The following is a 44,712-nucleotide window of genomic DNA, read 5'->3' on the forward strand; positions in this document are numbered from 1 at the left end:
AACGATGGTAAGCAAGAAAGCAATGGTCAGGATCTTAAGCAGTTGCATATCGGCTGAAACCAGCACGTGGTCGATAACCCACTGCATCTGGAAAGGCAAAAGCAGCGCAAGCACTTCGATCGCCAACGCCAAGCCGAATATCTGCAGCAATCCCCGCCTCAGGCCAAAAATTCGCCCTGTCAGGGATCGCAAGGACACCTTCGGCGCCTCGACGGAAGGTCGAAAGTCTGTGCCGGGCTGCAGTTCCAGCAAGACGCCCGTGAAATGTTTGCCGACCTCGGACATCGGTAGCCGCAATGTCCCTCGTGCAGGGTCGTGTAGCAGCGCAACGCCTCGCGCGATGCGTTCAAGAACAACGAAGTGCGACATGTCCCAATGCAGGATGCATGGTTGTTTCAGATCTTGCAGATAGTCCGGCTCGGCTCGCATTGCCCTAACATCCAGACCCATGGCACGACCAATTTGCACCAACCTCTCAAGGCGAACGCCTCTCTGCGAGATATTGAATCGCCGCCGGACCTGAGCGAGATCGATTCTGTCACCGTGATATCCAGCGACCATGACCAGACAGGCAAGACCACATTCGGCCGCTTCCGTCTGCATCACCGGGACGATCTGCGCGCGGTTCGACAATAGCCGATGGACCGATGCGGTGTCGATCATGCGTGTTTCCCGGCCGGATCATCCAACAAACGCCCCGTCATTTCGTAAACGGGTTCAAACATCCATTCGATCAGCTTGCGCTTCTCCAGAAGTATGTCGGCATCCAACACCATGCCCGGACGCAGCAGTTCGTTTCTTCCGTTGGCGACAATATGCTGTGCTTCCAGTTCGACGATGACACGATAGCGGGCCTCCTCAATCTGTTGCCCCAGCAGCGACGACAACTCTTTCGAAGTGACCGCGCTACGCGAGACCTCAACCACACGGCCTGCGTGGCGGCCGAACTTCTGATACGGAAACGCCTGGTAGCGAAGAAGGACGCGATCGCCACGCGTCACGAATCCAACGGCCTTGGAAGGCACCCAGAGCTCGGCGCGCAAGGTAATATTCTTGGGCAATAGGGTGACCAGCGGCTGTTGCGCGCTGACAGGTTGTCCGGCGTGGACAAACAGGTTTCCAATGATTCCGTCGGCGGGAGCGCGCAAGACGATGGAACGGCGCGCCTCGCTCTCCGAAAGGGATTGAGCGACGTCGGCGATCTGCCTGGCAATTTCGTTGCGCTTTGCCTCCAACGTCGCAGGATTTTGTTCCAGCTGAGATTGCAGTTGGGAATGCTCCACGCGCAGGTCCAGCGCATGCTTTTGCAGCTCCTTGAGTTGACTTTGGTTCTGGATTGCAATGTCCTGCTGCTGCAGTAATTGAACCTTGGTCAATATTCCCTTTTCTGCGGCGCTCACCCATTGCTCGTAGAGTCGAAGCGCACTGTCTGCACGCTGGCGCTGCAACCGGATTTGTTCGGCGGTATTGTCCACCTGCGCCTGCAGCAAGGCGATCCTTCGGCGCAGATCGCGCTGCTGGGCGGCGTACAGCTGATCCTGCGCCTGCATATCTGCGTTCAGACGACTACGCTTTATCTCAAGTTGCGAGATGACCGATGCCTGGGTGTCCCCGAGCGAAGTACTGTCTTGCTCTCCCGAAATTTCCAGCACGGGATCACCAGCCCGTACCGCGGCTCCCTCGACCACGAACGCTTTGGACACCATGCCCGCGCTGAGCGGCGTCAATGTCAACAGGCCACGGTCCGGTACCAATGCGCCATTAACGGCTTCGTGCCGGGTGAAACTTCCAAAGCACAGCAATGAGAACACCGTGACCACGAGAAACAGTGCGGTGGCAAAGCAAGGCCAACCGAACCTTGGCGCCTCAAGGCGCACCGGCGCGAGCCAGGCTTCTCGGCGTGCGCGCAACACTTCTTCCCTGAAGAAACTGCCCGGCATATGCACTCCCTGCTTCGCTAAGAGACGCGCCTACTCCCTTCAGGCCCAGTTAATCCAGAGAAATGAGCGCTGTCAAGCGCACTGCATCGCATAACCATATGCCGCGCCCAGGAATCTCTCTAAAGCAAAAAGAAATGGCTGCCCTGGACTAGCCGATCACCCGCTTGAACGGTGGCAACGCGTCGATGATGCGTTTGCCGTAGCGACGTGTCAGCAGGCGCGAGTCGAGAATGATCACGCGGCCATGGTCGTTGGAGCTGCGGATCAAGCGGCCGGCGAACTGCGTGAGCGTGCGCAGCGCATGCGGAATGGCGATCAGGTTGAAGGCGTTATGACCGCGGCTTTCCAGCCATTCGCTCAAGGTGGAGGTCTGCGGATCGGTCGGCACGGCGAACGGCACCTGGGTAATGACCACCGTGGTGCAGGCCTCGCCGGGTAGATCCAGGCCTTCGCCGAAGGAATTGAGCCCGAACAACACAGAGCCTTCGCCAACGGCGATGCGGCGCAGGTGTTCGGTGATCAGTTGCGACTTGTTGCCCTCGCCCTGCACCAGCACGCGGTTGCGTTGCGCCAGCGGCATCAGGTCGGCGACCTTTTCCATCTTCCAGCGCGAGGTGAACAGCACGATGCTGCCCTTGGCGGTCCAATCCAGTTCGCGCACCAGATATTTAGCCACTTCTTTCGGATGGCCTTCGCGGTCGTCGGGCGTGACCGGGAAATTGGGCACGATCAATTCGGCCTGATTGGGCAGGTCGAACGGCGAGGCCAGCGATGCCATTTCGGCGTGATCGGGCAGCCCGTTATCGATGGCGAAGGATTGGAAATCGCCGCCGCCAGTGAGCGTGGCCGAGGTCATCACCACCGAATCCACCTCGTTCCAGATCATCGTGCGCAGCACTTGCGCGGCCGAGACCGGCGAGCAGTGGCAGATCAGGTCGCCGTCGCGCGAGAGAGTGATCCAGCGCGCCATCGGCGGCTGGCCTTCCTTGTCTTCGCGCCGCCAGCCGCTCCACAGATTGTGCTGCTGCTCGGCCATTTCCAGGGCCAGGCCCAGGTTGCGTTGCAGACGCTCGCGTGCGGCATCGTCCTGCTTGCCCTTGGCTACCGCGCCATGGGCGGCATGCACCCAGTTGAACAGCGCGCGGGTTTGTTCGCCGAGTTCTTCGATGGCCGGGCCCCACTGCGGCGGCAACTTGCCGTTGGCCGCACGCCACAACGGATCGCGTTCGCCGGGCTCGGGCTTCCAGACGCGCTCGACCTCGGCATGGAAGGCCTTGAGCAGTTTGGACACCCGCGCCGCCACTTCGATGGCTTCGTTGGGCAGCAGGTTGCCGATCTTGTCCTTGTCCACCGCGCGGTACGCAGCGGCGATGAGAATCTGCATGCGGCCAGTGCGCTTGGCCATCTCGTCCAGCGGCAGATTGGCCGCCCCCTGGTCGATCGCCACGCCGGCGATGTGATGGCCCTCGTCGAGCACCAGCAGCATGTCCGACGGCGGGGCGATCAGCGGCTGGCCGTTTTCGGCATCACCCAGCGACAGCGAGGACAGCAGCAAGGCATGGTTGGTCACCACGATCTGCGCTTCGCGCACGTCGGTGCGTGCCTTGAGCACCGGGCATTGCGCGGCATAACTGCAGCGGCGTCCCGCACAGCCGGAGGCCGGCGTGGTAATGCGCATGCGCAGCGGCACCGAAACCTGCTCTGGCGCATCGTCCAGGTCGCCGTTCCAGGTGCGCGCGGCGTAGGCCTTGGCCAGCCGCTTGGCCAGATCCGCATCGACGGGGCTGAGGGGGCGGTCGTACAGCGCCTGCTCGTCTTCGAACATGGCGTTCTGGCTGGTGTCGCCTTCCAGTTCGGCGGCATTGCGCGTGCACAGATAGCGGGTGCGGCCCTTGGCCAGGGCCACGGTCGCTTCCAGCCCGGTGGCCTTGAGGAAGGCCGGGATGTCGCGCTCCACCAGTTGCGACTGCAGCGCCACGGTACCGGTGCTGATCACCAGCTTCTTCTTGGTGGCCAGTGCGATCGGCACGCCGGCAGTGAGATAGCCCAGACTCTTGCCCACGCCGGTGGGCGCCTCGGCAATGCCGATGCCGCCGGAGGTGGCCAGCGCACGCGAGACCAGGCCGATCATCTGGCTCTGCGCGCGGCGCGTGGCGAAGCCAGGCGTATTGGCCTGCAGCTTGGCGTAGGCGTCGCGGATGCCGGCCTTGATCGGGTCGGTCAGCACACGCTGGGTGGGAACGGGCGCGGACGGCGCAGCCGGTGGGGCAAGGTCACTCATCGCGCTATTTTCGCATGGACCGGCGCAGCGCCTGCGACCGGCGTGGTGCGCGGCTGAACGCGTTTGCTTGTGCGGGGCGATCGTGCGGCCAACCTGATGCCGAGAACGCACGTTGCACGGCCTGCCGCAGGGTTCGGCTGTTCAATCACCGCCTGCAAGCACCGGCTGCCTGCTTGAATCCGGAAGGTCGCGCGATGGATGCCGACCGAGGACCTCGCTGCCTGCAATGAGCAGGCAGCGTGTCTTCGCTTCGTCAGCTGCGCAGCGCGCGCGAAGGCCACGCATAGCGCGCCCACACCATGCCAATGGCCGCCATCGCGATACCCATCAACAACATGCCGGCGCCCACACCGTTCGGCCCGAAGCGTTCGTACAGCAGGCCGCCGCGATTGACCGCGGCCAGCGCCTGCGGATGCAGCAGCGTCCATACGCCCTGCCCGGCACAGACCAGCCCAACGATGACCAGCGCGATGGCTTTGAGCGGAATCATGGGCGCGTACCAGCGGTGGGTGCCAAGCGTTGCAAGCTGGCCGCCAGCGTCCACACCAGCACGCCGATGCCGACGGCCTGGACGGCCATCAGCACGAAGTGGGCGATGCTGACCACCATGCTGATCTGACGCACATTGCCTTGCTGCAGCAACAGCATCGGAATCGCCTGGAACGCGACCTCGGCGAACAGGCAGCCCAGCAGCAACCAGAGCGCGGCCAGCCCGGCACGCCGCAGCGGGCTATGCGGCGCGCGCCACAGCAGGACCAGCCCAAGCAGCAGCGCAATCAGCATCGGCACGCGCGACAGCAGGCTGGTGACCAGGGTCAGCAGGATAGCGGTGGCATCGGCGCTGCCCACGTCAGTCGGCACTGACCAGCACGGCCTCGCGCGCGCGCAGCGCGGCGTAGACCGGATCGGTGTCCGGGCGCACGCCGTGCCATAGCGCGAAGCTTTCGGCGGCCTGCTCTACCAGCATGCCCAGGCCGTCGATGGCGTACCGGCATTGCGCCGAACGCGCCCACGCCAGAAACGCAATGGCGGTGGCGCCATAGTTCAGATCGACCGCGGCAGTGAGGCTGTTGACCAGCCCCAGCGGCAGCGCGAACGCACCGGCGTCGCGGTCGCGCCCGGCGGCGGTGGCGTTGACGATCAGCTCGAAGTCGCCAAGGTCGCGCAGGTCTTCGATATAACGCGACACCACCCGACCGGGTTCGCCGAGCGCATCGCACAACGCATCGGCGCGCTCGGGCGAGCGGTTCACCACCACCATTTCGGTAATGCCGGCTTCCAGCAGCGCCGGCGCGACGCCGCGTGCAGCGCCGCCGGCGCCCAGCAGCAGGACGCGGCGACCGCGCAGATCCAGGCCATGGCGATCGGTGAGATCACGCACCAGGCCGATACCGTCGGTGTTGTCACCCTGCCACTGGCCGTCGTGACGCACCAGTGTGTTCGCCGCTCCGGCCAGCCGCGCGCGATCGCTGAGGCTGCTGGCCAGCGCACACGCCGCTTCCTTCAGTGGCAGGGTGACGTTCGCGCCCTTGCCGCCTTCGTGGGCGAAGCGTTGCAGCGCGGCACTGAAGTCCTCCGGCGGCGCATCGATGGCGGTGTAGTCCAGCGCAATGCCGGTCTGCTTCCCGAAGTCGGCGTGGATGGCCGGCGACAGCGAATGGGCGACGGGGTGACCGAACACGGCATAACGGGATACGGGCATGAAACGCTCTCTGGTTGACTAGACTGTGCGCGACTTTAGAGTGGCTAACAACATGTAGCGAGCGGTCGTCAGGTGGGCATCGACCGCGCGCAGGAACCGGAGTGTACGAGTGGTACATGCCGATTCCGAGCACTGGCCGCGCCCGCCTGGCGGTTGCGCAGTCATTTTGTTAACCGCTCTTGCAGGAACACCACATGCACTATCGATGGACGCTGCTCACGCTGGCGGCAAGTTTACTCTGCGTCCCGTCTGCTTCGGGGCTTGCTGAATTCGGCATCGAGGGCATGGGCGTGGTCTCCACGCCAGCGAATGAGTCACGCGCCACGCTCAGCCCGGACGGGCAGCGCATCGTCTGGGCCAGCGACCGCGCCGGTGGCGCCGGCGGCTGGGATCTGTGGCAGGCGCAGCTGCGCGGCGGGCGCTGGCAGGACGCGCAACCGCTGCCGATCAATACCGGGCAGGACGAGACCACGCCACTGTTCAGTGCCGACGGCCGCTGGCTGCTGTTCGCCTCCACCCGACCCGGCGGCGCGGGCGGCAGCGACCTGTACCGGGCACCGCTGGATGCGAAAGGCGCCGTGGGCCCGGTGCAATCGCTGGGCGCGGCGATCAACAGCGCCGGCAACGAACGCGCGCCGACGCTGTCGCTGGACGGGACGCGCCTGCTGTTCGCCAGCGACGGACACGGCGGCGGCGGCGGCATGGACCTGTTCGTGGCGCACTGGGATGGGAAGGCGTTTAGTGCGCCGGTGGCCTTGGTCGACATCAACAGCGCAGCCGACGAACTGGACGCCGCCTGGCTCGGCGACGGACGCGCGCTGGTGTGGGCCCGCGGAAAGACCGACGGCCCCAGCCAGTTGCTGTTGTCCGTCTGCAAAGACGGGCATTTTGCACCGGGCCAGCCGCTGCCGCTGTCGTTCAACGGGCCGCAGGAGCGCACCTTCGGCGCGGTCGTGGATGCGGCAAAGCCCGGCGAATTGCTGGTGACCGGCAGTGCCCGAGCACCGCGCGCAGGGCAGCTGGACATCTACCGGATGAAGGCACCGGCAGCCGAGGGCGATACGAGTTGCCGTTGAGGTGGATGGGTGCGTTGGATCAGATCGAGACGGGGTGATCTGGGCAGTCGCCGCAGAGCTGCTGATCGCTTCCAATGCGGCGGCTAGCGAACCGTGCGACGCGAAGTCCTCATTCTTCAAGACACATCTGGCGGGGTGCCCTCGCCGATTGCGGAGCCGTTGGCGGCATGGATGCCGCCAACGAGCGCATGGACGGATTCACGGCGTGTCCCGCGAGCGGTGAGGACACCGCGCGCTCGACCGACCAGGCTTTTGATTGAATAAAACAAGATGCGATAACAAACTGTTTTGCAGGGCTTTTGATTGAATAAAACAAGATGCGATAACAAACTGTTTTGCAGGCGCCGTGCGAGCAGCGAGCAGGCAATGCTCAGCATCGGCACGTATCCGTCGTGCATGGCTGTCTGCGGTTGTGCAATCCCCGCGCCCGCCTCACGCGCACGCACCAGGTTCTGCGAACCGATGTCAGGCCGGAATGCCGCGCCCCTCACCGCAATCAGTACACATCGCGCCGATAACGGCCCGCCGCGGTCAATGATTCCAACCGCGTGTCACCGAGAAGTTCTCGCACCGTTGCGTCGACTTCGCGCGCCATGCTGTCCAGACTGCCGCAGACATAAATGACCGCGCCACGGTCGATCCAGTGCCGCAGCGTGTCGCCGGCTCCGCGTAGGTGATGCTGCACGTAGCGCTTGTGCGGTTGATCGCGCGAGAACACCCACTCCAGTTGCTGCAGGTGCCCACTCGCCTGCCAGGCTTGCAACTCGTCGGCGAACAGGCGGTCGTGTGCAGCATGCCGCTCACCGAACAACAACCAGTGCCCATGCACGCCGGCCAGCTCGGCTTCGCGTAACAGCGCGCGCAGGCCGGCAATGCCGGTGCCATTGCCGATCAAGACCATCGGCATTGTGTCGACCCGATGAAATCCGGGATTGGTGCGCAACCGTGCGCGCACCGGCGTGCCGACCGGCGCATGGCAGATCAGCCAACCCGAACCCAGACCGGGGCTGCCATCGGCACGCGCGGTCAGCCGCACCACGACCCTCGCGGTTCCATCGGCCGGCACGCTGGCGAGCGAATAATCGCGCGTGGGCAGCCAGGCGCAGGCATCCAGCCAGGTTTGCGGATCCGGAGCATGGGCGAGCGGCGTTGCAGGCGGCTCCGGCAGCACGCGCTCGGCGGCGGCCTGCTGCAGCGGCAGTAACTGCGCGTCCACGTGCACCAGCGCGTCCGGCGACAGACCCCATGCAGCCAGACAGACGCGCACCTGCTCTTGGGCATGCGCGGGCTGCACTTCGAGGATGTCGCCGGCTTGCCACCGTGCTTGGGCCGGTGGCTGCAGATCGATGCGCCAGATCGGCGCTCCTTCGCTGCCCGGATTCAGATGCGTGCGCGAGGACAGCGTCCATTCGGTCACCGTGGGCCGTGCCAGGGGCGCGGCGATCACCGGTGCACCGGCGATCTGGCCCAGCTGCGCATGCCATTGCGCCAGCGCCTGCGGATCGCTGTTGTCCATTTCCACTGCAGGAAACAGCGCGCGCGCGCCCTGCGCATCCAGCCATTGGTCGACACGCCGCGAGAACCCGCAGAACTGCGCATATTGGCGGTCGCCCAGCGCCAGCACCGCATAGGTCAGTTGCGGCAATTCCAGGCGTTGCCGCAGCAGTCCGCGCTCGAAACCGCGTGCCGCATCCGGTGGCTCGCCATCGCCAAACGTACTGATCACCAAGAGCGCATGCCGGGTGCGTTGCAGCTCCTGCGCATCCAGCTGCGCCAGCGAGCGCACCTGCACCGGCAAGCCGGCCGTCTGCAAGTGCCCGGCGGCCTGCCACGCCAGGCGTTCGGCAAACCCGCTCTGGCTGGCGAACGCAATCAACCATGGCGCTGCTTGCGACGCCGGCGCGGCGCCCTGCAACACCACACGCGCGGCGCGTAGTTCGCGTTTTTTGCGGCGCCGATCCAGATACAGCATCCAACCGGTGACGAAGAACACCGACATGCCAAGGCTGGCCAGCATCACCACGATGCGCCCGGGCAGCCCGAAAAAACTGCCCGAATGCAGCGGGAACATGCTCACCGCTACTTGTTGCCCGCGCGGCAGCAGCGCGTAGTCCTGGCGCTGCTGCAGTGCCCCGCTGTCCGGCGCGATATCAAGACTGTTGTAGGCGCGATCGTGAGCGGGGTTGTCAGGCAAGAACCGCACATTCAGAGGCTGCCCGGCGCGCGTGGGAATGCGCAGATCCAAGGCGGCGCTGCGGGTGGCCGCAATGCCATCGAGCGTGCGCTGCACGCGTGCGAAATCGACGGTGGCCGGGCGGTTGTCGCCTTTGTCGCCGCGTATCGCAGGCGCGGCGCCGAGCAAGGCCACCATGCCATCGCGATACCAGGTGTAGGACCAGGTCAGCCCGGTCAGGGCGACCAGCAGATACACCAGCAGGCACCAAGTGCCGAACACCGCATGCAGGCTCCACAAAAAACTGCGCCCCTGCCGTCGCCATTCCACCACCCACCAGGTCCGCGGGCTCCACCACCGCCGCGGCCAGCGCAGATACAGCCCCGATGCGCAGAAGAACAGCAGGATCAAGGCGCACGCACCGGTAACCGCCTGACCGCGCGTGCCGGCCGTCAGATTGCGGTGCAGGTCTTCGATGAAGGCAAACGCAGCGCTCAGCCGCGGCGGCGCGAGCCGCTCCCCCGTGTAGGGATCGAAATACACCCGGCCACCGCCCTTGCCGGATAGGCGGGCGGCAGATGGACGCGCGCCAGTGGGGTCGATCAACAGGCGCGTGACCGTGTGTTTCTGTGCCGCATCGGTCGCCGTCAGATCGAGCCGTTGCAGCAGCACGTCCACCGGCAAGGGGCGCTCGCCCGCAGCATGCCGCTGCGCCAGCTGCGCGATGGCCGGATTGGCCATGCGCACGATCTCGTTCTCGAAGGACATCGACGCGCCGGTCAGCCCCATCACTGACAGCACCAGCCCGGCAGTGATGCCGAGCAGCCAATGCAGCTGGAACAGAAGCGTCTTGATCAAGACCTGGACACGAAACAGGACGGCCGACCATTGTAGATGAGAATGAGTCTCGCATCCGACCGGCACGCTGATGGCGTTCTGCCGCAGCTTGGCGTGCAGCCCTCGCAAACGGCCCGCCTTGCTCCCTGCGCCCTGCAGCGCGCCGTCATCTGCCGCACATGTCGCGGTCATCGTTTGGACATCGCACGTTGCCACCTTCCTCACTCCTTTCGGCAAGCGAGCTCTGCAATGTCCTTCTTCTTGCGCGGTTGTGTGGCCCTGGCAGTGGTGTGCACGACCTCCGTGGCGGTCGCCGCCACCAGTTGTCCCACGCTTTACGCCAACGGCACTCCGCCTGCCGTGAGCAGCGCCACCACCCGCACGACCGAGGTGTGCCACACCGAATACGTATTGCTGGCCTCGGGCGCGACCAAGGACCCGGTGTACTCGGCCGAGCACCTCACCGACCAGCAGGTTGCCGGCGCCGAGGCGATCGGCCGGGTCGGTTCCTTCCACGACGAAACCGGTATCCCGGCCGCCGATCGCTCGAAAAGCTCCGACTACACCAACACCGGCTACGACCGCGGGCACATGACGCCGGCCGGCGATGCATCGACCGAAAGCTCGGAAAAAGAGACCTTTTCCATGGCCAATGTCGTCCCGCAGAACCATAAGCTCAACACCGGGCAATGGGCGCACATCGAAGAACAGGTGCGTCAGCTGGCCAAGCAGCACGGCGAGTTGTACGTGGTGACCGGCCCGACGTTCGACAGTGGCACCGCAGCGACCATCGGCACCGACAAGGTCGCCGTACCGGCGTATGTGTGGAAGGCCATCTACGAGCCGGGCGTGGGCGCGGGCGCGTATCTGTGCGTCAACGACAACAGCATCAACTGCGATGTGGTGTCGATCAATGACCTGGTCATGATGACCGACGTGGACCCGTTTCCGTCGCTCAGCGCGAGCGTGAAGTCGCAGGCGATCGCGTTGGTGCTGCCGTAACGTCCACGTTTGCGTGGCATGCGGCTGCATGTGCGTCACGCTTGCGGACGGCGCACGCGAACGGCAATCGGGATCGGTCATCGCAGCGGCTGGGTGCCATGCAGGCGCATGTGCCCAGCCGCTGTCAGTTGGTGCCGGCGCCCGCCTCCGGCGCGGCGCAGTGCGCGGCCAATCCAGCCGCCAGGGCCGCGAACACCGCACTGCAGGCCGCACTGGCGCGCAGGTCTTGATGCATCGTGACCCAAACGTCCAGGGCAATGCCGACCTGCTGCGGCAACACCGGCAGCAGGCGTGGCATCCGCCGTGCCAGCGCCGCCTGGCAGAAGCCGATGCCGCATCCGGCACGGATCAACGCCAGCTGCGCCAGATCGCTGTCGGCACGTAGCGCAAAGGCCGCAGGCTCCCAAAACGGGAAACCGGTGCGCGCGCCGCGCAGGAACGGAGTGTCCGTGTCGAAGCCCACTAGCGCGTGTTGCGCCAGCTCGTCCGGGCGCTGCGGCACGCCATGCCGGTCTACATAGTCCGGATGGGCGTATAGCCCGATGGCGATCTCACCGACGCGACGCGCCACCAGCAGGTCCTGCTGCGGCCGGATCATGCGCACCGCCACGTCGGCTTGGCGATGCAGCAGATCCTGCACCCGATTGCTCAACACCAGTTCCATGCGCAGTTGCGGATGCGCGTGACGCAATGCAGCCAGGATCGGCGGCAGGATTTCCGCGCCCACCACTTCGCTGGCGGAGATCCTGACCGTGCCCTGCACCGCGTCGCCATGCCGGCCAGCTGCGCGCTGCAACGCAGCGGCAATGTCGGCCATGGCGCGCGCATGACCGCGCAACGCCTGTGCGGCATCGGTTGGCAGCAGTCCGGTGTGCGAACGCACGAACAGCGGCACTGCCAGCAGTTCCTCCAGCGCCGCGACATGCCGCCCGACAGTGGGCTGTGTCAGACCCAGCGCGCGTGCAGCCGCAGACAGCGAGCCCTCTTCCAGCACCGCGAGGAAGGACCGGTAAAGCTCCCAACTGATCGTATCGGCCATACACAAATGTATAGCTGCATGCAGATCTTCGGCAATTTATTCGCAGCAACAGTCTTTCCACACTGGCCGCATCTCGACAGCGGAGCAGGCCCATGACACAGACAGCAATCGCCCTCGTTCTCGGCGCCAGTGGCGGTATCGGCGGCGAACTGGCGCGGCAACTGCGCGATGCAGGCTGGCAGGTACGTGCGCTGCAACGCGGGTTGGCGGCCGCTGCGGAACACCGCGACGGCATCGACTGGCGTCGCGGCGACGCCATGCAGCGACAGGATGTCCTGCAGGCAGCACGCGGTTGCACGGTGATCGTGCACGCGGTCAATCCACCCGGCTACCGGCGCTGGTCCGAGCTGGTGCTGCCGATGCTCGACAACAGCATCGCAGCGGCCCGCGCCGAAGGCGCCAACATCGTGTTGCCCGGCACCGTCTACAACTACGGCCCCGACGCCTATCCGTCACCGGACGAGGAGGCGCCGCAGACACCGACCAGCCGCAAAGGCGCGATCCGGGTCGAGATGGAGCGCCGCCTGCAGGCCGCCACCGCGCACGGCATGCGGGCGCTGATCGTGCGCGCCGGCGACTACTTCGGCCCACGCGCGCTCAGTAGCTGGTTCGCCCAGGGACTGGTCACCCCGGGACACCCAGTCACCAAGGTGACCCTGCCTGGCGCGCCAGGCGTTGGCCATCAATGGGCCTACCTGCCTGACGTTGCGCAGTGCATGCTGCGGCTGCTGCAGCGCCGCGACACGCTACCTGCGTTTGCCCGCCTGCACATGGCCGGGCACTGGGATGCCGACGGCACGCAGATGGCAGCCGCGATCGGCCGGGTGGTGGTGCGCCATGGCGGCGCGCAGCCGACACTGCGTCGCTTTCCATGGTGGGCAATCCCGCTGGCCAGTCCGTTTGTGCCGCTGGCACGCGAACTGCGCGAGATCCGGCCGCTGTGGCGCCACCCGCTGCGCCTGCGCAACACGCGCCTGCGCGAGGTGCTGGGGGAGGAACCGCACACGCCCCTGGACGCGGCCGTTGAGGCAACGCTCAGCGCATTGGGCTGCCTGCCGACAGCGTTGCTGGCATCGGCGCACTGATGCAGATGCGCCTGCGGCGCCATGGCCGCAGGCGCTCGCGCTCAGCGCGTTTCGCGCAACCAGCGCGCCACTTGCGGGGCGAAATAGGTCAGCACGCCATCGGCACCGGCACGCTTGAAGGCCATCAACGCCTCGAGCACGCACGTGCGCTCATCCAGCCATCCATTGGCTGCCGCCGCCTTGAGCATCGCGTACTCGCCGCTGACCTGATACGCGAAGGTCGGCACGCGGAATTGGTCCTTCACCCGGCGCACCACATCCAGATACGGCATGCCCGGCTTGACCATCACCATGTCCGCGCCTTCTTCCAGATCCAGGGCGATCTCGCGCAAGGCTTCGTCGCCGTTGGCCGGGTCCATCTGGTAGGTGGTCTTGTCGGCCTTGCCCAGATTGCCGGCGCTGCCCACCGCATCGCGGAACGGGCCGTAGAACGCCGATGCGTACTTGGCCGAGTACGCCATGATGCGCACGTTGAGATGATCGTCGGCATCGAGCGCGCGGCGGATCGCGCCGATGCGGCCGTCCATCATGTCCGAGGGCGAAATGATGTCCACGCCCGCCTGTGCATGCGACAACGATTGCTTGACCAGGGCCGCGACGGTGATCTCGTTGAGCACATAGCCCTTGGCGTCGATGATGCCGTCCTGGCCGTGGGTGGTGTACGGGTCCAGCGCCACGTCGGTCATGACGCCCAGTTCGGGAAAGCGTGATTTCAACGCACGTACCGCCCGCTGCGCCAGGCCGTCCGGGTTCCAGGCTTCGGCCGCATCCAGGCTCTTGCCGGCCGGGTCGATCACCGGGAATAGATCGATCACCGGGATGCCCAGTTCCAGCGCGTTTTCCGCCTCGCGCAGCAACTCGTCCAGCGACAGGCGTTCTACGCCCGGCATCGACGCAATCGGCGCACGGCCGGGCAACTCGTGCACGAATACTGGCCAGATCAGGTCATCGGTGGTCAACGTGTTTTCGCGCATCAACCGACGCGAAAACGCATCGTGGCGCATGCGGCGGGGGCGATAGTGCGGGTGGGCCATGACAAGGCTCCTTGTGACAGCCCACAAGTTTACGCCCGCCACCTTGCTGCGGACGCCGCTGCGACGCACTGTCGCAGCGCTGCAACCGCTAGATCACGCCGCCGCCCAGGCTCAGGCGGATCACCCCGACCACGATCACCAGGGCGTTGAGCAGCAGGCCGGTCTTGGCGCGGCCACGATGGCCGGCCGAGGTAAACAACAGCGCGATCGCCGCGATCAGCGCACCCACTGCCGCGAACGGAATCAGGAACCAGTTGCCCCAGCCCAGCAGCGGAATGAAGGCCAGCACCATCCACAGCAGCGCCACGATCCCCCACAACAGACTGATCAATCCCACGTGCCACCTCGCATTGAACAAAGCACGAGCTTACCGGCGCCGCCGTCCGCACGGCGTGGGCGGGTGGTCATCATGACCAATGGCGGCTTGGCGGCAGCCTCACATGGGCGTGGCTAGTCTGCGACAGCGCCCGCTGCGATTCAGAGTGCTGACAGGACGATTGTGTAGCCGTCACGCAGTGGCACGGCGGCTCGTCGCGTCGTGTTAGCCACTCTTCAGTCCGGGCGCCGGATCATCGCCGTCATCACCATCTTTCAGGGGGCCACATCATGAACAGGCATTTCGTCGTCGGCGCTGCATTGGCCCTGCTGCTGGCCGGCTGCGCCAGCAGTTCCAAGGTAATGCTCGGCCAGGCACGCGCCCCGATCGACCCCGCCCAGGTGCAGGTCTATTCGCATGCCCCGGTCGGCTCGGTGGAGATCGCCCAGCTCGAATCCACCAGCGCCGCCGGCTTCGGCACCCAGGGCCAGACCGATGCAGCCGTGCAGCGCCTCAAGCGCGAAGCCGCCAAGCTGGGCGCCAACGGCGTGGTCATCGTCGGCGTCGGCTCGGAGCGCTCCGGCGGCGGCCTGTCGGTCGGCGGCGGCAGCTACGGCGGCCGCGTCGGCGGCGGCCTGGGGATCGGCATCCCGACTACCCAGAAGCGCGCGGCGGGTATGGCGATCTGGGTGCCGGCGGGGGTGCAAGACTAGGACCGCTCGCTGATTGCTCCTCTCCTGCTGACAGCAGTCGCTACGTACCTGCGGCCAGTCAGTTAGCTAATATGGCTGCCTTCGAAAGCGTTATCGACCTTTGATTGCCGACCCGCATGCGTCCGGACGTTCATGGCTTGGACGCATGCCCACAAGGTGAAACCCGAGATAGGATGCGTTATCTTGCCCGAGCAGATGAGTTTGCAGATAGCGCCTGCGCATCTCACAAATAGGAATTGGGTGCTCTTAGTGAATGATCAAATCGCCAATCATTGATGAATTGCATCTATTGACCTCCCTGGACATAAGGACTAGCGATGAAGAACTTGATATGGATATTGGTATTGTTTTTTGCCGGCCAGGCCGAGATTCAGGCGCAAAGCGTTTATGAAAAGCTTGTGTGCCGCGATAATGACCCATTCGTATTCTGTACACAGGGATGCAAAGGTGCCGACAAGAATTGGATAGCGATAGATCCAATCAGTGGGACAACAGCACCGATGCTAGGCTACTGTGTTCAACCCAGTCTCTCCGTCTGCTGCAAAGGCCCGTATTGCGGACCATGGACCCAGACTGGAATCGATGCGTATTACCAGTACAAAAGGATCTGCCCCAAAGCGATGAAGCGAGGTAGTTGGAATGGCAAGAGGCCGCCTGAAAACGTTCCTCATGACCATTGAGTGCAGATGCACTGGATAGTCGTCGTGAAGCGGCACATGCGCATCAGACGATGTATGGCTGCCTGCGCTCTCCAGCCTCAAAGAACCGGACCGGCTAGTTTCGGCAGGCGCCAATCACTTCTGCCGTTTGAAACGCATTGCACCCGTTCGATGTAGCTGCAGTCTGAAGACATCGAAGTCGATCCATCGGCGCGTCATTCGGGACCGCGCCGCAGATCCAGCCTCGCACAGCTGTCAGAGTCAATCAATTTGACTGGCTGTGATTACCTAGCTGCGCCGGGATGAACTGGGTTTCCACCGCCTTGGCCAGCTGATCCGGTGGTAGCAGGCCCTGGTCGAGCAGGAAGTTGTTGAAGGCCAGGCGGTCGAACTTCTTGCCGAGGGCCAGTTCGGTGCGCATGCGCAGTTCGAGGATGCGGGTGTAGCCGTAGAAGTAGCTGCCGGCCTGACCGGGGGCGCGGACGGTGTAGCGGTCCAGTTCCTGGCGGGTCATCGCCGGCGACAGGCCGACGTCGTCTTCCAGCACCTGGCGTGCGCGTTCGCGGTCGATCAGGCCTAGGTTGAGCATGGGGTCGAGCATGGCGCGGGCAGCGCGCAGCAGGCGGAACTGCAGGGCGATCAGCTGGCCGTCGAGCGGTTCGTACGGCACCATTTCGGCTTCGGCATACAGCGCCCAGCCTTCGACGTTGACCGAGTTGAACGCGAACATGCTGCGCGCCAGCGACACGCCGCGTTCGACCATGGCGGTGAACTGTAGCTCGTGGCCGGGGCGACCTTCATGCGCGCTGAGCGTCCAGGCGGCCGAGCCGAAGTTGAAGTCGTCGTACTGCTCCTTCTTGCCGCCCTCGGCGGACGGGTTGCCCAACGGCAGCACGAACTGGCCCTGCTGGCCGGTATTGCCGATCAGCGGTGCGGGCAGGAAGTGCGGTGCCGGTTGCGCAGCGCTTTCGGCGGCACTGCCCAGGCGCATCTGCATCGGGCGGTTGGGCACATCGACGATGCGCTGCTGGCGGATGATCGGGTCGATCTGGTCGATCACGCCGCGGTAGTGGGTTTCCAGCTGGTCGTCGGCGATCTTGTTGCCCTTGAGCGCACGGATCACCTGCACGTAATCGCTGCCCTGCACGCCCTTGGCCTTGGCCACCAGCGGTGCCAGCTGGCGCATGGCCGAGCGGGTTTCCATGAATTCCAGCTGCGCGCGCTGGATCAGCTGCTGCGGCGCGATGTCGATCCCGACCTGCTTGAGCTGGAAGGCGTACAGCGGCTCGGGCAGGCGGGTGTCCTTGCGCGCCTTGGGCAGCACAGTGCTGCGGGTCCAGGCGGCGTAGTCCTTCAGTTGCGTGGACATCGCCTTGAGCGCTTCGTCGGCGCCGGCGATCTTGTACTTGGCGAACAGCTCGCCGATGCCTGCGACGTAGGTGTCCACGTTGGCCAGCGCCTGCTCCACTTCGCGCTGGGTGGGCTGCAGTAACGCGGTGTTGCCCAGCTTTTCCTCGTAGCGCTGACGCGCCAGCGTGGTGGTGGGCGTGCTGCCCGGCACCAGGCCGACGTAACGCTTGAGGCGGTCCAGCGCCTTGGCGCGGCGCTCGGGCACGGTCTGGTCGGAGAGCAGACCGTTGAGGCCACTGAAGACGACCTCAGGCGCGTCGCTCCAGGGCAACAGATAGCGCTCGTTGAGTTCGCTGCCTTCGATGTTCTGCTCGGCGGCGCCGATCATGATCTGCAGGTCCTGGCGCACGTTGGCGTCGCGCTCGGTGGTCAGCTTGGCCTGCAACGTGGCGCGTGCCTTGCGCATGGCATCGCGGTAGCGCGCGGCGTTGTCCAGGCCCAGGTCGACGACCTGATCGTCATAGCCGGGCACACCGAAGAAGCTGGCGTATTCGGGCTGGAACGGCGCCTGCGCGTTGAGCAGGATCTGCGCATACCCGTTGCTGGTCTGCACCCAGGCCGGGCTGGCGGGTTGTGTCGGCGCGGTCTTGCCGGTCTGTGCCTGCAACGGCAACGAGGAACCGAGCGCCAGCGCAACGGCGAGAACGAGTGGCTTCATGAGGCAGATCCGCGAAGTGAGTAGCGCGACCCTACCCATCTGCAACGGCCGCGGCAATCTGCCTTAGGTCATGGCAGGCAGGGCTGCGGTGGCGATGCGATGGCAGGCAACACATCGATCGGGTCGCCATCGATGCCGGCGAAGGTCAGTGTCTGGTAGGTCCAACGGCCATGCCGGCGTGTGGCATCCACCTGCACGCTGCCCTCGCCGCGCGGGCCCTGCAGCCCAACGCTGAAATGCGCCTCGCCGGTGGGACCGGAGTAACGGACGCTGCCGTTGGGCAGGAAGGCTTCGGTGATCGGTGTGCCAAGCAGTCGCACGACCCGCGCATCGGTCCTGGCGATCTGCAATGCGTCGCGATACACATCGCTGGATTTCACCGCTGCGGAAATCACGCAGATCAACGCGCCGATCACCAAGGCCAACAGCACGAACAGCACCACGCCGATGCCGGGGACGACCCACCTCCAATGCCGGCTCCAAAAATCATGCGCGCGCTGGGGCTGCGGTGATGCTGGAGGAATCGGTGGCGGCAGGGACATGGCACTCCTTGTGCGAACACTGGTAAGGGCGGGCGATCGGTGCAACGCATCGGTGTGTGTTTAGTCGTGCACCGGCATCAAACAGCGCTGCAAAAACGTTTCGGCAGTCTTGTAACGATGCAGTGCGGTTGCACCCGACAACCCATGCTTCGCGCCGGGATACGTCATCAATTCAAACGGGGTGCCGCGTTGCTGCAGCGCGCTCATCAGCGCAGTGGAGTTGGTGAACAGCACATTGTCGTCGGCCATGCCGTGGATCAGTAGCAGCTTGGCGCGCAGTCCATCCAGATGCGTGGCGATGCGTGCGTCGCGATAGCCTGCGGCGTTGTTAGCCGGCAGGTCCATGTAGCGCTCGGTGTAATGCGTGTCGTACAGGCCCCAATCGGTGACCGGTGCGCCGGCCACGCCGCAGGCATAGGTCTCGCTGTGCTTGGCCAGCAACATCAAGGTCATGTAACCGCCATTGGACCAGCCCTGCACGCCAATCCGCTTGGCATCGACCCAGGGGTGTTGTTTGAGCCAGGCCACACCTTGCAGCTGGTCGTCCACTTCCACCGTGCCCTGCTTGCCGTACAGCGCGCCCCCGAAGTCGCGCCCGCGCCGTGGGGTGCCGCGGTTATCCAGCGAAAACACCACGTACCCGCGCTGGGCCAAGTACTGGTCGAACAAGGCATCGCCGCGGCTGGGCCAGGCATCGAGCACGGTCTGCGCCGCCGGGCCGCCATACACATAGACGATGACCGGGTAGCGCTTGGCCGGGTCGAAATTGTCCGGCTTGGTCAGGCGGTAATGCAGCGGTGTCTTGCCGTCGACAGCGCTGAGCGTGCCGAATTCGATCGGGCGCTGCGCGTCGCGGTACCTGGCGTACGGATGCTGTGGGTCGCTCAGGTCGTTCTTCAGCAGCGTGGCGATCTTTTCGCCATTGGCGCGAAACAACTCGATCTGCGGCGGCGTGGTGGTGTTGGACCAGGTGTCGACGTACACGCTGGCGTTGTTCGCAAAGCTGGCCGCGTGCGTGCCGTTGACGCTGGAACGCTTTTCGATTGTGCCGCCGGCCAGCGGCACGGCATAGAGATGGGTTTGCGTGGGCGCGTCTTTGCTTGCGGCGAAATACACCGTGCCGGCCTGTTCGTCGACGGCGAGCAGGCCATCGACGACCCAGTTGCCGGCGGTGAGCGGCGTCAGCGTGTGGCCGTCTTCGGACGCAAGATACAGGTGCTCGTAACCACTGCGTTCGGAGTTCCAGACAAAGCGGCCGTCCTTGAGAAATCGCAGGTCGTTGCTGAGCGGAACCCAGGTTGGCGAGGTTTCGGTGATGAGCGTGCGCTGCGCGCCGCTGACCAGGGTGGTTTCGATCAGCTCAAGGGTTTTCTGGTCGCGCGACTGGCGCTGGAAGGTCAAGCGCTGCGCATCGCGCCAATCCACACGCGCCAGATAGATGTCCGGGTTCTTGCCCAGGTCGATCCAGCGCGGAGTCGCCTTGGCGCGCGGTGCGATCACGCCCAGTTGCACCGCTACATTCGGCTGGCCGGCCTGCGGATAGCGCTGGCTGATCACCTCGGTTTGGTCGGCATACACTTCCGGACGCTTCTGCACGGGCACCTGCGCTTCGTCGATGCGCGCGAAGGCAATGGCCGAATCGTCCGGCGCCCACCAATAGCCGGTGTGGCGAGCCATTTCTTCGTCGGCGACGAATTCGGCCACGCCATTGCCGATGGTCTCGCTGCCATCGTGGGTCAGCTGCAACGCGTTGCCGTTGGCCAGATCGATTACCCACATGTTGCGCTCGCGCACGAAACTGACGAAGCCGCCCTTGGGCGAAAGTTTGGCGTCGGTGGCGAAGCCTTCGCCATGGGTGAGCTTGCGCACTGCTGCTGCGCCGGTCTTGCATAAATCGTACAGATACAACTCGCCACCGAGCGGGAACAACAGCGCGTGCGCATCCGGTGCCCATTGGTAATCGACGATGCCGGTGAGCGCGGCGATGCGTTGGCGTTCGCGACGGGCTTTTTCGACATCGCTCAGGACCTCGGTGCCGGGCAGCACGACCTTGGAATCGACCAGCAGGCGCGTCTGGCCACTGGCGATGTCGTATTCCCACAGATCCAGCTGATTGCGATCGCCGTCCTTGCCGCGCAGGAAGGTCACGCGCGAGCCATCCGGCGCCACCTTGGGTTTCATCAGCGTGGGGCCGGCAAGCGGCAACGGGCCGGTGATGGCCTCCAGCGTGAGTTTTTCGGCGTGGGCCATGGGAGCGGTACTGAGCATGAGGGCAAGAGCGGCGAGCAAGCCGCGCATTGAAGATCCTGGCGGAAGTGCTGGCACAGGATGCAGGGATGGTGAAAGTTTGAGAAGCGCGGCGATGCGGGCGTTGGTCGCTCGGGCGTGCGTGTACGCAGGGATGGTGCCGGGGTTGTGCATGCAGCGCGGGATGTCTGTGAGCGCTCGATAACAATCGAGCGTCAGCGCGCGTGGCGTACGACACCGTACCCCAACCCCACTCCCCACTCCACGCCCAAGCCCGCGTTTGCGAGCCGGGCGCGCCAGTGGCGCGCATGCCATGCCTTTTCGTCCCGAGGGAGAGGGTTTCAAGCGCCATGTCGCACTGCGATGCGCGCTCTGCCGGTGCGGCTGCGCCTTCAGCGCTTACCGAACAGGTGTTTGCGCTCTTCATCGCTGAGCGGCTTGCCGGCGTTTGGGTTGACCTGCTCCTTGAGGGCATAGGCACGTTGCGTGGCCGGACGCGCGGCGATGGCGTCGTGCCAGCGCTGCAGATGCGGGAAGGCGCCATAGTCCGGCTTGAGGTCGCCATACACGTCGATCCACGGATAGCTGGCCATGTCGGCGATGCCGTAATCGTTGCCGGCCAGGAAGGCATGGTCGGCCAGGCGCTTGTCGAGCACGCCATGCAGGCGGCGCACCTCCGTGTTGTAGCGCTCGATCGCGTAGGGAATCTTTTCCGGTGCATAGACGTTGAAGTGGCCCATCTGGCCGCTCATCGGGCCCAGCCCGCCCATCTGCCAGAACAGCCATTCCAGCGCGGCGATGCGACCGCGCGCATCGCGTGGCAGAAAGCGGCCGGTCTTCTCGGCCAGATACAGCAGGATCGCGCCGGATTCGAACACGCTCTGCGGCCCGCCACCGTCGACCGGTGCATGGTCAACGATGGCTGGCATCTTGTTGTTAGGCGAAATCTGCAGGAACGCCGGTGCGAATTGTTCGCCCTTGCCGATGTTGACCGGCTTGACCGTGTACTTCAGCCCGGCCTCTTCCAGGAACAAGGTGACTTTGTGGCCATTCGGCGTGGGCCAGTAGTACAGATCGATCATCGTGCGCTCCAGTCAAAGGTAGGGTCGTGGCGGCAGACACAACGTCAGGCGGCTGTCTGGCGTGCAGGCATCTGGCCGGCACGCACCTGACGAATCCGCTTGCCAGTTGCGCACTCAAGACTCGCGCTCGCTGTGTCACTGTCATCGCATAGCGCGATACGTTGCCATCCAGGCACGATGGTAAGGCCAAGCGTTCGCGCGCGGATGCGTCGCAAACCCTGCCCAGTGGAACGATGTGTGACGCGATTAGGTCGCGGTCGATGCTGCACTGCAAATTGACTTTGTTAAGGCCGCACTAACAAATGCTCGATTGTTCGTTCGACCTTTGCCTGTCCCGCCTTGGGCCGGCCTTATCTTTTTGTTTGGGGAAGCAACTACCGTGAGAGAGACTCGCACCCTGCCGCGCACGCGGCGCCTGACGTCTGCCCTGCTGTTTGCATTGTCGACGCCGCTGGCCGCGCAGACCGCGCCGGCGCCGCAGTCCGCATCCACCGTTCCGGGTTCCAGTCAGGCCGACCCCGCCACCCTCGATACCGTCCAGGTCAGTGGTATCCGCGGCAGCCTTACCTCGTCGATGAACGTCAAACGCGATGCGCAAGGCATCGTCGATGGCATCGTGGCCGAAGACATCGGCAAGTTCCCCGATACCAATCTGGCTGAGTCGTTGCAGCGTATCAGCGGTGTGTCGATCGACCGCTCGCTGGGCGAAGGCTCGCGCGTCACCGTGCGCGGTGTCGGCCCGGACTTCAACCTGGTGCTGTTGAACGGCCGGCAGATGCCGGGTGCCAGCATCGAGGAATCCAACGCCTCCAACTCGCGTGCGTTCGACTTCGCCAACCTGGCGTCCGAGTCGATCTCCGGCATCGAGGTGTTCAAGACCAGCCGTGCCAGCACGCCCACCGGCGGTATCGGCGCGACCATCAACATCAAGACCGCCCGTCCGCTGGATAATCCGGGCATGCATGCCAATGTCGGCCTGAAGGGTGTGCACGATGCGTCCAACGAGAACCTGCCGGGCCGCTTGCAGGGCGATTCGCTGACGCCGGAAATTTCCGGCATTTTCAGCAACACCTCGGCCGACGGACGCTTTGGCGTGTCGCTGAGCGGCAGCTACCAGGAACGCGACTTTGGCTACAGCCAGGTTGGCGTGCCCAATGGCTGGCGCGCATTCCGTGGCGATTCGACCGCCTACGGCACCATTCCGCAGCCGGGTGCGCCGGGCTCGGAGAACATCGTCAACCGCCCTGGTCCGAACGATATCTATTCGGTACCGCAGAACCTCAATTACCGCGTGGTGGGCGTCGAACGCCAACGCACCAACGGTCAGCTGGTGCTGCAGTACAAGCCGCTGGACAACATCACCACCACGCTGGATTACACCTACTCGGAAAACAAGATCCAGCAGCAGCGCAACGAGATGTCGGTGTGGTTCAACTACGGACCGTCCGCCAGCTCCTGGACCAAGGGACCGGTCGCAGGTCCGATTACCTATTCGGAAATCGTCGATCCCCCCACCAGCGATCTGGCCACCGCCGGCTCCAAGGCGGCCACGCGTAACCAGAACAAATCGCTCGGCTTCAATGTGGATTGGGCGGTGAACGATCAGTTCAAACTCAACTTCGACATCCATCGCTCCACCGCCGAAGCGGGCGCGGACAGCCCGTATGGGTCGAGCAACTCGCTGGGCGTGTCCGGCTTCTACCGCGGCACCTCGGTGGTGGATTTCAGCAAGGATTTCCCGGTGCTGCAGCAGCAACTGGGCTTCGGGTTGAACGGTCTGGACCCCTCGCGCACGCTGGTCACCGGCTCGGCATTCCGCAACAGCTACATGAAGTCGGAAATCGATCAGGCGCAGGTCAACGGCGACTTCACTTTCGAAAACTATTCGCAGTTGAAGTTCGGCATCGGCAGCACCGAGGTCAAGAACCGCTCGGCGTTCTCCAACGTGCAGCGCGACACCTGGGGCGGCAACGGCACCGCGGCCGATTATCCGGACGATCTGTGGATTCCCAGTTCGTTTGCGCAGTACTTCGATGCGATCGACGGCAGCGGCAATCCGCAGCAGTTCAACCAGCTGTACCTGTTCGACTTCGAGCGCGTGCGCCAGGCCGCTGCGCAAGCCGCTGGCAATGACGCGCTGTATCGCATCTCGCCGGTGTTCACCACCGACCGCCGTGTGACCGAAAAGTCCAAGAACGCCTACCTGCAGTGGAACAACAGCTGGGACGATCTGCGCGTGCCGATCAGCCTGGCCGCCGGCGTGCGTTACGAAGAAACCAAGGTCCAGGCGCAGGCGCTGGTACCGGTGGCAGTGGGCATCGACTGGGTCGCCAACAACGAGTTGCCGATCCGCCTGGCCGACTCGGCGTTCGCCGGCGGCAGCGGCAAATACGAATACTGGCTGCCCAGCCTGGACCTGAGCTTCAAGCTCACCGAAGACTTGGTGCTGCGCGGCAGCTACGGCGAAACCATCGGCCGTCCCGGCTGGGGCGACATCCAGGGCGGGCAGACGCTCAACCAGATCGCGCGCCTGGAAGGCGGCACCGGCCAGGAAGGCAACCCCGGCCTGAAGCCGCTGCTATCGCACAACATCGATTTCTCGCTGGAGTGGTACTACAGCGATGCCAGCTACGCCTCGGTGGGCTTCTTCCGCAAGAACATCGACAACTACATCGGCGTCACTACGCGTAACGACACCTCGCTGGGCTTGAACACCCCGATCGGCGGTGCGTACTGGAACGAAGCGCTGGGCAATGGCTGCGCCTCGGCCGACCTGACCTGTATTCGCAACTACATCTTCCGCAACCGCGGCGGTTCGCCGGGCGTGGTACGCGGCGCTGACGATGCCAACGGCAACGCCACCGGCGTGATCAGCGGGCAGCCGGGCGATCCGGTAGCCAACTTCGCCATCACCGCGCCGGCCAATCAGCGCTCGGCATCGTTGGATGGTTGGGAATTCAACCTGCAGCACATGTTCGGCGCCAGCGGTTTCGGCGTGTCGGCCAACTACACCAAGGTCGATTCCGGGCTGACCTACAACAACTACGTGATCGGCGAGCAGTTCGCGCTGGAAGGCCTGAGCGACTCGGCCAACCTGGTCGGCTTCTACGACAAGGACAAGTGGCAGGTACGTGCGGCCTATAACTGGCGCGACGAATTCCTGGCCGCGCGTTTCGACGGCAGCGGTCAGCCCAATCCGGTCTACACCGAAGCCTACGGCCAGCTGGACCTGAGCATCGGTTACCAGTGGACCGAGAACCTGTCGCTGAGCCTGGAGGCGATCAACCTCACCAACGAAATCCAGCGTCAGCATGGCCGGCAGAAGAACGAGATTATCTATGCCACCCAGACCGGTCCGCGCTACATGCTGGGCCTGCGTTACAAGTTCTGGTGATCCACGCTCTGGCGATGCAGCAATGACGGCATCGCTGCAGTCCCCCGCATCCATTCCCCGGCAGCCTGTCTGCCGGGGAATGGACACGGCCGTTGCGCCCGGCCCGATGACGTGAATGCGTCCAGGGCTTGCCGTGCAGTGGCGATTCGTTGAAGCATGGGCCACGCGCCCGGCGTGCAGTGCCACTCCCCCATGACCAATGCTGTGTTGTTGAACAATCTCGATCACCGCGCTCTGCGCGTGATCACCGCGCACGGCGCCGCCTACGGCGATGATGTGATATCGGCTGCGACCTTTCCGCAGGAATTCCGCCAGTTGCAGGCGCAATATCCCATCGTGTTTCATTGCAGCGGTGAGCGCAGTTTTCAGCCGCTGGCATTGCTGGGATTACGCCTGGGAGAAAACCTGTTCCTGGATGGCACGCGTTGGGATGCGCCCTATATCCCGCTGTCGATTCAGCGCCAACCGTTCCTGATCGGCGAACAACCCGATGGGCCGATGGTGCATGTGGATCTGGACAGCCCGCGCATCAGCAGCGTTGAGGGTGAGCTGCTGTTTCGCGAACACGGCGGCACCACCGACTTTCTCGACCACATCAGCCAGGTGCTGCGCACGCTGCATGACGGGCTTGCCGCCAGCGATGCGTTTGTCGACCGTGTACTGCGTTACGACCTGCTCGAACCCTTCGTGTTCGAAGCCACCTTGAACAACGGCCTGGAATGCCGTCTGGCCGGGCTCTACGTCGTGCATGAAGAGCGCCTGCGCAGACTCGATGACGCCGCGCTGCTCGAGCTGCACCGGCATGGCGATCTGGAACCGCTGTACATGGCAGTAGCCTCGATTGCGCAATTTCGCCATCTGCTCGAACGCATGAATCGTCGTCATGCTGGCTGAGCCACGCCCCATCGAAGAACGCCACGGCCTGGACCCGCACCAGCTGGACCCAGCCATCCTTCGCTCCACCACGCCACTGGTGCTGCGTGGGCTGGTGCGCGACTGGCCGCTGGCCCGCGCCGGCGCAAGTTCCGCCCAGGCCGCTGCCGCCTATCTGCGTGGCTTCGACCGCGGCGAGGCGGTGGTAGCGCAGGTTGGGCCACCGGACATCGGCGGGCGTTTCTTCTACAACGCGGACATGAGCGGCTTCAACTTCCGCCCCGAGCGCGTGCCACTGGCGGTGGTGCTGGACACCTTGTTGCGCGACCTCGATACCGCGCAGCCACCGGCAATCTATGTGGGCTCCACCACGCTGGACACCTACCTGCCCGGGCTGCGCGCGCACAACCCGATCGCGCTGCCGCAACGCGAGCCGCTGGCCAGCATCTGGATCGGCAACCGCACCCGCATCGCCGCACATCAGGACCTGCCCGACAACCTGGCCTGCGTGGTCGCCGGGCGGCGGCGTTTTACGCTGTTTCCACCCGAGCAGTTGGCCAACCTCTACATCGGCCCGTTGGATCTGACCCCGGCCGGGCAACCGGTCAGCCTGGTGGATATCGCCGCACCGGATCTGCAGCGCTTTCCGCGCTATGCGCAAGCGCTGGACCATGCGCTGGTCGCCGAGCTGGCGCCGGGCGATGCATTGTTCATTCCCAGCATGTGGTGGCATCACGTCCAGGCACTGGAGAGCTTCAACGTGCTGGTGAATTTCTGGTGGCGGCAGAGCCCGGCCTACATGGATTCGCCGATGAACGCGCTGATGCTGGCGCTGCTGACCATCCGCGACTTGCCGGCCGAACAACGCGCCACCTGGCAAGAGGTGTTTCGTCACTATGTCTTCGAGGCAGACGCCACCACCGCCGCGCATCTGCCCGATGCCGCGCGCGGCGTGCTGGCCCCGATGGACGACGCCAGCGCGCGCAGCCTGCGCGCACGGCTGCTGCAACGCTTGAATCGCTGAGGACTCCGCCATGCCCGACACCATGCCTTCCGACCCGCAACAGCGCCCGGTGCGCCGCGTCGTCATCGCCGGTGGCGGCACGGCCGGCTGGATGGCCGCTGCGGCGCTGTCGAAGCTGCTGGGCCGGCACCTGCAGATCACCCTGGTGGAGTCGGACGAGATCGGCACGGTGGGCGTGGGCGAAGCCACCATTCCCAGCCTGGTCACCTTCCACCGGCTGCTGGAGATCGACGAGGCCGCCTTCATGGTCGCCACGCAGGCCACCATCAAGCTCGGTATCGCCTTCGAACACTGGCGCGATGTGGACCGGCATTACATCCATTCCTTCGGTCATGCCGGCACCGATCACTGGAGCGCCGGGTTCCAACATTTCTGGTTGAAGGGGCGCCAGCGCGGCGTCGCGCGCGACTTCGGCGACTATTGCCTGGAACTGCGTGCCGCGCAGGAAGGCCGCTTTGCGCACCTGCCCAATGGCGGCATGAATTACGCCTATCACCTGGACGCTGGGCTGTACGCGCGCTTCTTGCGCCGCTTCAGCGAAGGCTTCGGCGTCACGCGCATCGAAGGCCGCATCGGCCAGGTGGAGACCGATGCCGAAAGCGGCTTTCTCACCGCACTGACGCTGCAGGACGGCACGCGGGTGGAAGGCGACCTGTTCCTGGATTGCACCGGCTTTGCCGGGCTGCTGATCGGCAAGACGCTGGGCGTGGGCAGGGACGATTGGTCGCACTGGTTATTCGCCGACAGTGCGTTGGCGGTGCAGACCGAATCGGTGGGCCCACCGGTGACCTACACCCGCTCGCGCGCCGATCAGGCCGGCTGGATGTGGCGCATTCCGCTGCAGCACCGGGTGGGCAACGGCATCGTGTATTCCAGCCGCTACATGGACCAGGACAGCGCGCGTGCGGTGCTGGAACGCAACCTCACCGGGCGCGCGCTCACCGAGCCGCGGCCGCTGCGTTTCACCCCCAACCAGCGCCACCGCGTGTGGGAAAAGAACTGCGTGGCGCTGGGCCTGGCAAGCGGGTTCCTGGAGCCGCTGGAATCGACCAACATCCATCTGATCCAGCGCGGCATCATCCGTCTGCTGCAGACCTTTCCGCAGGTCATCAACGCTGTCGACAGCGCCGAGTACAACCGCCAGGCAGCGCAGGAGATCACGCACATCCGCGATTTCGTGATCCTGCATTACCACGCCACCGATCGCCGCGACACGCCGTTCTGGCGGGACTGTGCGGCGATGGACATCCCCGATTCGCTGCGCCACCGGGTGGAGCTGTTCCGCCAGAGCGGGCGCGTGTTCCATCAGGCCAACGAGCTGTTTGCCGAGAACTCGTGGGTGCAGGTGATGCTGGGCCAGGGCGTCGTGCCGCACCAGCATCATCCGGTGGCCGACCTGATGGGCGATGCGGAGCTGAGCCGCTTTTTGGAGACCATCCGCACCCGGGTGGAGGGGGCACTGGTGCGGTTGCCCGCGCACGCGGACTTCCTGCACCGCTACTGCCCTGCTCCGCCGCCGCCCGAACCGGCCGCACGCGTACCGGCCCCGACGGTCATGGCGACCCCGGCGGAATAAATTTCGGCAGTCTGCTGCGCAACCCTTGGCTTAGACCGCCCCAGCAATGCTAGATTGCGGCATTGCCGTCCATTGCGGGAACAATGGCCGGCGCTCGCCGCAACAACGTTATCTTTCGCACTCGGGGTAAGGGGGACGCATGTTGGATCTGACACAGGGCCGTATGGCACGCCGGATCGCGCCGGTCATTTTGCTGGTTGGCCTGGCCGCCTGCTCCAAGCAGGAAGACAAGGCCGCCACCACCGCGCCTGCGACCGGCGACACGCCGGCGGCATCGGCACCCACGCCTGCGACGGCGGTCTCGCCGCAGGTGCAGTCGATGGCCGCCGACCAGTTGCGCACATCGGCCACCAAGGCGCTGCAGGACAACCGCATGTACGCCCCGGCCGGCGACAACGCGGTGGAGTACTACCTGGCCCTGCGCGAGAAGCAGCCGCAGGACGCCACCGTCAACAGCGCGCTGACCGATCTGCTGCCTTACACGCTGATCGCCGCCGAACAAAGCATCAGCCGTGAAGAGTTCCCCGAGGCGCAGCGTTTGATTGCGCTGATCGAAAAGGTCGATCCCAAGGCACCGGCATTGCCGCGCCTGAAGAGCGGCCTGGAAACCGGCATGAAGACCGCCGCCAACCGCTCCGAGCAGGATGCCGAGCAGGCCAAGAAGCAGGTCGAGGACAAGGCCAAGCAAGCCGCCGAGCAGAAACGTCTGGCCGAGCAGCAGACCCGCGAAGCGGCCGCTGCCCAGCAGATTGCCGCGCAGCAGGAAGCGGCTCGCCGGCAGACCGCCGAGGCCGAGCGCCAGGCCGCTGCCCGTCGTCAGGCCGAAACCCCGGCACCGGCGCCAGCGCGTCCGGCTCCAGCGGCTGCCGCCGCCGCGGCACCGGCCGCGCAGTCGCTGCGCCCGATCAGCACCCCGGCGCCGCGCTACCCAGCCGAAGCACTGCGTGCCGGCACCTCCGGCGAAGTGCTGGTGGAGCTCACGGTCGGCACCGACGGCTCGGTCACCGCCTCGCGCGTGCTGCGCGCCAACCCGCCGCGCGTGTTCGATCGCGAAGCGCTCAACGCGGTCAAGCGCTGGCGCTTCGAACCGGTCGCCGCACCGGTGACCACGCGGCGCACGCTGTCGTTCAATCCGGGCGGTTGATGCCTGGATCGTTGATGGCATAGAAACGCAACAGCCCGCAGCGATGCGGGCTGTTGCGTTGTGGGGGTGGTGTGCAGCGATTGGTGCACCCGTGTGTTTAGACGGTGTCGCAAGGACTTGCAACAGACCGCTAGTTGCGCAACACCATCAACCCGAAATCGCCAGACGCTCCTGGTGATACCGGCGCACTGCGGCATACCACAGCAATGCCGCCACACCGAAGCCGGCCAGCAGATACACCGCCCAGGTCTGCACGTTGATGGTCTCGTGGCGGATCACCTTCAACAGCATCTGGTTTTGCGCCAGAAACGGCACCGCAAAATGCCACAGCTGCGTCTTCAGCGGATACGCCATCAATGCGTAGCCCGGCAGCATCGGCAGCAGCAGCAACCAGGTCATATGCGCCTGCGCTTCCTTCATGCTCTTGGCGGCGGCGGCCAGATAGGTCAGCAGCGAGGTGCCGACGAACAGCATCGGCACCAGGATGAAGAGCATCTGCAGCATCGGCACGAAACCGACATTGAGCTGACGACCGAGGTTGGACGTGGACAGCTGCGCACTCAGCTTGAACGCCAGCAAGGTGAGCAACAACGACACCATGCCGATCACGCAGGCCGCAGCGATCTTGCCGCTGACAATGGCGCTGCGTGGTGCGGGCGTGGCCAGCAACGGTTCCAGCGATTGGCGTTCGCGCTCGCCGGCAGTGGCATCCAGAATCAACGACGCGCCCCCCAGAAACGAGGTGATGACCAGCAACACCGGCAGCAGCATCGCCATCATCTGGCCGCGTTTGGCTTCGGCAGTGGCCAGGTCCTGCGCAGCGATCTCCAATGGTCTGGAAACCTGGGCATCGATCCCGCGCGCCAGCAAACGCAAGGCGCCGACCTGCTGGCTGTAGCCGGTGAGCGCGGCCTGCAAGCGCATGCTCGGCACATCGGCCTCGCGGCGCGTGCTGTCCTTGATGATCTCCACCAGCGCCGGCCGGCCTTCGCGCCAATCCTCGGCGTAGCTGTCGCTGATACGCAGTGCCACATCCACATCCTGGTTGCGAATCGCCGCCGTCAGATCGGCTGGCGCATCCACTGCGTTGAGCCCTTGCGCGGCCAGAAAACGCACCAGATTCGGCGCGTTGCTGCGACCGAGGGTGGGAATGTCGAGCGGCTTGTCGATCTGCGTCCGCACGCGGCTTTCGCTCAGGGCGCCCATGCCCAGAATCAGGATCGGGTACAGCAACGGCGATAACAGTAACGCCAATGCCAAGGTGCGCCGGTCGCGCGAGATGTCGCGCAATTCCTTGCGCAGCACCGTCCACAGCGTGGACAACAACGATGTCGTGCTCATGCGTGCAATCCCTCGTCCGAGCCGATCGCCTTGACGAAGGCGTCTTCCAGATTGTGTTCACCGGTGGCCGCGCGCAGTTCGTCGGCGCTGCCGCAGGCCACTACCGTGCCCTTGGCGATGATGACGATGCGATCGCACAGCGCTGCCACCTCCTGCATGATGTGGCTGGAAAAAATCACGCAGCGCCCCTCTGCGCGCAGCTGCTGCAAGAAGCCACGCATGGCGCGGGTCGTCATCACATCCAGGCCGTTGGTGGGCTCGTCCAGAATCACGTTGCGCGGGTCGTGCACCAATGCCCGCGCAATCGCGGTCTTGGTGCGCTGGCCCTGGCTGAAGCCTTCGGTCTGGCGATCCAGAATGTCGTCCATGTCCAACGCCGTCGACAGCAGACCTGTGCGCTGCGCGATCTGCGCGCGCGACATGCCATGCAACTCACCGAAATAGGCGATGTTCTCGCGTGCGGTCAAACGCTTGTAGACGCCGCGTGCGTCCGGCAACACGCCGAGTGCGCGTCGCACTGTCACCGGGTCGCGGGCGACATCCACGCCATCAATGGTGACACTGCCCTGGTCAGGCGACATCAGCGTGTAGAGCATGCGCAAGGTGGTGGTCTTGCCGGCACCGTTCGGGCCGAGCAGGCCGGTGATCTGGCCATCGGCAGCGCTGAAACTGACGCCGTCGACGGCTTTCACCAGCCCGGCCTTGGTCTTGAACGACTTGTGCAGAGTATCGACGACGATCATGCGAGCGCCTCCGTGGCGTGGTCGATGCGGCTCATGGTTCCCATCCGTTGAACGAGGTGAAAGCGGGCACGGTGTTGAGGCTGGCAACGCAGGTGGTATCCAGCGTCTTGGCATCGGCGGTCTGCATAAACTGGCTCAATACCTTGGGCATGCAGCCCAGCCGGAACACCCCATGCCCCTGCCCGGGCGCGATCACATGACGGCCGTTGGGCAGGCCCTGCAGCACCCGCTCGGCGTAGCGTGGCGGTGTCACCGGGTCGAGCTGGCCGGAAAGCAGCAACACCGGCAGCGTCGAGCGGAACGGCGCGCTCGCAGCGGCCGGTGCCGGCCTGGAGGGCCACACCTTGCACGGTGCGAAGAACATCTCGGCCACCTCGTTGCCCAGCAACGTGGTGTCCTTCTGTTCGGGTGCGTGATAACGCCCGGCATCTTCGCTGCACAGCACCGACCATTGCATCAGACGATTCATCCGATCGGACATGGCCGATGCGCTCATCTGCGCCAATGCCATCAACGAGGCATACCGGCCTGCGGCCGCTTCATCGAGGACCAGTGGCAACAGCGATGCGGTTTCCGGCGCATACGAAAAACCGAATGCCAGACCCGCCACGGTGTCGGCAGTGACCTGCTCGTGGCGCAAGGCACCAGTGCGCGGATCGCGATAATCCACCGCCACCGGTGCCTGCCGCAGCCGCTCGACCACCTGGCGCAACTGCGTGGCGGTATCGACCGGAAAACGCTTGGCGCATGCAGGCTGCTGACGGCATTGCGCAGACTGCAGCGCGATCGCATCTTCGAAGGTGCGTGCGAACTCGCCGCCGATCACCAGGTCGTTCGGCGCCACACCATCGATCACCACGGTGCGCGTGTGTTGCGGATAACGCGCGGCATAGTGCTGCGCCACACGCGTGCCGTACGAGGCACCGATCAGATTCAGCGTCTGCACGCCCAGTGCGGCGCGTGCCGCATCCAGATCGCCAATGGCTTCGCGGGTGGTGTAGTACCGCGGGTCGGCATCGTCATGCAGGCCAGCGGCGCATCGGCCCGCATACGCGGTCAATTGCTCGGCGGTGGCCTCGCTGCCGTTCTCCAGTGCCAGCGGCTTGCCGGCCGCGTCGCGACACTCCAGCGGATGCGAGCCACCGGTGCCGCGCTGATCGACCAGAAAAATGTCGCGCTGCTTGCGTACTTCGTGCAGGCCCATGTCCACGATTGCCGCCACTTCGGTGGCCGATTGCCCCGGCCCACCGGCAATGAAGAACACCGGGTCGGGCGCGCTGCCGCCGCCGGCTCCGCTTTCCAGCCAGGCAATCTTCAACGCGATGCTGCGCCCGCTCGGTGCGGCCGGATTTTCCGGCACGCGCAGGCTCGCGCACTGCGCTTCGATGTTTCCAGCGGCACCACCAGCGCTCAGCGTGCACGGCGTGAAAAGCAGCCTGCCGTAACGATTGCCCGCTGCGCTGACGGGTGGGTTGTTTGCAGCAGGCTGCTGCGCAGTCGTACCCGGCGTTGTCGCGGTGGATTTTCCTGCAACGTCATTTTCTGTGGCGGGCGCTGCGGCGCGCTGGCATCCGGCAGCCAGCATCGCGATCAGCACTGCCGCCACCATTGTGGATTGCTTGACCATCGTCATCCTCTCTCCTGGTATTGCCTGTTCCCTGACGTTGCATACGGCCACACGTGACCGCGGCAACTAGAGCGTGTTATGTACTTTGAGGTGAGTGCGAGGCGTCCTGTGGCGCGTCGAGACAAGGCGTGCAACGCGGTATCGGCGCGCCACAGGGCGCTTCCCGGAGGGTTGGCCGCCGGCGGCACGGATCTCATCTCAAAGTGCATAACACGCTCTACTGCCCGTCTTCGTAAAGAAAAACGTGCTCGATCGATTCCCCAAACAAACGTGCGATCCGAAACGCCAACGGCAGGCTCGGATCGTATTTACCGGTTTCCAGCGCATTGATCGTCTGCCGCGACACACCCAGCCGTTCGCCCAGCTCGCCTTGCGACCATCCATTGGCCTCGCGCAATTCGCGCACGCGGCTCTTCATTCAAAACGACGCGCGTGGATGCTTTTGGTGATGCCGTAGATGGCGCACAACAACGGAAACACCCACAGCATCGCCACGCTCGCTGGAACGTCGATCAGCTCGGCGGCCTGCAGAAATCCGGCGGTCATATATCCGCCGCTGATCAAGCCGGCGGCAATGGCGATGGCTTCCAGCTCGATACGCCGTTGCATCTCGTCCGAATCGCGCACGTAACGCGCCACCGCACGAATCACCAGTACCACCAGCACCGCCGGCAGCAAGGCGATCAGCACCCGCGCCCAGTTCGGGCCGACATGCCCAAGCAGATAGCGCCAGAACAGCATCACCACCACGTACAACAGCATCGGGATGCCAAATTCGCGGTGATACCGCTGCGCCAACGCTGGGCGGGTGCTGTCGCGCAGATTGCCGCGCGCCAGCCACATCGGCACCGATAGCAGCATGCACGACCCACCGATGCCGGCGCTGAGCCCGGCAAGGTAGTTGCTTAACGGCAGCACGTGCCACAGACCGAGCAGCCCAATGCCGAGGAAGACCAGCCCCAGGCCGAACACCAGCAGCGCCTTGCGCTTGCAACTGGTCATCGCACGGCCTCGGCGACGCCATGACGCGCGCTGTGGGCACGTCCGGCAACCGTGTCAACAGCGCATCGCGTTGCACGGTGATGCCTGCATTCCATTTGCCTGTGCTGCCGCCGCATCCCAGTCGCCTGTCAAGTACGCTTGACAGGCAAGATGCGCCCACTGGCGCTTGCTGTCAAGCACCCTTTACAGATTCAACAGGCCGCATTGGCGTCATCGGCGTTGCTGGCGAATGTTGCTGTGGGAATAACCCAAAGCGCCAGTCCGGCAAGCATAAGCGCTAGCACGGGCTACATATGACGCTAGTAGCACGATGTGTGTACTCCGAAAGAAGTAAGGGCATCTATAGGCGGACCCGTGGCCCCGCCTGTCGCATTTCGAGGCGTGGAGTCTCCGCCGCCCAGCGCTATCCCACCGACGCTACAAGCCTGATGACCGGGGAGCGACATCACGTTCGGCACCGTCTAGGCCGATGCCCATGCTGTTAGGCCCACCAGAAAGCTACTTGCCAAACTATCGCGGAAACTTCAAATTCGCCAGTGAGGAACTTTCGGTGAGCTCCAGACGGGACAGGGGAAGGGAATAAGGATGTTCAGGATTTTGCGCAACAAGAAGCCCGAAAAGGGACCACTGTTGAATCCGCTTACGCCCCACTTCATTGAGGCAGAGCATGGACTGTATGTCGAGAAGCTCAATGCTGCCTTAGCGAACCCCGATATTCAGAACATTGCCTTATCAGGCAGCTATGGCGTCGGAAAGAGCAGCATCCTGAAGCGTGTAGCAGAGATTCATAAGAAAGCAGTATTAGAGTTGTCACTATCCACATTGGCTCCTATTGAACAGCCTGAGGGAGAGGACGGCCTGCCGAAACAGGCTACGACTCCAACAAACACCATTCAGCAAGAGATTGTTAAGCAACTACTCTACAGAGAGACGCCAGGCAGGACACCTGGGTCTCGGTTTAAGCGCATCGAGAGATTTCACTGGCTGAGGGAAGCCCTTCTCGCGCTGTTAGTAGGAACAGTCCTAACCACTGCGTTCATCTTGACCGGATGGACCACCAAGATTGTCGTTGCGTTACCTGGCTTGCATCTATCCACACTGTGGTCCCATGTAGCCGTTCTGTGCGTAGGAACGCTCGCTTCCTTACTGCTCAGACACACGTTCTATGGAAGACTGAACATTAAGGAGTTTAAGGCAGGCGCTGCAACGGTAACGCTTGACTCAAAATCAGTTTCCTATTTTGATCAGTACTTAGACGAGATTGTCTACTTCTTTGAGGTTTCTAAGAAGAAGATTGTTGTTTTCGAAGACATTGACAGATTCAACGATTCTCATATCTTCGAGACGCTTAGGTCACTCAACACGCTCCTTAATGGGTCTCCGCAGATCAAAGGGAGGATATGCTTTATCTATGCAATCAAAGACAGCATTTTCGATCGCATGTCAATCGCACAGGATAAACGTATATTCAACCACGACCTGCAGGCTGGCGATGATCCAGCCCAGGTCGAGATCGTACGGGCGAACAGAACAAAGTTCTTTGACCTTGTCATCCCCGTCGTGCCATTCATCACCCATCAGAGCGCAAGGAACCTAACGGCTCAGCTCCTCCAAGGCCTGACCCACACCATAGATCTTGATCTCGTTGATCTTGCAAGTCGATATGTGCCTGACATGAGGCTTCTTAAGAATGTTCGAAATGAATTCCTAATTTTTCGAGAGAAGATCCTGACGCCTGGCGTTGTAGGTTTGAAACTGAGCGAGACTGAGTTGTTTGCCATGATGCTCTATAAGAACACGCATCTCTCAGATTTTGAGGCGATTCGAATAGGAAAGAGCAGGCTAGACGAGCTGTACCTGAAGAGTCGGCGGACTATTACTGCCAACATGCTGCGGCTCGAAGACGAAGTGCTTCAGCTACGCCGTAGCGCAAGGCTCGATCTGGCCGTCGCCAATCGCAGCGCTGAACTTGGCAAGCAACTGCGCGCTCATTTGATGCTAGCAGTTAAGGCATTCGGTAAAGACTATAATCGCGCTGCATTCGAACTGAACGGTGAAAACTTCACTCACGATAATCTTCTGACGAAAAGATTCTGGAAGACATTTATAGAGGCTGACGGAGCTCCCGCGCTCATAGTTGATCTTCCTCGCAATTACCAAGAGCCGCTCACAAGGCTGACTTTTTCTAGATCGGATCTCCAGGATGTTCTAGGCACTTTCGATCCAGTTGCCTGGAGAAATGTGGATCGCAATGAGAATCTCAAGTCTCAGGAAGAGCTACGGGATCTAATGCGATTTGTGAAGAGTGCAGACATCCACCATCTCATGGCACGTGACGATCTGACAGTCGACGGCGAGGTTGGTGGCGGGGGACTTGATCAGGCGGCCAAGGGCATTTTTCGGGAGGGCCTTGCCTATCAGCTGCTTAAATCCGGTTACATCAACCGCAATTTCACCCTCTATACCGCAACCTTTCACGGCGACCGAGTCAGCTCAGCAGCAACAAACTACATCATCCACCACGTAGATAGAGATAAGAGAGATGAAGACTTCGCTCTCGCCGGTGATGACGTGGAGGCAATCCTTCGCGAGCGCCGCTCCTTGTTTGGGGAACCTGCTCTATACAACATCGATATCCTGAATCACCTTTTAGCATCGAAGGCGCATGACCACGTTACGGGAATGGTGATCAGCTCCCTTGCCAAGCTGGGAATGGAGCAGAAATCTTTTATCGAAAACTATCTAAGGCGAGGAGCCAAACGTAGTGATTTGGTTGAGCGCATTACACCCATCGCGCCAAGTTTTCTCGCCTACCTAGCCTCTGAAGCGGAGCTTGAGTTATCGGATCGCCTCATATTATTCAACTCTGCATTGTCGAAGCTTTCCTCCGAAGTTAAGTACTTGACGGGCGGAGAGCTCTCGGCGTTTTTATCTGAAAATTATGGGAAGCTCAAGCTTTTCTCGTCAGATGAGACCACGGACGAGCAGCTTGAATTGGCCGCGAGCCTTTTTGAACTGCTGGGCATCGAATTGAGTTCGCTTCGGTCACTTGGTGCCGAAGCACGGAAGATCTTCATCAACAGGCATCTTTACCAGGTCACGACAGAGAACCTCCAGATTGCAGTTGGTGATCAAGGCAGCTTAGCGCTTGACCTAATTGAGCAGTTCAACGAATCAGTCTACTCACACGCAATCAACCATTTGTCAGCGTACCTCTCTAGCGTGGAGGGGATCTCTCCTTCAGTAGCGGAAGGCCAACACTTCGCCCGTGTACTGGCGGGCTCTGCCTCCTCCGATCGCACTTTGTTGGAGCAGTTAATCCGGATGGCGGCTGAGGACTGTGTTCTTGATGACATATCTGACGTTCCATCCGGCATGTGGGCACTGTTGGCTACTGAGTGCCGGTTCAAGGCCAGCCTGCACAACGTACATCTTTATTTGCAAGAATACGGAGCGGTGGACGGTAGCCTTGCGGAAGTCTTACGCGAGAGCGGTGCCGTCACCGATGTGGGAGAGCAGGGCGATGCAGAGGAGGACAAGAAGACGGTAGCGTTTGCTGTCCTGCAAGCTAAAGACCTTCTATCCGCAACCGCGCGTGCCAGGCTTTGCGCTTCCTTGCGCTTGAAATACTACCTTGATCCCACGGCGATTGAGTCTGAAGAGGGCGGCCTTTTCGGAGAGCTGGTACAACGTAATGTCATTAACGACAATATTCAGTCGTATCTCCGTGTTAACGGAAAGAGCTGGAGTACGAAGGAAAACCTCATCACTTCTTCTAGGAAGTTCGCTGAGTTCATGACGCCGGATGCCATAGGCCATGACCTAGAAGCGCTTCTGAGGAGCAAGTCCGTGTCGAGCACTATCAAGGATGCAATTGTTGCGAACGCGTTGGCGTATGCGGACGCTAGCGACACTGGAGGTCTTAAGCAACTTGGCAGCTATGCCGCAGAGCGAGGTCTGAGACTTGAGTATGGATTAATCGAGCGCCTCGCCGAGGCAGGGGCGGACTCCAACACCACAGTGGCATTGCTTGGAGCCGTGCTAAGTGAGCTCACTGAGCCCCAAGTCTCTTCAATTCTCATGGTGCTAGGCGGTGATTACGCAGCTCTCACCAAGGCGGGCAAGGATCGCCCTAAAGTGCCGAATACCCCACCTATGGTTCTATTACTTGATTTCCTAACTACTAATGGTGCAGTCAATACATATGTTGAGGAGAAGAACTACCTGAGGGTTAATAAGAAGCACAAATGACATTGCATCAAATGCTAGGTCATTGTGAGTCCTCATCGTCAGCAGCTCATGTGCAATGAGCTGCTTGTGCCCCAAAATCACATGCCGCGCAAGCTCTGTCTCCGTGCAGTGATTGATACTCCGTCAGAGTACGCGCGCGCAGTAGTCTAGGAAGAACTTTGACAGGTCAAGCTTGTGGCCGCTGACTTCCTTGAGCCCGGTCGTGCCATGCGGCTTGTAAATTGCTGCACGCCGTTGCCTACGTAACATGGCGTACGCATGCCGCGCCGAGCGCAAACTACGCCCGCTCGGCGATGCGCGCAGTCGTTGCGTTGCCCGCTCTATTTCAGATAGGTCTTGAGGATGGCCGTGATGTCATCCACTGCCAGCTCGCGCTCGCCCAGTGCGTCCGGTGCGGCAACATGGTGCCTCAGATGCTCGCTGAGCAGCTCGACCATCAAGCCCTGCGCCGCGCCGCGAAACGCGGCCACCTGTGTCAGCAACGCGGTGCACTCCACGTCCTGCGCCAGGGCCTTTTCCAGCCCTTCCACTTGCCCGCGAATCCTGCGCACGCGGGCGATCAGTTTGGACTTGTCCTGATTCAGATGTGCCATTCTCGTATACCCCCCAGGGGTATTTAGGATACCCTACCGGGGTACCTTAGCCAGAGTCACCGCCGATGTCGACCACGCACGCCGCGCCGCATTGCAGGCACTCGCACACCTTTGCCAGCGCCAATCCGCTCGCCGAGCGCAGCACCCGCAAGGCGGTCATCCTGACCGTGCTCATGATGGTGGTGGAGATCGTGGGCGGTTGGACGCTCAACTCCATGGCCCTGCTCGCCGACGGCTGGCATATGAGCTCGCACGCGTTGGCGCTAGGGCTGGCGTTGTTCGCCTACCGCTTTGCGCGGCAGCATGCCGGGGATGTGCGCTTCAGCTTCGGCACCTGGAAAGTCGAGGTGCTGGGCGGCTACACCAGCGCGATCCTGTTGCTGGGCGTGGCCGGGCTGATGGCCTTCCAGTCGGCGGAACGCTTGTTCACGCCCAAGCCCATCCAGTATCAGGAAGCCACCGTCATCGCGGTGGTCGGCCTGCTGGTGAACCTGATGTGCGCATGGTGGCTGCGCGATTCGCATGGGCATGGCCATGTGCACGGGCATCACCATGGCCACACGCATGACAGCCACGGCCCTGTGCACCCACACGAAAGTCATGGTCATCATGATGCGCACAGCGATCTCAATCTGCGCGCGGCGTATCTGCACGTGGTGGCCGATGCCGCGACCTCGGTGCTCGCCATCGTGGCGCTGGTTGCCGGCATGCACTGGGGCGTGACCTGGTTGGACCCGATCATGGGCCTCGTCGGCGCGGTGTTGGTGACGGTCTGGGCCTGGGGGCTGCTGCGCCGCACCGGCAGCGTGCTGCTGGATGCGGAGATGGACGCACCGGTGGTGGCAGAGGTGAAGCAGGTCATCGCCGAGCTTCCACATGCGATCGAGATCGCCGACCTGCATGTGTGGCGCGTCGGCAGCGAACGTTATGCCTGCGTCGTCAGCCTGGTCACTGCAGCCGACATCGATGCGGAGCTGGTGCGCCGCGCACTGCAGATTCACGAAGAACTGGTGCATGTCACGGTCGAACTGCAGCGCCCTGCGCTACGAAACATTGCGGCCTGATACCGCCGCACCTCCGCGCCGCGCTGCAGGCCACAGCACACATGCAGGTACAGGCGGCTTAAATGCGCCGCCTGCAGGCCGCCCTCAGACCTTGGGCGTGGAGCTGACGTATTTCTCGCGTCGGATCTGCGCACTCGGCAGCCCGGCTGCTTTCAGCGCTTCCAGGCAGGTGTCCACCATGTCCGGGTTGCCGCACAGGTAGGCGATATCGTGCGCGGCATCGGGCGCGAACTCGGCCAGGTGCTGCTGCACGTAGCCGTGCCGTACATCGGCATGCAGCTGCTCGGGTAATTCGCGCGAGAAGCACGGCACGTAGCGGAACTGCGGATGCGCATCGGCAAACGCGCGGAAATCGTCGCCGTACAGCAGCTCGGCCGGGTTGCGTGCGCCTTGCAGCAACACCACCTGCACACCGCGGGCGGCCATCGCCTCGGCCAGCAATGGCAGCATCGCGCGATACGGTGTCACCCCGGTGCCCGTAGCGATCAGCACATAGCGCTGGTTGTGGTCGCCCGGCTGCAGGCAGAAGCGGCCGTAGGGCCCGCTTGCCTGCAACTGGTCGCCAATCTCCAGGCCTTCGAACAAGGCCGTGGCCGAGCCGCCGGGCACGAAACTCACCGCGATCTCCACCGCCTCGCCCGGTCCCAGCGCGTGGTCGTGGATGGTCGCCAGCGAATAGCTGCGCTTGGTCGGCGTGCCATCGGCGTTGTCGAAATGGATCTGAATGAACTGGCCGGGCTGGAAATCCAGCGGCTGCCCGTCGTCACGGACGAACTGGCAGTGGGCCACGGTGGGCGCAATCATGCGCCGGTCGACAAGCTTGAGGGGGAATTGAACAGGCACGAACGTATTTGGGACAGTCTGTGATCGGGGCAAACCCCAACGGGCTTCTATAATAACGGGCTGCAACTCGCTGCGCCGTCACCCTGGCGCGAAGGACCCGGTTTGAATTCCCCATCTCCCAGTGCGCCCGCCCTGCGCGTGTGCGATCTGCGCAAGACCTACGACAACGGCACCCAGGCGCTCAAGGGCGTCTCGCTGGACGTGGTGCCAGGCGATTTCTTCGCCCTGCTCGGTCCTAACGGGGCCGGCAAATCCACCCTGATCGGCATCATCAGCTCGCTGGTGAACCTGTCCGGCGGGCAGGTGGAAGTGTTCGGTACCGACCTGGTCCGTCACCGCAGCGAGGCGATGCGCCTGATCGGCCTGGTGCCGCAGGAAATCAACTTCAACCTGTTCGAAAAGCCCTTCGACATCCTGGTCAATTACGCCGGTTTCTACGGCATGCCGCGCAGCCAGGCGCAAGCGCTGGCCGAAGTGGAACTGCGCCGCGCGCACCTGTGGGAAAAGGCGCAGGTGATGAGCCGCACGCTCTCTGGCGGCATGAAGCGCCGCCTGATGATCGCCCGCGCCATGATGACCCAGCCGCGCCTGCTGATCCTGGACGAGCCCACTGCCGGTGTGGATATCGAAATCCGCCGCGACATGTGGCGCGTGCTCAAGGACATCAACGCCGCCGGCACCACGATTATTTTGACCACGCATTACCTGGAAGAAGCCGAACACCTGTGCCGCAACCTGGCCATCATCAACCACGGCCAGATCGTCACCCAGGGGCCGATGCGCGAGCTGCTGGCCAAACTCGACGTGGAAGGCTTCCTGTTCGATATCGACGGTGAGTTGCCCGCGCAGTTGCCGGTGATCGAGGGCACCACGCTCACCGCCATCGACGGCCACACGCTGGATCTGGACATGCCGCGCGCGATGGACCTCAACCGCGTGTTCGCCACGCTGGGCGATGCCGGTATCCGGGTGCGCTCGATGCGTACCAAGAGCAACCGGCTGGAAGAATTGTTCGTTCGTCTGACCGGGCCCGGCGAGAGTGTCGCCCCCCCGGCTCCTGCCGCAGCGGCGCCCGTGCGCCCGGCAGGCCACCCATGAGTCCTTCGGAGCCGTCGATGTCTGCCACGCCTGCAACACCCCGCCAACGCAACTGGATTGCGCTGGGCACCATCGTGCGCCGCGAAGTGCAGCGCATCCTGCGCATCTGGGGCCAGACCCTGGTGCCGCCGGCCATCACCATGACGCTGTACTTTTTGATCTTCGGCGGGCTGATCGGCTCGCGCGTGGGCGACATGGGCGGCTACAGCTACATGCAATTCATCGTGCCGGGCCTGGTGATGATGAGCGTGATCCAGAACAGCTACGGCAACATCTCTTCCAGCTTCTTCGGCGCCAAGTTCGGCCGGCATGTGGAAGAACTGCTGGTCAGCCCGATGCCCAACTGGGTGATCCTGTGGGGCTACGTTTCCGGTGCGGTGCTGCGCGGAGTGATGGTGGGCGCGTTGGTGCTGATCATCGCGATGTTCTTCACCCCGGTGCGCATCCCGCATCCGATCGTGACGCTGACCACGGTGCTGCTGGGCGCGACCATCTTCTCGCTGGCCGGCTTCGTCAACGCGGTGTACGCCAAGAAGTTCGACGACGTGGCGATCGTGCCGACCTTCATCCTGACCCCGCTGACCTACCTGGGCGGCGTGTTCTATTCGGTGAAATTGCTTCCCGGCTGGGCCGAAGCCGCTACGCACGCCAACCCGATCTTCTACATGGTCAATGCGTTCCGCTACGGCCTGCTCGGTAGTTCCGATGTGCCGATCTGGGTCGCCTACGCGCTGATGCTGGGCTTTGTCGCCGTACTCAGCGCACTGGCGTTGTGGCTGCTGCGGCGCGGTGTCGGGCTGCGTAGCTGACGCCGGGCGCGAATTTCATTGGGAACGCCGGTGGCTGGCGGACGCGCTGACCCCCATCCGCCCTTCGGGCACCTTCCCCCGCAGGCGGGAGAAGGGCAAGACCAGATTGACTGAGGACAGATCACTTCATGCGCATGCTCATTCTCGGCGCCGGTGGCACCGGCGGTTACTTCGGCGGGCGCCTGGCGCAGGCCGGCGTGGACGTCACCTTCCTGGTGCGCGACGCGCGTGCGGCGCAGCTGCAAGCCGATGGCTTGCGCATCCGCAGCCCGCTCGGCGATGCGGATCTGCCGGTGGCGCATGTCACCGCGCAAGGCCTGCCGGCGCTGGTGGCGCGGCGGCCGTTCGATCTGGTGATCCTCAGCTGCAAGGCCTACGACCTGGACAGCGCGATGGAAGCGATTGCGCCGGCGGTCGGCGAGCACACCACGGTGTTGCCGATCCTCAATGGACTGCGCCATTACGCGGCGCTGGACGAGCGCTTCGGTGCAGCGCGGGTACTGGGCGGGCTGTGCTTCATCAGCGCGACCAAGGGCGAGCATGGGGAGATCCTGCATCTGGGCAAGCCGGCGGCGATCACCTTCGGCGAGCGCGATGGCAGCGCAGACGCGGCACGCGTGCAGGCATTTGCCGCCGCCTGCACGCAGGCGGGCATCGACCATGTGGCCACTACGCAGATCGCGCAGGAGCAGTGGATCAAGTACAGCTTCCTCACCGCGCTGGCGGCGGCCACCTGCCTGATGCGTGCGCCGGTCGGGGCGATCGTGGCCACCGACGATGGGCGTGCATTGATCAACGGCCTGTACAACGAATGCCTGTGGGCCGCCGATGCGGCCGGGCAGCCGATTCCGGAAGCCGCACGCGCCAAGGCATTGCAGACGCTGCTGCAGGTGGATTCGCCGTTGAAGGCCTCGATGCTGCGCGATCTGGAAGCCGGCCAGGACGTGGAAGCGGCGCAGATCGTCGGCGACATGCTCAGGCGTGTGCGCGAGACCGGCCGCAATGCACCCCTGCTGATGGCCGCACACGTGCATCTGCAGGCATATCAGGTGCTGCGCCAGACCTGACGCGGCCAGAGGGACGGCACTGGTTGGCGGCGTGACGCGACGGCGCCCCTCATCCGCCCTTCGGGCACCTTCCCCCGCATGCGGGGGAAGGGAACGGGTAGTTCCATTGCATCAGTGCATCGACTGCATGCATCGCGCGATGCATGGCCGCAGCGCCCTCACGACACAAAGCACACAGAACCAATTCCTTCTCCCGCACGCGGGAGAAGGTGGCGCGCAGCGCCGGATGAGGGTGGATACGGGCTGGGAATGCCGCATCGCGCGATGCATGGCCGCAACGCCATCCGGACACAAGGCACACAGGACCAATTCCTTCTCCCGCACGCGGGAGAAGGTGGCGCGCAGCGCCGGATGAGGGTGGATACGGGCTGGGAATGCCGCATCGCGCGATGCATGGCCGCAACGCCATCAGGACACAAGGCACACAGAACCAATCACTTCTCCCGCACGCGGGAGAAGGTGGCGCG

The 44,712-nt window shown here is 63.6% G+C and carries 36 protein-coding genes and 1 other RNA gene (1 of these 37 cut by a window edge); 14 read left to right on the forward strand and 23 right to left on the reverse strand.

All coding sequences use genetic code 11. The annotated features are described in order from the left end of the window. The 7 genes from XpruCFBP8353_RS18145 to XpruCFBP8353_RS18175 form a co-directional block, all read right to left on the reverse strand. On the reverse strand, positions 1-663 hold the 5' portion of the coding sequence (locus XpruCFBP8353_RS18145; RefSeq protein WP_101364453.1) for a peptidase domain-containing ABC transporter. It extends 1,524 nt beyond the left edge of the window; the window shows 663 of its 2,187 coding nt (coding positions 1-663); its start codon is at positions 661-663; its stop codon lies beyond the left edge, outside the window. Beyond that, complete coding sequence (locus XpruCFBP8353_RS18150; protein ID WP_279327770.1) at positions 660-1,940, reverse strand: HlyD family efflux transporter periplasmic adaptor subunit; 1,281 nt, start codon at positions 1,938-1,940, stop codon at positions 660-662. The genes XpruCFBP8353_RS18145 and XpruCFBP8353_RS18150 overlap by 4 nt, the downstream gene beginning before the upstream one ends. A gap of 148 nt (positions 1,941-2,088) precedes the next feature. Further along, on the reverse strand, positions 2,089-4,221 hold the full coding sequence (dinG, locus tag XpruCFBP8353_RS18155; RefSeq protein WP_101364454.1) for an ATP-dependent DNA helicase DinG: 2,133 nt from the start codon (positions 4,219-4,221) through the stop codon (positions 2,089-2,091). Positions 4,222-4,474: 253 nt separating this feature from the next. Further along, complete coding sequence (locus XpruCFBP8353_RS18160; protein ID WP_101364455.1) at positions 4,475-4,711, reverse strand: hypothetical protein; 237 nt, start codon at positions 4,709-4,711, stop codon at positions 4,475-4,477. Beyond that, positions 4,708-5,082, reverse strand: coding sequence for a hypothetical protein (locus tag XpruCFBP8353_RS18165; RefSeq protein ID WP_101364456.1), 375 nt, complete (start codon positions 5,080-5,082; stop codon positions 4,708-4,710). The genes XpruCFBP8353_RS18160 and XpruCFBP8353_RS18165 overlap by 4 nt, the downstream gene beginning before the upstream one ends. Continuing rightward, positions 5,072-5,923 (reverse strand): shikimate dehydrogenase, encoded by an 852-nt coding sequence (gene aroE / locus XpruCFBP8353_RS18170; RefSeq protein WP_101364457.1) that lies wholly within the window; start codon positions 5,921-5,923, stop codon positions 5,072-5,074. The genes XpruCFBP8353_RS18165 and aroE overlap by 11 nt, the downstream gene beginning before the upstream one ends. A gap of 42 nt (positions 5,924-5,965) precedes the next feature. Next, positions 5,966-6,041, reverse strand: a non-coding RNA gene (locus XpruCFBP8353_RS18175) — sX9 sRNA. Between the two features lie 76 nt (positions 6,042-6,117). Between XpruCFBP8353_RS18175 and XpruCFBP8353_RS18180 the strand changes: the two genes are divergently transcribed. Further along, positions 6,118-6,999 carry a TolB family protein gene (locus tag XpruCFBP8353_RS18180; RefSeq protein ID WP_101364458.1) on the forward strand — a complete coding sequence of 294 codons (882 nt, stop codon included), beginning with the start codon at positions 6,118-6,120 and terminating at the stop codon, positions 6,997-6,999. Positions 7,000-7,115: 116 nt separating this feature from the next. Here XpruCFBP8353_RS18180 and XpruCFBP8353_RS23500 read toward each other — a convergent pair whose 3' ends face one another. Together XpruCFBP8353_RS23500 and XpruCFBP8353_RS18185 are read right to left on the reverse strand one after the other, a co-directional pair. Beyond that, positions 7,116-7,397, reverse strand: coding sequence for a hypothetical protein (locus tag XpruCFBP8353_RS23500; RefSeq protein WP_133125669.1), 282 nt, complete (start codon positions 7,395-7,397; stop codon positions 7,116-7,118). A 98-nt stretch (positions 7,398-7,495) separates the two neighbouring features. Next, complete coding sequence (locus tag XpruCFBP8353_RS18185; protein WP_101364495.1) at positions 7,496-10,030, reverse strand: PepSY domain-containing protein; 2,535 nt, start codon at positions 10,028-10,030, stop codon at positions 7,496-7,498. A gap of 228 nt (positions 10,031-10,258) precedes the next feature. Between XpruCFBP8353_RS18185 and XpruCFBP8353_RS18190 the strand changes: the two genes are divergently transcribed. Then, positions 10,259-11,011 (forward strand): DNA/RNA non-specific endonuclease, encoded by a 753-nt coding sequence (locus XpruCFBP8353_RS18190; protein ID WP_101364459.1) that lies wholly within the window; start codon positions 10,259-10,261, stop codon positions 11,009-11,011. Between the two features lie 124 nt (positions 11,012-11,135). Here the strand turns inward: XpruCFBP8353_RS18190 and XpruCFBP8353_RS18195 are convergent, their stop codons facing one another. After that, positions 11,136-12,050 (reverse strand): LysR family transcriptional regulator, encoded by a 915-nt coding sequence (locus tag XpruCFBP8353_RS18195; protein WP_101364460.1) that lies wholly within the window; start codon positions 12,048-12,050, stop codon positions 11,136-11,138. A 92-nt stretch (positions 12,051-12,142) separates the two neighbouring features. Between XpruCFBP8353_RS18195 and XpruCFBP8353_RS18200 the strand changes: the two genes are divergently transcribed. Next, positions 12,143-13,135, forward strand: coding sequence for an SDR family oxidoreductase (locus tag XpruCFBP8353_RS18200; protein ID WP_101364461.1), 993 nt, complete (start codon positions 12,143-12,145; stop codon positions 13,133-13,135). Positions 13,136-13,176: 41 nt separating this feature from the next. On the opposite strand, the gene hemB is transcribed toward XpruCFBP8353_RS18200, so the two are convergent. Together hemB and XpruCFBP8353_RS18210 are read right to left on the reverse strand one after the other, a co-directional pair. Beyond that, the gene (gene hemB, locus XpruCFBP8353_RS18205; protein ID WP_101364462.1) at positions 13,177-14,169 is read right to left on the reverse strand and encodes a porphobilinogen synthase; all 993 of its coding nucleotides are present in this window, start codon (positions 14,167-14,169) and stop codon (positions 13,177-13,179) included. Positions 14,170-14,257: 88 nt separating this feature from the next. Then, positions 14,258-14,500: a hypothetical protein gene (locus tag XpruCFBP8353_RS18210; RefSeq protein WP_207759681.1), complete on the reverse strand. Its 243-nt coding sequence runs from the start codon at positions 14,498-14,500 to the stop codon at positions 14,258-14,260. Between the two features lie 275 nt (positions 14,501-14,775). On the opposite strand from XpruCFBP8353_RS18210, the gene XpruCFBP8353_RS18215 reads away from it, so the two are divergent. Then, on the forward strand, positions 14,776-15,198 hold the full coding sequence (locus tag XpruCFBP8353_RS18215; RefSeq protein ID WP_101364463.1) for a hypothetical protein: 423 nt from the start codon (positions 14,776-14,778) through the stop codon (positions 15,196-15,198). Between the two features lie 924 nt (positions 15,199-16,122). On the opposite strand, the gene XpruCFBP8353_RS18225 is transcribed toward XpruCFBP8353_RS18215, so the two are convergent. The 4 genes from XpruCFBP8353_RS18225 to XpruCFBP8353_RS18240 all read right to left on the reverse strand — a co-directional run bounded on the left by XpruCFBP8353_RS18225 (position 16,123) and on the right by XpruCFBP8353_RS18240 (position 21,796). Continuing rightward, positions 16,123-17,925, reverse strand: coding sequence for a DUF885 domain-containing protein (locus tag XpruCFBP8353_RS18225; protein WP_162301109.1), 1,803 nt, complete (start codon positions 17,923-17,925; stop codon positions 16,123-16,125). Positions 17,926-17,993: 68 nt separating this feature from the next. Continuing rightward, entirely contained in the window at positions 17,994-18,467 is a 474-nt protein-coding gene (locus tag XpruCFBP8353_RS18230) for a cytochrome c oxidase assembly factor Coa1 family protein (RefSeq protein WP_207759674.1), read from the reverse strand. 60 nt (positions 18,468-18,527) lie between these two features. After that, positions 18,528-20,765, reverse strand: a complete 2,238-nt coding sequence (locus tag XpruCFBP8353_RS18235; protein WP_101364464.1) for a S9 family peptidase — start codon at positions 20,763-20,765, stop codon at positions 18,528-18,530. A 341-nt stretch (positions 20,766-21,106) separates the two neighbouring features. Next, the gene (locus XpruCFBP8353_RS18240; RefSeq protein WP_101364465.1) at positions 21,107-21,796 is read right to left on the reverse strand and encodes a glutathione binding-like protein; all 690 of its coding nucleotides are present in this window, start codon (positions 21,794-21,796) and stop codon (positions 21,107-21,109) included. Between the two features lie 379 nt (positions 21,797-22,175). Between XpruCFBP8353_RS18240 and XpruCFBP8353_RS18245 the strand changes: the two genes are divergently transcribed. The 5 genes from XpruCFBP8353_RS18245 (at position 22,176) to XpruCFBP8353_RS18265 (ending at position 29,807) form a co-directional block, all read left to right on the forward strand. Beyond that, positions 22,176-25,190 (forward strand): TonB-dependent receptor, encoded by a 3,015-nt coding sequence (locus XpruCFBP8353_RS18245; protein ID WP_101364466.1) that lies wholly within the window; start codon positions 22,176-22,178, stop codon positions 25,188-25,190. A gap of 192 nt (positions 25,191-25,382) precedes the next feature. Continuing rightward, a complete protein-coding gene (locus tag XpruCFBP8353_RS18250) occupies positions 25,383-26,084 on the forward strand; it encodes a SapC family protein (protein ID WP_101364467.1) in 702 nt (233 codons plus the stop codon). Next, entirely contained in the window at positions 26,074-27,087 is a 1,014-nt protein-coding gene (locus XpruCFBP8353_RS18255; protein ID WP_101364468.1) for a cupin-like domain-containing protein, read from the forward strand. Before XpruCFBP8353_RS18250 ends, XpruCFBP8353_RS18255 begins: the two co-directional genes overlap by 11 nt. A gap of 10 nt (positions 27,088-27,097) precedes the next feature. Next, positions 27,098-28,663 (forward strand): tryptophan halogenase family protein, encoded by a 1,566-nt coding sequence (locus tag XpruCFBP8353_RS18260; protein ID WP_101364469.1) that lies wholly within the window; start codon positions 27,098-27,100, stop codon positions 28,661-28,663. A 139-nt stretch (positions 28,664-28,802) separates the two neighbouring features. After that, on the forward strand, positions 28,803-29,807 hold the full coding sequence (locus tag XpruCFBP8353_RS18265; RefSeq protein ID WP_101364470.1) for an energy transducer TonB: 1,005 nt from the start codon (positions 28,803-28,805) through the stop codon (positions 29,805-29,807). A 147-nt stretch (positions 29,808-29,954) separates the two neighbouring features. Here XpruCFBP8353_RS18265 and XpruCFBP8353_RS18270 read toward each other — a convergent pair whose 3' ends face one another. The 5 genes from XpruCFBP8353_RS18270 to XpruCFBP8353_RS18290 all read right to left on the reverse strand — a co-directional run bounded on the left by XpruCFBP8353_RS18270 (position 29,955) and on the right by XpruCFBP8353_RS18290 (position 34,520). After that, positions 29,955-31,148: an ABC transporter permease gene (locus XpruCFBP8353_RS18270; protein ID WP_101364471.1), complete on the reverse strand. Its 1,194-nt coding sequence runs from the start codon at positions 31,146-31,148 to the stop codon at positions 29,955-29,957. Continuing rightward, a complete protein-coding gene (locus tag XpruCFBP8353_RS18275; RefSeq protein ID WP_101364472.1) occupies positions 31,145-31,891 on the reverse strand; it encodes an ABC transporter ATP-binding protein in 747 nt (248 codons plus the stop codon). Before XpruCFBP8353_RS18275 ends, XpruCFBP8353_RS18270 begins: the two co-directional genes overlap by 4 nt. 31 nt (positions 31,892-31,922) lie before the next feature. Continuing rightward, complete coding sequence (locus XpruCFBP8353_RS18280) at positions 31,923-33,524, reverse strand: alpha/beta fold hydrolase (RefSeq protein WP_101364473.1); 1,602 nt, start codon at positions 33,522-33,524, stop codon at positions 31,923-31,925. Between the two features lie 211 nt (positions 33,525-33,735). Next, positions 33,736-33,936, reverse strand: a complete 201-nt coding sequence (locus XpruCFBP8353_RS18285; RefSeq protein WP_101364474.1) for a helix-turn-helix transcriptional regulator — start codon at positions 33,934-33,936, stop codon at positions 33,736-33,738. Next, on the reverse strand, positions 33,933-34,520 hold the full coding sequence (locus XpruCFBP8353_RS18290) for a hypothetical protein (protein WP_101364475.1): 588 nt from the start codon (positions 34,518-34,520) through the stop codon (positions 33,933-33,935). Before XpruCFBP8353_RS18290 ends, XpruCFBP8353_RS18285 begins: the two co-directional genes overlap by 4 nt. A gap of 585 nt (positions 34,521-35,105) precedes the next feature. Here XpruCFBP8353_RS18290 and XpruCFBP8353_RS18295 point away from each other — a divergent pair. Continuing rightward, positions 35,106-38,771 carry a YobI family P-loop NTPase gene (locus XpruCFBP8353_RS18295; RefSeq protein WP_101364476.1) on the forward strand — a complete coding sequence of 1,222 codons (3,666 nt, stop codon included), beginning with the start codon at positions 35,106-35,108 and terminating at the stop codon, positions 38,769-38,771. Positions 38,772-39,091: 320 nt separating this feature from the next. On the opposite strand, the gene XpruCFBP8353_RS18300 is transcribed toward XpruCFBP8353_RS18295, so the two are convergent. After that, positions 39,092-39,364, reverse strand: a complete 273-nt coding sequence (locus XpruCFBP8353_RS18300) for a metal/formaldehyde-sensitive transcriptional repressor (RefSeq protein ID WP_101364477.1) — start codon at positions 39,362-39,364, stop codon at positions 39,092-39,094. A gap of 65 nt (positions 39,365-39,429) precedes the next feature. Here XpruCFBP8353_RS18300 and dmeF point away from each other — a divergent pair, with 65 nt between their 5' ends. Continuing rightward, a complete protein-coding gene (gene dmeF, locus XpruCFBP8353_RS18305; RefSeq protein WP_101364478.1) occupies positions 39,430-40,428 on the forward strand; it encodes a CDF family Co(II)/Ni(II) efflux transporter DmeF in 999 nt (332 codons plus the stop codon). 84 nt (positions 40,429-40,512) lie between these two features. Here dmeF and XpruCFBP8353_RS18310 read toward each other — a convergent pair whose 3' ends face one another. Continuing rightward, positions 40,513-41,337, reverse strand: coding sequence for a ferredoxin--NADP reductase (locus XpruCFBP8353_RS18310; protein WP_162301110.1), 825 nt, complete (start codon positions 41,335-41,337; stop codon positions 40,513-40,515). A gap of 36 nt (positions 41,338-41,373) precedes the next feature. Here XpruCFBP8353_RS18310 and XpruCFBP8353_RS18315 point away from each other — a divergent pair, with 36 nt between their 5' ends. From XpruCFBP8353_RS18315 to panE, 3 genes are all read left to right on the forward strand, one after another. After that, positions 41,374-42,369 (forward strand): ABC transporter ATP-binding protein, encoded by a 996-nt coding sequence (locus tag XpruCFBP8353_RS18315; protein ID WP_101364480.1) that lies wholly within the window; start codon positions 41,374-41,376, stop codon positions 42,367-42,369. Continuing rightward, complete coding sequence (locus XpruCFBP8353_RS18320) at positions 42,366-43,178, forward strand: ABC transporter permease (protein ID WP_207759675.1); 813 nt, start codon at positions 42,366-42,368, stop codon at positions 43,176-43,178. The genes XpruCFBP8353_RS18315 and XpruCFBP8353_RS18320 overlap by 4 nt, the downstream gene beginning before the upstream one ends. A 128-nt stretch (positions 43,179-43,306) precedes the next feature. Then, positions 43,307-44,245, forward strand: coding sequence for a 2-dehydropantoate 2-reductase (panE, locus tag XpruCFBP8353_RS18325; RefSeq protein ID WP_101364482.1), 939 nt, complete (start codon positions 43,307-43,309; stop codon positions 44,243-44,245). Positions 44,246-44,712: the final 467 nt, after the last annotated feature.

The organism is Xanthomonas prunicola, from assembly GCF_002846205.1.
In the GTDB taxonomy this organism is placed as follows: Bacteria; Pseudomonadota; Gammaproteobacteria; order Xanthomonadales; family Xanthomonadaceae; genus Xanthomonas; species Xanthomonas prunicola.

Excerpts from the sequence above, each read along its gene's own strand:
- XpruCFBP8353_RS18240 (WP_101364465.1), bottom strand. The coding sequence starts at position 21,796 with ATGATCGATCTGTACTACTGGCCCACGCCGAATGGCCACAAAGTCACC.
- XpruCFBP8353_RS18270 (WP_101364471.1), bottom strand. The coding sequence starts at position 31,148 with ATGAGCACGACATCGTTGTTGTCCACGCTGTGGACGGTGCTGCGCAAG.
- XpruCFBP8353_RS18300 (WP_101364477.1), bottom strand. The coding sequence starts at position 39,364 with ATGGCACATCTGAATCAGGACAAGTCCAAACTGATCGCCCGCGTGCGC.
- XpruCFBP8353_RS18250 (WP_101364467.1), top strand. The coding sequence starts at position 25,383 with ATGACCAATGCTGTGTTGTTGAACAATCTCGATCACCGCGCTCTGCGC.
- XpruCFBP8353_RS18190 (WP_101364459.1), top strand. The coding sequence starts at position 10,259 with ATGTCCTTCTTCTTGCGCGGTTGTGTGGCCCTGGCAGTGGTGTGCACG.
- XpruCFBP8353_RS23500 (WP_133125669.1), bottom strand. The coding sequence starts at position 7,397 with ATGCACGACGGATACGTGCCGATGCTGAGCATTGCCTGCTCGCTGCTC.
- XpruCFBP8353_RS18275 (WP_101364472.1), bottom strand. The coding sequence starts at position 31,891 with ATGATCGTCGTCGATACTCTGCACAAGTCGTTCAAGACCAAGGCCGGG.
- XpruCFBP8353_RS18285 (WP_101364474.1), bottom strand. The coding sequence starts at position 33,936 with ATGAAGAGCCGCGTGCGCGAATTGCGCGAGGCCAATGGATGGTCGCAA.
- XpruCFBP8353_RS18225 (WP_162301109.1), bottom strand. The coding sequence starts at position 17,925 with ATGAAGCCACTCGTTCTCGCCGTTGCGCTGGCGCTCGGTTCCTCGTTG.
- XpruCFBP8353_RS18295 (WP_101364476.1), top strand. The coding sequence starts at position 35,106 with ATGTTCAGGATTTTGCGCAACAAGAAGCCCGAAAAGGGACCACTGTTG.
- panE (WP_101364482.1), top strand. The coding sequence starts at position 43,307 with ATGCGCATGCTCATTCTCGGCGCCGGTGGCACCGGCGGTTACTTCGGC.
- XpruCFBP8353_RS18320 (WP_207759675.1), top strand. The coding sequence starts at position 42,366 with ATGAGTCCTTCGGAGCCGTCGATGTCTGCCACGCCTGCAACACCCCGC.
- XpruCFBP8353_RS18290 (WP_101364475.1), bottom strand. The coding sequence starts at position 34,520 with ATGACCAGTTGCAAGCGCAAGGCGCTGCTGGTGTTCGGCCTGGGGCTG.
- hemB (WP_101364462.1), bottom strand. The coding sequence starts at position 14,169 with ATGGCCCACCCGCACTATCGCCCCCGCCGCATGCGCCACGATGCGTTT.
- XpruCFBP8353_RS18230 (WP_207759674.1), bottom strand. The coding sequence starts at position 18,467 with ATGTCCCTGCCGCCACCGATTCCTCCAGCATCACCGCAGCCCCAGCGC.
- XpruCFBP8353_RS18150 (WP_279327770.1), bottom strand. The coding sequence starts at position 1,940 with ATGCCGGGCAGTTTCTTCAGGGAAGAAGTGTTGCGCGCACGCCGAGAA.
- aroE (WP_101364457.1), bottom strand. The coding sequence starts at position 5,923 with ATGCCCGTATCCCGTTATGCCGTGTTCGGTCACCCCGTCGCCCATTCG.
- dmeF (WP_101364478.1), top strand. The coding sequence starts at position 39,430 with ATGTCGACCACGCACGCCGCGCCGCATTGCAGGCACTCGCACACCTTT.
- XpruCFBP8353_RS18195 (WP_101364460.1), bottom strand. The coding sequence starts at position 12,050 with ATGGCCGATACGATCAGTTGGGAGCTTTACCGGTCCTTCCTCGCGGTG.
- XpruCFBP8353_RS18200 (WP_101364461.1), top strand. The coding sequence starts at position 12,143 with ATGACACAGACAGCAATCGCCCTCGTTCTCGGCGCCAGTGGCGGTATC.
- XpruCFBP8353_RS18160 (WP_101364455.1), bottom strand. The coding sequence starts at position 4,711 with ATGATTCCGCTCAAAGCCATCGCGCTGGTCATCGTTGGGCTGGTCTGT.
- XpruCFBP8353_RS18180 (WP_101364458.1), top strand. The coding sequence starts at position 6,118 with ATGCACTATCGATGGACGCTGCTCACGCTGGCGGCAAGTTTACTCTGC.
- XpruCFBP8353_RS18235 (WP_101364464.1), bottom strand. The coding sequence starts at position 20,765 with ATGCGCGGCTTGCTCGCCGCTCTTGCCCTCATGCTCAGTACCGCTCCC.
- XpruCFBP8353_RS18280 (WP_101364473.1), bottom strand. The coding sequence starts at position 33,524 with ATGACGATGGTCAAGCAATCCACAATGGTGGCGGCAGTGCTGATCGCG.
- XpruCFBP8353_RS18260 (WP_101364469.1), top strand. The coding sequence starts at position 27,098 with ATGCCCGACACCATGCCTTCCGACCCGCAACAGCGCCCGGTGCGCCGC.
- XpruCFBP8353_RS18215 (WP_101364463.1), top strand. The coding sequence starts at position 14,776 with ATGAACAGGCATTTCGTCGTCGGCGCTGCATTGGCCCTGCTGCTGGCC.
- XpruCFBP8353_RS18255 (WP_101364468.1), top strand. The coding sequence starts at position 26,074 with ATGCTGGCTGAGCCACGCCCCATCGAAGAACGCCACGGCCTGGACCCG.
- dinG (WP_101364454.1), bottom strand. The coding sequence starts at position 4,221 with ATGAGTGACCTTGCCCCACCGGCTGCGCCGTCCGCGCCCGTTCCCACC.
- XpruCFBP8353_RS18265 (WP_101364470.1), top strand. The coding sequence starts at position 28,803 with ATGTTGGATCTGACACAGGGCCGTATGGCACGCCGGATCGCGCCGGTC.